This window comes from Pseudomonas sp. AU12215, from assembly GCF_001675465.2.
Lineage (GTDB): Bacteria > Pseudomonadota > Gammaproteobacteria > Pseudomonadales > Pseudomonadaceae > Pseudomonas > Pseudomonas nitroreducens.
Window position 1 is genome coordinate 1 of sequence record NZ_MACM02000038.1, and the last position, 53,689, is coordinate 53,689.

Below are 53,689 nucleotides of genomic sequence, written 5' to 3' on the forward strand. Positions count from 1 at the left end.
TGATCCGCATGTCCAGCTCGCCCTTGGCGTGGCGGTAGAGCAGGTCGGACAGGCAGTGGTCGAACTTGCTCACCATCAGCAGCACGCGCATCGGCTGGTTGCCGTCGTGCAGCTGCCAGTGCATGTCGAAGGGCACGGCGATGTCCTCGAAGCCGTCGCGCAGGGCCTGGATGTCGCCCTGCGCGCCGGTGTCGAAGCGGAACACGGCGCGCATGAAGAAGCGTCCGGTGATCTCGTCGTCGAACTGCGACAGTTCGCTGATGTAGCACTGCCGCCCGACCAGGTAGGTGCTGACGGCGGCGACTATTCCGGAGCGCGCCGGGCAGTCGATAGTGAGGATGTAGTGGGGACTCATGGGGGTTCTCGCGTCGGTGTGGGGACCGCCCGGCGCACCGGGCGGGCAAGGCTCAGCCCTTGGCAGTGCGCTTCTTCTTCTCGGGGTCGTCGAAGGGCAGGGTGTGGGCGATGGCGTTCACCTGCAGGCTGCCGCGTACCTGCAGCGGCATGCCCTGTTCGGCGCAGTCGGTGGTCATGCGGGCGATGGCCATGGAACGGCCCGTGAGGCGAGAGTGCATGGCGCAGGTGATCAGGCCGACCTCCTGGCCGGCGTGCCAGAGGGTGTCGCCGGCCTGGGCCGCCTGTTCGCCGTCGAGCAGCACGCCGAAGATGCGGAAGCGCTCCTGGCCCTTGAGCCGGTAGTGCTCGCCGGCGCCGCGGAAGTCCTGTTTGCCAGGCGACACGGTGAAGTCCAGGCCCAGCTCCCAGAGACTGTCGCCGGCCTTCTCGTCGGCGAAGGGGTACATCTGCGAGTTGTCGTAGGGGTAGAACAGCAGGTAGCTCTCGACCCTCAGCCAGTCCAGGGCGGTGAAGGCACAGGGGATGATGCCCAGGTCCGCACCCTTGGCCAGGATGCCGTCCCATATCACCGGAGCGTCGGCGGCCTTGCAGAAGATCTCGTAGCCGCGCTCACCGGTGTAGCCGGTGCGCGAGATCATCACCGGGCGGTCGAACAGCTTGCCCTGCAGGTGGTGGAAGTAGGGCAGCTCGCGGATGCCTGGCACGTGCTCGGCGAGGAAGTCAACGGCGCGCGGGCCCTGCAGCGATAGGTCGTGCAGGTCGTCGTCGAACAACACCGCCACCTGCCGGCCCTGGGCCGAGCGGATGAGCATCTCGTGGCCGATGCCGGCGCCGTGCACCACCATGAAGGCGTTGGGGCCGGTGCGGTAGACGATGCAGTCGTCGGCGAACTTGCCGTCCTCGTCGAGCATGCAGGCGTATACCGACTTGCCCGGATAGAGCTTGGAGATGTCACGGGTAGTGGCCCAGTCGAGCAGGCTTTCGGCATGGGGGCCGACGTAGTGCACCTTCTTCAGGCCGGAGACGTCCATTAGCCCGGCGCGGGTGCGGATTGCTTCGTGGTGGTCGGCGAGGTCGGTGGCATAGGTCCAGGCGGTGCCCATGCCGTTCCAGTCTTCGAGTTGCGAGCCGAGCGCCAGGTGGCGGTCGCGCAGGGCGCTGGTGCGCCAGGAGTTGGCCATGTGGGAATCCTCTTGTTGGGGGCGTTTCAGGCTTGGGAGTCGTAGGGCCGCAGCCAGTCGAGAAGGGCGGCGCGGTAGCGGGTCAGGCCCTTGTAGTCGGCGATCGGGTCGGGCAGGTCGCGCAGTACGCGGTGCAGGCGTTGCGCCCAGTGCGGCTGGGTGGCCAGCTCGGCCATGCTGATCAGGTAGGTGCGGATGCTGAACATCACGGCGTGGCTGCGCGGCAGGCGCGCCATCGTCTGCAGTTCGACGCGCAGGTGCACCAGTTCGCCGGCGTTCTGCGCGGTAACCTTGCCGCGATCGGCGCCCCACTCGTGGTAGGTCTCGGGCGAGGTGTCCAGGCGCGGGTTGATGGTCATGGTCCAGTTCAGCCGGCGCACCGGCTGGCCGACCTGGAGGTTCAGCAGGTACTTCAGCGCGCGGTCGAACACGCCCATCTGGTGTGCCATCGGCACCGGCGAATGCCATTGCTTGAAGCTCATGCCGGCATCGAAGGCCAGCGACCAGTCGGCCGGCCCGGTGACCATGCCGGCGTCCATGTACAGGTCGCCATCGCGCTGGTCGAGCAGAGCGAAGTCGCCCTGCACCTGGCGGGTGATGTACTCCAGTGGCTCGTAGGGCAGGGTGGCGGCGTCGCCGTAGGTGAAGCGCTGGCGGATGCCCAGCACCAGGTTGTACCACTCCCACTGATCGCCCTCGCGGTGCAGCTGGAAGTACTGCGGATAGTCAGCCGCAAGGGTTTCCATCAGCAGCGCCAGGGCGTCCCAGGCGGCCGGCTCCATATGCGGCATGACCAGGCAGCGCGCAGGGTCGCGCTCCAGCACCAGGCCGCGCTCGGTCACTTCGGAGCGATAGTGTTCGTCGATATCGAACAGGTGCTCGAACACCGCACCGGGATCGCGTGGCTTCGCCGGCTCGATGTTCACCGAGTACTGGTACTGGTCTTCCGGGAATGGGAACGGAAAGCGGCGAATGGCCTCCGGGCTGTTGGCGAAGGTGAAGGCTTCGCGGTAACGCTCCACCGGCTTGAGGGTCGTGGGCATGGCGTCGGATCTCCTAGAGGTCGAGCAGGATCGGCCCGCAGCCGCGCGAGACGCAGGGCATCAGGCTGCTGGCGCGTTCGCTGGCGTCGAGGAAGTGGTCGCGGTGTTCCACCTCGCCCTTGAGGTAGCGTGTCTGGCATTGGCCGCAGACGCCGCCGCGGCACAGGTTGGGGACGTCGACGTCGGCCGCTTCCAGGGCCTCGAGCAAGCTCTGCTCGGCCGCGACCTCCAACTGCCGGCCGCTGCGTGCCAGTTCGACGCGGAACGGCAGGCCTGGCTCGGGCGCGGCGAAGGCTTCCCAGTGCATCCGCGAGTCGCACCAGCCCAATGCGGCGGCTTGCTCACGCAGGGGCAGCAGCAGGCGCTGCGGACCGCAGGCGTAGACGTGGCTGCCCAGCGGGCGTTGACGCAGGATCTGGTTGAGATCCAGAGGGCGCTGCGCGCTGTCGTATTCGTGCAGGCGCTCACCGAGCAATTCGCGCAGTTCGCCGCGGTACGCGTCGCTGATGCCGGCGCGGTAGGCGTAGTGCAGCTCGAAGTCCGCGCCCCGCCGCAGCAGCTCGCGGCAATGGGCGATGAAGGGTGTGATGCCGATGCCGCCGGCCACCAGGATGTGCCGGCGCGCCTCGCCGTGCAGGGCGAACAGGTTGGCTGGGGTACCCAGGCGCAGCTGTTCGCCGACCTGCAGTTGCTCGTGCAGGTAGCGCGAGCCGCCCCTGGATTGCTCCTGGCGGCGCACGGCGATGCGGTAGTGGCTGGTCTCGGCGGGGTCGCCAAGCAGCGAGTAGGCATTGCGCACGCCATTGGGCAGGCACAGTTGCACGTGACTGCCGGCGGAAAAGCCCGGCAGCGAGCCTTCCACGGCCTCGAGGGTGAATTCACGGATGACCGGGGTGAGGGCGCGCACGGCGCTCACCCGCACATCGAACCAGGCGCTCATGGGCGGCCCTCGGCGTAGGGATGGTCGGCATCGGCGCAGACGCCCAGGTAGGCTCCCAGGCGGCGGGAAAAATGGCGGCGCACTTCCAGGCGCACACCGCACTGCTGGCAGTCGTGCTGCTCGGCGGGACCGCCGCTCTGCAGCGCAGTGCAGTGCACGCAGTAGATGGCGCGGCGTGCTTCGCCCTGGTGCAGCAGGTGGATTTCCTCTGGGCGCAGTCCGGCCTGACGGGCCAGGGCATGCAGGGGCCAGAGGTAGGCTTCGTCGCCGCTGAGGAAGAGCTGCAGACCCACGCTGGCGCCAGCCAGGACCTCCAGCAGGGCAGGCCCAGCCTGTTGCGCATCCGCCAACAGCACCTGCAAGGCGTCACCACCGAGGCCCAGGCGTTCGGCGAGGGCCGCGGCCCCGACGGGGTCGTCCACCTGCTGCAATAGCACCACCTGACTGCCGGTCAGGCGCGGCGGCGCGTCGTAGCGGGGCAGGCTGGGTAGCGGCAGAGCGCTGTCGGGAAGTGCGGTCGCAGTCATGGCTTCCTCGCGGGTTAGTCGACGGCGTGCCCGATCCTGAGGCGCGCAGCCTTGAGTTGGTGCGCATTGACAGGGAAAGCGGGGGTGTCCGGTCGTGTTTCGTACTGGGGAAGATATTTTCCTGATGCGAATAACCGCTCAATCCGCAAGAGGTGATATCTCCAAAGGGGTAACGGCACCGGTGACGGACGCTGCGGGGCATGAAAGTTGCTGCCCGCAGGATAGGCAGATGAGGAACGTGCATGGCGAAGGCAGGAGGTTGGCTGGAGCACTGGCGGCGACGATGGTGGACTGGTGTCGGGGCGGGCGCGCCGCGACGGGCGGAGGTCGCCCTGTTGCAGGGGCTGCTGGATGAACCAGGAAGCTGGGCGCCGCTTGCGCGCCTGCTCGACGAATTGACGCTGGAGCATCCGGCTGCGCTGCCTTGCCTGCTGCTGGACGAGGCCGGACTGGTGGCGCCGCTGCAGCGCCCGGCTGATTTTTGCGCCGGCGCGGACTGCCCGCTGCGCCACCTTTCAACCCTGCAACCCGGGATGTGCGGGCCGTGCCGGGACCGCGGTGAACGGCGGCGCTTCTGGCCGTTGCAGGATGACAGCCAGGCCATCCTGGTGACTCGGGGGCGCGAGAGGCAGAGGCTGGCCGACTGGCTGCCGCTTCTGGAGGTCTGCGTTCACGGTGTAGCCCGCCAGCGTGCCCGGCAGCGGCTGCAACAGCACGGCCAGGACACACTGCTGGCCCGCGAGCTGCACGACTCGGTGGCGCAGCAGCTCGGCTTCCTGGCGTTCCAGGCGAATCGCCTGCAGGGTCAGCTGCGCCAGCCGCAAAAGGCCGAGCCGCTGCTCGACGAACTGCGCCATGGCCTGCAGGGATTGCAGCGCCAGGTTCGCGAGCTGATCGGCAATGCCCGGCTCAGCCTCGACGGCCGCAGCCTGCGTCAGTCATTGCTGGACTCGGTAGAGGAGTTCGGCCGGCGCAGCAACATCGTCTTCGAGCTGGACAATCGCCTGCCCGACGAACTGCTCGATGACGAGCAGGCCCTGCAGGTGTTGCAGATCGTCCGCGAGGCGCTGGCCAATATCGTCCGCCATTCCCATGCGCGCACCGCGCGTATCGATCTGCGCCTGCTGCGTGATGAGTTGCAGGTGGCGGTGGAGGACGATGGGATCGGCTTGCAGGGCGGCTCGGCCCACGGGCATTTCGGCCTTTCGATCATGCGCGAACGGGCCCTGGCCATCGGCGGCAGTCTGAGCGTGCAGAGCATCCAGCCGCGTGGAACGCAGGTCGCCCTGCGTCTGTGCGGCCTGACCATTACCCCGGAGGACAATGCCGATGCACAGCGCCACCTTGCTGCTGATCGATGACCATCCGCTGTTCCGCCGCGGCCTGGCCGAGCTGTTCGGTGAGTGCTGCGGCTTCACCGTGGTCGGCCAGGCCTCCAGCGGCCGCGAGGGCATCAACCTGGCCTGCCAGCTGAGCCCGGAGCTGATCCTCCTCGATCTGCACATGCCGGGCCTCGGTGGCCTGCAGGTGCTCGACGAGCTGCGCCAACTGGAACTGGACAGCCAGGTGATCGTGCTGACTGCCCAGGCCGACCGCACCGAACTGGTCGCCGCGCTGCGCCTGGGTGCCGAGGGCTACCTGCTCAAGGACACCGAGCCCGAGGCGCTGCTCGATTATGTTCGCGCCTGCAACCGGGGGACGGTGCAACTGGACGACAGCCTGATCGCGCTGCTGGCCGAGCCGACGCTGCCGGTGCCGGGCGCGGACGGCCTGACCGAGCGTGAGGGGCAGACCCTGGCGCTGATCGCCGATGGCCTGAGCAACAAGCTGATCGCCCGTGAGCTGGGCATCAGCGACGGCACGGTGAAGATCTACGTGAAGAACCTGCTGCGCAAGTTCAACCTGAACTCGCGCCTGGAGCTGGCGGCTTGTGTCCATCGCGGCAGCCGCCAGCCGTGAGGGGAGCAAACATGGACCCGCATCCGACAGAAATTGCCGATCTGACCGACCGCTATCCGATCGCATTGCTGCGACTCGACCGCCAGGGCCGAATCGTCCACGCCAATGCAGCCTGGATGCGGCAGATGGGGCGTCCCGGCGGCAGCCGGGAGCTGCTCGCCCAACTGCACCGTGAGGACGCCGCGGCCTGGCGCGCGGCGCTGCGCCAGGCCGCCGAAGGGAAGGATCCGGTCAGTTGCTGCTTGCGCTTCATCGATCCGAATGGCCGCCTGCGCTGGTTCGACCTGCAGGTGAGCGCCGGACCCGGGGCCTTCTACCTGGCGCTCAACGACGCCACCAGCCGACGTCGCGCCGACGCCCGTATCGAGGCCAGCCAGCGCGGCGCGCTCAGCCTGCTCGATGGCTTGCCGGGGCTGATCTACCGAGGGCGCAACAACCGTCAGTGGACCATGGAGTTCGTCAGCGCGGGATGCCTGCAACTGACGGGCTACCCCGCCGCGTACCTCACCGACACGTACGAGCACAGCTACAGCACGCTGATCCTCGAGGAATACACCGAATATGTCTGGTCCGGGGTACAGCAGGCGCTGCTGCGCCGGGAGCCCTACGAACTGGTGTATCGCATTCGCTGCGCCAATGGGACCATCAAGGATGTTTGGGAGAAAGGAGCGGGAATTTACGCCGAAACCGGCGAAGTACTGGGCATCGAAGGCGTCATCGTCGATGTGGCGGGTGGCAAGTTACCGACGGCGTGAAGCTGGCCGCCCAGCTGAGACGCAAATCCGCTTTTGCAGGGGCGATGCGCTCTGGATTGAGCAGTTGCTGCTGCAGTAGGTCTCTCCGGACCTCGAAATCGAGCCGTGCCGGAGGTCTGCTATCTGGCCGATTGCTGGCGCTGGCGAGAGGCAGCTACCGACCCAGAGCGGACACTCGTGTGCGGCTCAGACCTGCCGTTACCGGGTAAATGCATTTGCTCTGCCTAGGCACGGCCGATATGGTCAGTCGATAACCGCGGAGCTCTATGATGCCAACTGATCCACTATGCCTCGTTTTTATTCCCCCGTTGGTGGCCCTACTCACCGCCGCCGAGAGCAAAAAAGGCTCCCCACTCACAGAAGATGAGGTCTGCGCTATTCGCGACCAGGCGACCTGCGTCGCAGTCCCTTTCAGCACTGCACTCGAGATGGAAGGCAAGCGCGGTTATGCGGATATTGTCGCGGAGGACTGTTGGAGCGAATGGCGAAAGCTACGCGCTTAGCAAGTCTGACGCTGGTCGGGTCTCGTCCAAGGCTGCGTCGGTATATGCCCGCTTTTGGCCGGAAGCAGCCCTTTGTGGTTGGTAACCATTGGCCAAAATGATCTCGGGCTTGCCCCTCAGGCAGAGGAGCTTTAGCTCGCCCCCGACGGGAGCCGAAGGAATCGCCTGCGGAAATGAGCCGGTGAAATGCCAACCCTCTGGCAGAAAAGGCGGCGGAACGAATTGCTGTCCTCGTAACCGACTCTGCTTGTGATCACCTCGAAATTCAGGCGTGTGGTTTCAAGCAGCTGTTTGGCCTTTTCCAGGCGCAGCGTCTGAAGGTAGGTCAGTGGCGCGTAACCAGTGGCCTCCTTGAAACGGCGCTTGAAGTTGCGCACACCGAAGCCGAATCGCTCGGCCAGCTCGTCAATTCCGCAAGGTTCGGCGAAGTTGGCCTCCATCCAGTCCTGCACCCGCAGTACCGCTTCGTCAGCATGGTCACGTGGCATCGACCAGTTGACGTAAACGGACTGCTCGCGGCGCACGCCGTCGATCAGCAGATAGCTGCAGCACTGTTGCGCCAGTTCGCGTGAGGCAAAGCGGCGGATCAGATGCAGTAGCAGGTCCATGGCCGCACTCGCGCCCGCACTGCTGATCAGGCGCCCATCCTCGCAAAGGATACGCCGCTCATCGAGACGAACCCTCGGATAGTGGCGGCGCATAAGGCCTGCGAAAGCCCAGTGTGTGGTGGCCTCGACACCGTCGAGCAGGCCTGCTTCAGCGAGCATGAACGCGGCGGTACACATCGAAACGATAACAGCACCTTGCTGGTGCTGGCGACGCAGCCATGTGCGATAGCCTTCAAAGGCAGGCAGGGCTTCACGCAAGCTGAAAAGAAAACCGGGGATCAGTACCAGATCGGTTCGATCAAGGGTATCCAGGCCAGCCTCCACAGGCATGGCGTAACCCAGGGCGTTATTTACCGGCAGTCCATCAAGTGAAGCCACACATACGGTAAAAGGGCGTTCAGACGGTTCAGCCAAGCGATTCGCAGCATCCAATACCTCAAGCGCCAGAGCGGCAGAGGCCTGCGAACTGTACTCGGCTAATAGCAGCGTTACGTGCATGTAATACCCGTTGCGTAATCGGCATTAAATAAGTCATTTCTGCATCTACCTTAACCCGAACGCACTACCTAGAGTGCAGCACTCGTCGCTGCAACAGGTATTACCCGTATGAACCTATGGTTTCGCCTTCTTCTGATGCTGTTACGCCGCCCATGGCACAGTCCAGTTCACGCCCTCAGCACCACCGTGGTTCGGTTTCGAGTCTGGCCGCTGGATTTGGACTTCAACAGGCATGTCACCAACGGCCGCTACTTCACCCTGGCCGATGTCGGTCGCATGGATTACGTGCTGCGCAGTGGTGCCTTTCGAGTAGCGCTAAAGCACCGCGCGATACCGATTGTTGGCGATGTATGGGGCAAGTTCCGTCGGGAACTGAAGCTGTTCGAGCGCTTTGAAATTCATACGCGCATGCTCGGCTGGGATCACAAGTGGAGTTTTGTCGAACATCGCTTTGTCAAAGACCAGCGAGTGATTGCTGTCGTGGTGATGCGCGGGCTGTTCCGGGGAGCGAAGGGTACTGTCGCACCTGAAGAGTTCGCCCGTGCGCTTGGATTGGAAGAACAGTCTCCGCCCCTGCCCCGATGGGTATCTGAATGGTCAGCCAGCTGCGACGATCTGAGCTCTGCGCTGCGCGAAGCGGAGTACACAGAGCCACAGCGAAAAACGGGCTGACCACTACAGGCTATCTCGCAAGAGCGTCTTGAGGCGGTATTGATGGGCTGCTTCTGCCTTGGTTTATGTACAAAGGCCGGCATCGCCTTGCTGTAAATGATTGAACTCAAACCAGCGGGCATGTCGGCGAAACGTTTGTCGCATTGGGCAGCTACTGGCCGTTTTTGGCCGATTTCCGCCCTAGCCGAGAGGCAGCTTCCAACCCAATACGACGCTCTATGGTCGTCGGGCTATACAGCTACAGCTACAGCTACAGCTACAGCGCTCAGCCGCTCGGCTTCGCCGCGTTTTCGCGCAGTGCGGTGATATCTCGTTTCGGCGCAACGCCGAACATACGTGCATACTCGCGGCTGAACTGGGATGGACTCTCATATCCGACTTCGAACGCTGCCGTCGAAACGTCCCGGTGCTCGTTAAGCATTAGGCGCCTTGCCTCATTGAGGCGCAGCCACTTCTGATACTGAAGCGGGCTCATCGATGCTAGTTGCCGAAAGTGGTGGTGAAACGAAGGCGTACTCATCTGAACGCGGCTCGCGAGGTCATCGACCCGCAGCGGTGAGGCAAAGTTGAGCTTCAGCCAATCGATTGCCTTGGCTATTCGGTATCCATGACCATCGACGGCGGCAATTTGTCTTAACCGGTCAGACTGGTCACTCATCAACAAACGATAGTGAATTTCCCGCTGAACGAGCGGTGCGAGAGTCGGGATCGCTTCGGGCTCGTCCAGCAAGGAAACCAAGCGGAAAAACGGGCCCAGTATTGCGTCGGTGACCGTGCCTATGCCGACGCCGGCCGTTGCTGCGCGATCCCTCCTCGGGGGCAAAGTGCCGCTGGCAATGAGCTCGGCCAAGATGCGCTGGTCCAGCTTGAACGCCAGACCCAGGCACGGGCGATCATGACTCGCCTTGATTACTTCGGAGTTTGCAGGCAGGTCGAGCGAGGTCACCAGAAACCGCGACGGGTCGTAGTCATAGGCATCGCCCCCAATCCACATCCTCTTCGCCCCCTCTACGACCAGGACGATGCTCGGCGGCACCATGCAGCTGTACGGGGGCGCCGTCTCATTACGACGAAAGAGTTCCAGGCTCGCTATTGCCGTACCGAAGTCACCGGTATCAGGCGTTCGCCTGCCGATATGCCTGATGAGCGCGTTCAAGTTATCACCCACTGGATTTCCAGCGGTCGGTGCAGATTTCATGTGGCTCCTCCCGTCTGGATAGCACTGTATCTGCGCGAGCTTCGCCAGCCTACAAAACACCAGCACTTTCATAGGATCAGGCAAGTAAGGCAGAGAAATCCGCTACTGGCCGTAGAGGCCCTCCCTCCAAAATGCCCATCTAAACGGGATCAATAAGCCCGGTCTGCCAAGGCGATGAGTACATGGGGCATTCCGGACGCCCCAGCCCGGTAGCAGAGCCTCGATGGGGCAAAGCCCGTTGCCAGCAGCCAGGTGGATCACATCGCTCTGTCGCGCTGGGCGTTTCCAGCGTTCCCGGGCACGATTCATGAGGGTAGAACCAGTGTTGCCACAGAACATTTCACAACATGATCGCGGCGAAGAACGGCAAGCATGGGGCGCCGTAGTGGCGATGTCTCTTGCCGCCTTTGCCCTGGTCGCCTCGGAGTTCATGCCGGTCAGCCTTCTTACGCCCCTGGCGAGCGACCTGCGGATTTCCGAAGGTCAGGCAGGTATGGGCATCTCCGTATCGGGCCTGTTCGCCTTGCTCGTGGCGCTCGTGATCGCTCCGGTGGCCGCCAAGATGGAGCGCAAGCGAGTGCTCATGTGCATGATCCTGGTCATGGTCATCTCTGGGACGGTGGTCGCGTTTGCTGCCAACTACGAGATATTCATGGTCGGGCGGGCACTGATCGGGGTGGCAATCGGTGGGTTCTGGTCTCTGAGCACCGCGACGGCGATCCGTCTCGTGCCTGCCCGGGACGTGCCGCGCGCCCTGGCTCTGGTCAACGGCGGAAACGCACTCGCTACGGTGATCGCCGCGCCGGCGGGTAGCTACCTCGGCGCCTTCATCGGTTGGCGCTGGGCGTTTTTCACCGTCGTACCGGTTGCCATTCTGGCGCTCGCCTGGCTGATGATCAGCATGCCGAAGCTGGCGCCGCGTCCCGTATCGTCGGGATCAGGCAATGTTCTTTTGCTCCTGAAGAGGCCACCGGTTGCCCTGGGAATGCTGGCGGTCGCGGGCTTCTTCATGGGCCAGTTCATGCTCTTCACCTACCTGCGTCCGTTCCTCGAGAGCGTAACGCAGCTTGACGTCTCCCTGGTTTCCTTCGTGCTGCTACTGATCGGGATATGCGGTCTTGTGGGTACGTTCCTGATCGGTTCCTTCCTCAGAGAAAGCGGCTTGTTCCGAATTCTGGTCGGCGTTCCGGTGGTGATGGCGGTGATCGCCATGGCGCTTGTGGCGTACGGCGACACCCTCATTGCCACAGCTACGTTGCTTGGATTCTGGGGCCTGATCGCGACGGCGACGCCGGTGGCCTGGTTCACCTGGATTGCGCGCATTGTGCCGGACGACGTCGAGGCGGGCGGTGGTCTGTTCGTTGCCATCTGCCAGCTCGCGATTGCCCTCGGAGGCACCGTGGGCGGAATCATCTTCGACTCGGTTGGCTACCGCGCAACATTCGAAGTGAGTGCTCTGCTGCTCGTGGTCACCAGCGTTCTTGCCTACCTGGCAGGTCGCTCAGCAGCCAAGGCTGCCGAAGACGCTGAGAATCGCCCTGCAGGCCCGCTTGTGGTGAGCGAGCCGTGACGCGGCTCGTATTTTCCCTTCGACAAATACAACATTTCAAAAGGAGTCAAAATGAATCCGTTCAGTTTCTATAACCCAACGCGAATCGAATTCGGCTCCGGAAAGGAAGCCACCATTGGCGAACACCTTGCTGCCAGCAACGTGAGTAAAGTACTGCTCTGCTACGGAAGCGAACGCATCAAGAACGACGGGCTTTTCGATGTGGTGGCCCACAGCCTTGCGGGGCAAGGAATCGAGTTCGTGGCGCTGGGCGGCATCGTCAGCAACCCCGTTCTCTCGAAAGTACGTGAAGGCGTAGAGCTCGCCCGTGCGCATGACGTCGGTGCGGTGCTGAGCGTTGGCGGTGGATCTGTCCTCGACAGTGCGAAGGCGATTGCGGCTGGAGCCAGGTATGCAGGGGATGTATGGGACCTGTTCATCGGCGAAGGAGCTCTGACGTCGGCACTCCCGTTGTTTGCCATCCTGACGCTCGCAGCAACCGGTAGTGAAATGAACCCGTACGGTGTTGTGACAAACGAGGCGACCAACGAAAAGCTGTCGATCGGCAACGACCACACTCGACCGAAGGTCTCCATTCTCAGCCCTGCGAGAATGGCCGGCGTAACACGTGACTACCTCGTCTATTCCGCCGCGGACATCATCTCCCACCTCATCGAGGTGTACTTCACCGCCACGGTTCAGCCCAGGCTCCAATCGCGTCTGGTGGAGTCGCTGATCAATACCGTTATCGACACCACGCAGATATTGCTGGATAACCCTGCCGACGAGTCGGCACGTGGGGAGTTCGCGTGGGCCGCCACGCTTGCGCAGAACGGTCTTACCTTCTCCGGCTGTGCCGGCTTCAGCTACCCCAACCATGCGATCGAGCATTCATTGTCGGCCCTGTTCAACGTGCCGCACGGGGCAGGGTTGTCGGTCGTCATGCCTGCCTGGATGAAGTGGTATCAGGATCAGAACAAACCGCAATTCGAACGCTTTGCGAAGTCCGTTTTCGGTCTGGAGTCGGCCGAAGAAGGTATCGCAGCGCTTGAACGTTGGTTCGATGAAATCGGTACGCCGACTCGCCTCCACCAGTTGGATATTGCGGAGCCGGACCTGCCCGCCATCGTCGGCAACGTCCAGATCAACGTCAAGGCGTTCGGCATCGCGGATACCTATCCGCCCCACGTCGTCACGGACATTCTCAAGCGCGCCTTGTAAGGCAAGCCCAACACAGTCAGCACTTGAAAGGAGAACGATCATGGCCTCTTGCCTCGATCCCGCGCGTCTTTTCAAAGTCGGCATCATCACAAGTGTTGTAGCGATGATGAGCGTACAGTCTGTCAACGTTCAGGCCCTGGCGAGTGCGGATGTCACCGCAGCACAGCTGGTCCAGACATGGGACAAGACGTTTCCCATGAGCAGCAAGGTTGATCACCAGAAGGTCACCTTTAAAAATCGCTACGGGATCACGCTTGCCGCAGATATGTACTTGCCGAAGAACCGTGGGGATCAACGACTGCCAGCCATCGTGGTGGGCGGCCCCTTCGGTGCGGTAAAGGAGCAGGCCGCAGGGCTGTATGCGCAGACAATGGCCGAGCGTGGCTTCGTGACCATGGCCTTCGACGCGTCTTATACAGGGGAAAGTGGTGGTGAGCCGCGCAACATCGCCTCGCCGGACATCAACACTGAGGACTTCATGGCGGCGGTGGACTTTATCGGGCTGCAGTCCTATGTGGATCGCGAGCGTATTGGCGTAATCGGCATCTGCGGCATGGGGGGAATGGCATTAAACGCTACGGCGGCTGACAAACGTGTCAAAGCCGTTGTCGCCAGCACCATGTACGACATGAGTCGAGTCATGTCTAAGGGCTATAACGACAGCATGACTGCAGATCAGCGCGCGCAGGCGCTGGAGCACATGAGCCTGCAGCGCTGGGAAGATGCCGCCAGCGGAAAGCCTGCCTATCAACCGGCGTACAACAAGCTGAGCGGTGGGGAAGCACAGTTCCTAGTGGAGTACGCCAACTATTACATGACTCCGCGCGGCTATCACCCACGGGCAGTCAATTCCGGTAACTCCTGGTCAGTCACCACACCGCAGGCATTCATGAACATGCCGATCCTGAGCTATATCCAGGAGATTTCTCCCCGGCCGATCCTGTTCGTCCACGGAGAAAAAGCGCATTCGCGCTACTTCTCCGAAACCGCCTATGCGGCTGCTGCACAACCGAAAGAGCTTCTGATCGTCAAGGATGCCACCCACGTCGATCTGTACGACCGCCTGGACAAGATTCCCTTCGATGCAATCACTGCGTTCTTCACCAAGAGCCTGCAACGTTGATCGGCGTTGAGACGAAATGAAATGAGCAAGCTTCGTCGTGATGCCGGTTTATCCGTGAGCGGCAGCCTTTCCGCTCACCACCCTTGGGAGCCTGCGCTTGGCTTGACGGTTGCGGTGGATTGGCAGTGAAAGCCCGATCAATTTGGTCTGCATTCAAAGCAATGCAATTTTCCTGACAGGAGTTCGCTCATGATACGTCTTCAAATTAATGGCCAATCGAAAGACGTTGATGCGCCCGACGAGATGCCCTTGCTCTGGGCGTTGCGCGATGAGTTCGGCATGACAGGCACCAAGTTCGGTTGCGGCATGGCAATGTGCGGAGCCTGCACAGTGCACATGGATGGGGTAGCCATTCGTTCGTGCGTCACGCCGATCTCGGCTTTGGTGGGTCGAGCGATATCGACCATCGAAGGCATGCAGGGCGACCCTGTCGGTCAGGTCGTGCAACAGGCCTGGATCGAGAACAACGTTGCCCAGTGCGGCTACTGCCAGGCGGGCCAGATCATGACGGCTGTCGGTCTGCTGAAGACCAATCCGCTCCCCAGTGAGGAGCAGATTGACCAGGCAATGAGCGGCAACATTTGCCGATGTGGCACTTACCCGCGCATCCGCGCAGCCGTCCAGCAGGCGGCCGGCCAACTGGCGCAGGGAGAACCGCAATGAGCATCAATTCTGGACTCTCCCGTCGGGGCTTTCTGCAAGGCAGTATCGCAGCGCTGACATTGGCAGTGACGGCCAAGGGGTTGATTACGGCCGCCTGGGCAGAAGAGGGTACCCCGAGATATGGTGCCGATGGCATGTCGGGAGGAACGGTGGACGATCCGCTGATCTTTGTTTCCATCGCCGCCGATGGGACTGTCACCATCGTTGCGCACCGCGCAGAAATGGGCACAGGCGTGCGCACCAGCTTGCCGATGGTGGTTGCCGATGAGATGGAAGCCCGCTGGGAGCAGGTCAGGGTCGTGCAGGCCGAGGCCGACGAGATACGCTACGGCAACCAGAACGTGGATGGCTCTCGCAGCGTGCGGCACTTCCTGATGCCGATGCGGCGTGTCGGGGCCGCGGCGCGGCAGATGCTCGAGGCTGCTGCGGCAGCACGTTGGTCGGTCCCCCTATCAGAGGTCAAGGCCATTCAGCATGAGGTGGTTCACGAGCGCACTGGTCGTCGCGTGGGATACGGCGAACTGGCAGTCGATGCAGCCAAGCAACCTGTGCCCGACGCCAAGGCGCTCAGGCTCAAGGATCGGAAAGACTTTCGCTATATCGGCAAGGATCAGGTACGCCTGGTCGACCTGGAGGCCATTGGCAAGGGGCAGGCTACTTACGGCATGGACATGCGCCTGCCCGGCATGGTGTATGCCGTCGTAGCGCGGCCACCTGTGGTGGGTGGCAGGCTGCGTCGCTTCGATGCCAGCAAGGCGCTGGCCGTAGCCGGGGTGCTTAAGGTCGTGGAGATACCGGCCATGAGCGGCGCGCCGGCCTTCCAGCCACTGGGTGGCCTGGCGGTGGTCGCGCGCAATACCTGGGCTGCACGGCAGGGGCGTGACGCCCTGCAGATTGAATGGGACGACGGCGGCAATGGCGGTTACGACTCTGGGGAATTTCGCCAGACTCTGGCCGCCGCCGCCCGCACATCTGGCAAGGTGGTGCGCAACCAGGGTGACGTCGCGCAGGCTTGGAGCCAGGCGCCCGAGAACCGACGACTGGTTGCGGAATACCATGTGCCGCATCTGGCACATGCCTCGATGGAGCCGCCGGTAGCTACCGTGCGAATAAATGACGGCAAGGCCGAGGTCTGGACTTCAGTGCAGAATCCGGTGGCGGCGCGTGATGCGGTTGCGGCGCGCCTGAAGCTCAAGCCGGAAAACATCAGGGTCAATGTACTACTGCTGGGCGGTGGTTTTGGCCGCAAGTCCAAGCCTGACTTCGTGGACGAGGCCGCCGTTGTCGCGCAGGCAATGCCCGAGGGCACCCCGGTCAAACTGGTTTGGACGCGGGAAGATGACATTCGGCATGACTATCTGCACACCGTCTCGGTCGAGCGCCTGGAGGCAGTGATCGATAGCCGCGGGCAGGTCAGTTCCTGGCTGCACCGCAGTGCCGCGCCCACCATCGCGTCACTGTTCACACAGAACGCGATGGGACAGCAGATTTTTGAATCTGCCATGTCGGCGATCAACATGCCCTACCGCATCCCCAACGTGCGCGTGGAAACTGCCGCGGTTCCTGCTCACGCTCGTATCGGCTGGTTCCGCTCGGTGGCCAACATCCCCCATGCCTTTGCAGCGCAGTGTTTTATCGCTGAACTGGCCCTGCGAGCGGGCAAGGATCATCGAGAGTTCGCCCTTGACCTGATCGGCCCCGCGCGCCGGATCGACCCGGGAGTGATGGCCGACACCTGGAACTACACCGAGTCGCCCGAACGCTACCCCTACGATACCGGGCGCCTGCGCGCGGTAATCGAAGCCGCATGCGCGGGCGCGGGGTGGGGCCGCAAGCTGCCCGAAGGCCACGGCCTGGGACTGGCGTTCTGCTACAGCTTCCTGAGCTATACCGCCACCGTGGTTGAGGTGGCGGTGGACGACAAGGGCGAGGTGCACGTGCTGAGCGTCGATATGGCAATCGACTGCGGCCCGCAGATCAAGCCCGAGCGTATTCGCGCGCAACTCGAAGGCGGCGCCATCATGGGGTTGAGCCTGGCGCTACTGGGCGAGATCACCTTCGCGAAGGGGCGCGTCGTCCAGAGCAACTTCCACGACTATGAGGTGTTACGCCATAACGCCTCACCACGCACGATACGTACCCATCTGGTCAACGACGATCATCACCTGCCGCCTGGCGGTGTCGGCGAGCCGCCGGTCCCGCCGGTGGCGCCGGCGCTTTGCAACGCAATCTTTGCCGCTACTGGCAAGCGGGTGCGCAGCCTGCCGGTGCGCAAGGTGGTTTAAACCCCCGTCGGGACCTACTGCCCTTTCCAATAGCCAAAATTTGCACGCTCAGAGGATCAGGCAAGTAATCCAGCGAATTGGGTGCTGAATCAGCCGCGCCTGCCAAGACAATAGCCTTCTTGAAGTGAGGAATATTCAACTCCATGCATGTCAAGGGTGGCGCCGCCCACGTGGGCAATCCGCTTCATATAAGGCACCGCCGCGTCATGGTCGGGAATACGAGCGTGCTGCTCGCGGGAGCTGTCGTATGTATGGTGCCGGCGCAGTGAAATTCGCCTGCGTGGGATGCGGTGCCTGCTGCCGTGGCCGATTCGTACCGCTGACCCAGGACGAAGCCTTTGCCTGGCTTGCCCGGGGTGGGGAGGTGGGGATCTTGCTCGAGGCATTCCTGGTCGAGCCCGCGCGAAGCCATGAACCACGCTACGCCCATGACAGTGGTCGCGCTGGCATCGGCCGGTCGGGATATGCAGACCTCAATGTCATCGCCATATTCGCCGGCGTGGCGCAGCCACAGTGTCCTAACCTGGGCGCAAATAACCGTTGTTCAATCTATGCGGAGCGGCCCTTGGTTTGCCGGATCTATCCGATGGAGATCAATCCTTTCATCCAGTTGAACCCCTCGGCGAAGGATTGTCCGCCGGAATCCTGGAGCAGCGCCGACAGTGAGGTGCTGATAGCCACCGACCGCCGTGTAAATCCCGAGTTCGCGACGTTGATCGAGGATTCGCGCGAGGCGGATCGACGCGATGCGGCATCGAAGCTGTCCATCTGCCAGGCCTTGGGTTATTCGGTTGCGGGTTGGAAAGGCAATGGGCTGACTCTTTATCTGCCAGAGCGGCAACGTCTAGTCGAAGCCTATTCCGCCGTGGCGCAGCGGTCGGTCATCGCTTCGCAGTGGACCGTACAGGTGCAGGGGACGGCGTTGGAGGACTCACTGCAGCGCCGGGGAATCCGATTGAACGACACCGCCGGCGAGCACGTTTTTGTGCCGGCTGGGCAATGAGGTTACGGAGCCTGGATGGAGAGTATCGATCTGTTGGTCCTGCGAACCGCCCGTGACTGGCTGGCCGCGGGCGAGCGCGTGATGCTGGTGACGGTGGCGCGAACCTGGGGTTCTTCTCCGCGGCCGGTGGGCTCGATGATGGCCCTGCGCAACGACGGCCGCGTTGTAGGCAGCGTGTCGGGCGGATGCATCGAGGATGACCTCATTCATCGCCATACCACTGCCTACGGTGGAGCAGGGTTGCCACAAGCTCGCCCCCAGCTGGTTCGCTACGGCGTGAGCGCTGACGAAGCACACCGTTTTGGCTTGCCTTGTGGCGGCACGCTGGAGCTGATCCTTGAGTTCGAGCCCGACCTGGCTGCTCTGCAACAACTGCTGGGGCGCCTCGATCAGGGGCAACTGATGCGGCGCAAGCTGGACATCGAGACGGGGCGAACGAGCCTCGAAAGCACGGCAACACCGGATGAGTTCATCTTCGACGGCCGGCGGATGGTCAGCACGCTGGGCCCGGGCTACCGCATGTTGCTGATCGGCGCCGGCGCGCTGGCCGAGTACGTCGCCACGATGGCGCAGTTCACTGGGTTCCAGGTCACCCTCTGCGACCCTCGCCCGCAGTACCTGGAGAGTTGGAGCGTTGCTGGTGTGCAGCGCATTCAGGACATGCCGGATGACGTCGTCAGAGCTTTCGCGCCGGATGTCCGCAGTTGCGTCATCGCGCTCAGCCACGATCCGAAGCTGGACGATCTGGCCTTGCTGGAGGCGCTGCGCGGCCCGGCGTTCTACATCGGGGCCATTGGCTCGCGGCGCAACAGCGAAAGCCGGCGCGCTCGTCTGATCGAGCATTTTGGCGAGACGCAGGAGTCGCTCCAACGACTGCGCGGGCCCATCGGTATCTATATCGGCAGCAAGACCCCGCCGGAAATCGCAGTCAGTGTCATGGCGGAAGTTCTCGCTGCCAAGAACGCCGTCGCTCTGCCTGCGGAACTCGCAGTATCCCATGCCAAGCAACTGCAGGATCGGCGCCGCCGGGACTGATCGATCACGCAAACCTATCTTCGGAGATGACCAGCATGAGCAAGAAAATTGTCGATGCCGTCCTGTGCGGAGCGGCCATGCAGGCTGCCGTGGCCAGCGCTGCTGAGCCGGCAACTGCAAACACGCAGCAGATCAGCCGTGCCGGGACGCAGGCGTCAATGGCAGGTCCGGAGCAGTACTTCACCGGGCGCGTGCGGATCGATCCGGTCTGGCCTGCCGACGATCAGATCAATGCCTCGGGTGGTCTGGTGACCTTCGAGCCCGGAGCCCGTTCGGCATGGCACACCCACCCGGCAGGGCAGCGGCTGTTAGTCACTACCGGGGTCGGCCTCACTCAGGAGTGGGGCAAGCCGGTTCAGGTCATTCGCCCTGGCGATGTGGTCTGGTGCCCGGCCGGCGTCAAGCATTGGCATGGCGCCGCACCGGGGACCGCCATGACCCACCTGGCGGTCACTGGCTCGGTGAATGGAAAGAATGTCGAATGGATGGAGAAAGTCACCGATGAACAATACAACGCCGAGCGGGCTGACTGACCCGCGCCGGGCGGCCCGCGCACCCGGGGTTGCCCTGGGCCTGGTGTATACGCTGGGCGTCATGACACAGATACTGGCCGCACAGGAGAGCCGATCCATGGCTGAGAACGACACATCAACCCCTCACAGTGACACGCTCGATGATCGCCAGCGAAGCATCGTGCCCATCGCCGCCTTCGCGGCAGCGGGCGATATTGCTGTTCTGAACCGTGCGATCAATCAGGGACTGGATGCTGGGCTTACCATCAGCGAGGCGCGCGAGGTGCTGGTCCAGCTGTACGCCTATGCAGGCTTTCCCCGAAGCCTGAATGCACTGGGCGAGTTGATGAAGGTGGTACAGGCACGCAAACAGCAAGGAATCGTGGACCAACCGGGGCGCGGACCCGGCAAATCGATTCCCAAAGGGGATGAGCTTCTGGCGGCGGGTACCGCAAACCAGACCAGGTTGTCCGGCGCCCCGGTGGAAGGTGCTTTGTTCGACTTCGCGCCGGTCGCCAATGAATACCTGCGCACGCATCTTTTCGGCGACATCTTCGAGCGTGACAACCTGGACTGGCAAAGTCGGGAAATTGCCACCGTGGCGATGCTCTCTGCACTGGAGGGCGTAGCGCCACAACTGCAGGCCCATATCCGTATCGCCATGAACACGGGGGTTACGCCGCAGCAACTCCGTCAGCTGATCCGGGTGCTGGCCGAGCAGGTCAGTGCCGACGCATCGCGGCGTGCAAGCGAGGCGTTGGAACTGCATCTTGCTGCCAAGTAGCCGAGCGTTGCACACAGTCGGGAAGATGGATCGGATACTCGCAACGTCTGTTCCTGGCCGATTTCTGCCGAGGGTGGGAGGCAACTACCGACCCAAAGCGGACGCCAATACATGAGGTCGATAGATTTCTGCATTTGCCTATGCTTTGAGCACCTGAGGAGCTGACAGGGAAGACTCTATGGCTACGGTGCTGCTCGCCGACGCCACGCCGATCGTGCGTAGCGCACTGCGTGATCTGTTGGAGGACATGGGCCATGAGGTGGTGCAGGAAGCCGCCGACGTGCCCACCGCGCTCACTCTGACGCGCGAGTACAAGCCGCAACTGGTGATCCTGGAGATCGCACTGCCCGGCTCCGATGGGCTCGACCTGTTGCGCCGCCTGCGCGCGCGCGATGCCTCGCAGAAGGTGCTGGTCTACAGCCGCCAGAACGCCGCGCACTTCGCCCCCCTGTGTTTCCAGTCGGGCGCCAGCGGCTTCGTCAGCAAGCAGGAGGACATGGCGATCCTGCGCAAGGCGATTGCCGACGTCCTGGCGGGACGCGGCCATTTTGCCCGCGAGCACATGCAGCCGGGCGGAGGCAGCGAACTGGATTGCCTGACGCGGCGCGAGTTGGCGGTGCTGCAACTGATCGCAGAAGGGAAGACCAATCTGCGTATCGCCGAAGAGCTGCGCATCAGCTTCAAGACGGTCAGCACCTACAAGGCTCACTTGTTGGAAAAACTCCATGTCAGCTCGAACGTCGAGCTGGCCGAAGTGGCTCGGCGCAATGGTCTGCTGGCCGGACACGAGCCTGCGGCGGGCGCCGGGCTGGCCACTGCGCTTCCGGCGGAGCTGGGCCTGCTGCGCCATCTGGTGGACGCGGCTCCCAACCCAATGTTCGTACGATCGACAGAGGGGCAACTGCTGTTCTGCAACCAGAAATTCCTCGACTACTACCGCATCAATGCCGAGGAGGCCCTGGGCTCGGGATTTGCCGATGCCCACTGGTTCCCTCCCGCCGTGCGCAAGACGCTTCCCGACGGTTTTGCCCGCGTCGCCCGTGAAGGCGTGCCGATGGCGGTCACCACGCGCGTGGAAATATTCGGCGAGGCAAGGGTCATGCACTACTGGATGGTGCCGTACCGTGACAACCAGGGGCGGGCCAGCGCAATCCTCGGCGGTTTGCAGGACGTCACCGAGAGCGAGGGGCAACTGGTGACGCTGCGCGATCAGGTGCTCGCCGCCGAGGCCCAAGGGCGTCGACAGGCGGAGTTCTACGAGGCGTCATTGCAGGAGTTGGCCGGGCGCATCGACGCCCTCGGGTTGCACCCGGCCACGCCTGGGCTATCTGCGTTGACTCTCCGCCTGGAGCGGTTGCAGCGCCTGTGCCGTTTGCAGGAAGAGGCGGTCGCCACGGCCGCCGAGACCTGCGATTTGCCGGCCCTCATCGGTCGCTGCCTGGTCGGGCAGCCGGAGACACTGTTCGGGGTTCAACGCATCGATGCACGGCGCGTCTGGCTGGATACTGGCGCATTCGCTGAATGGATGGCGACCGCGCTCGGTCTCTTGCGTATCGACGTTGACCACCCGGCGTTGATGCACCTGGAGATGCGCGTCCGTGGGCAGGGGCAGGTGCACGCGCGCCTGGAAATGGCTGGCCGGGCCGCGCCGGACAGCATCATCGACCTCAACCACTGCAAACGCATGGCGGAGTACCTGGAGGGCAGCTTCGCCCACGGGCGCCATGACGAGCGCCTTGAAATCGAGTTCGAGCTGGTGCTACCCCAGGCAGGACCGGCCTGAGCGATTGAGGAATAACTCTGATGGCGGTACCCGGAGGACTCTGAGTTCGCTCGCGCGGAGCGCTTAATAGCATGTGTGCAACTCGAAAACTTTAAGGAGTTGCCACCATGACCCGCTTCTCGAACGCCTCCGTTACCCGCCGCCCCGGCGTGCTTTCCGCGCTGCCGCTGGCCCTGCTGCTCGTCACCGGTTCGGCCCTGGCCGCCCCGGCCAGCACACCGCAGAAAGCCGCTCCGACTTCCCAGACCAGCCCCGCCCGCGAAGTGATCCAGCCCCTGGTGCTGCTGGCCCATCAGCAGTTGCTGGAAGGCGACCTTGCCTCCGCCCAGGCCTTGCTCCGCCAGGCCGGCGCCCAAGGGCAGGGCGGCCCCCGCGCCCTGGCCGAGCAGGCCTTCATCGAAGACGCCAGCGGCCGTCACATGCGCGCCCGGCAGTTCTACGACGCCCTCAAGGGTAGCAACCAGGCGGCGGTCATTGCCGTCCCCGCTGCGGTGAACCTGGCCGAGCTCGGCCGCTTCGAATCATCGCGCAAGGCCTTCGGTCAACTGCAACGGCAATCGGCCAATGCGCAGGTGAAGGCCTATGCAGGGCTCTGGAAACTCTGGCTGGCCGCTCGCACCGCCAGTGATGCCGGGGTGAAACCCGAAACCACCAAGGCACAGGTGCAGAAGCTGGCCCGCGCCATCCAGCCGGCCACCGCGCAGCAGCGCGCACTGCTGGCCCTGTATCAGGGCAAGACCGACGTTTCCGCGGTCTTCGCCGAAATCGACACCCTGCAAGCCCCCGATGCGGTGAAACGCGACCTGCGTACCGAAGCCGGTCTGTTTGCCGGCGCCTATCTCGATTACGTCCGCCAGGACCACGCCTCTGCGCTGCGCACTTACCAGCGAGCCCTTCAGCAGTCCCGCCCCACGGCAATGGAGCGCCCCCTGCTGATCCAGACCAGCCGCGCCCTGCAGCTGTCCTCGCGCTGATTCATTCCCCCGGATTTTCACTACCCGTCCCAGGGTTGCCCCCTGGAAGGAGCCCCTCATGAACAGGATTTATCGTGTCGTCTGGTCCAAAGCTCAGCATTGCTGGCATGTGGCTTCGGAATTCGCCCGCAACGCCGGCAAGGGAGGGCGCGCACTGGCCGTCCTCAGCCTCGGCGCACTGAGCGGCCTGTATGGCCTGGATTCCGAGGCTGCCGCCGGTTCCGCCACGGAACGGGCCATCGCCGGTAATCCCGGCCTGTACGTCAACGACAGCAACGACTCGGGCTGCGTGTTCGTGCATGACACCGGCGTCAGCGGCGACATGGGCTGGAAGTACGACGGCAACAACACCAACTGCAGGCCCAACGACAAGGCAACCCAGACCGGGCGCGTGCTGTTCTACGGCACCGGTAGCCAGGCCGACGGCACCAACTCGCTGACTCTCGGCAACGAGCTGTACGTCAACGGTGGCCGCATCGGCCTGAACAACAAGATCGACGGCAGCAACTCCCTGGCAATCGGCAACGTAGGCACCGATGCGCTGGGTAACCCCACCGGTACTCGCGCTACGGGCGTAGATTCAGTCGCCATCGGCAACAACGCAGTGGCCAGCCAGCAGAACGCGTTGGCACTGGGCACCGGTGCTCAGGCGCAAGCCCAGGATGGCGTCGCGATCGGTTCCGGCTCAATTGCCCAGACCAAAGCCGGCGTGGCCGGCTATATCCCTGTAGGTGCATCCCAGGCTCAGGCCGACGCCATCAATGCCACCGGCAGTACCCTGGGCGCCGTGGCCGTCGGTGATGCCACCAGCGGCAAATTCCGCCAGATCACCGGCCTTGCCGCCGGTACCCAGGACAGCGATGCGGTCAACGTAGCGCAACTCAAGGGCCTGGTCGGCAGTGCCACCGCCGACGGGGTCATGTATGACGACGGTAGCCACAACACCGTGACCCTGGGTGGCAACACCTATGACCACAGCACCCACACCGGCGGCACTACCATCACCAACCTGGCCAATGGCGTGAACGACAGCGATGCGGTGAACGTCTCGCAACTCAACGACCTGGCCAATACCCCGCTGACCTTCGTCGGCAACGCCGGTTCGGTGGAGAAAAAGCTGGGTGAGGCAATGGTCATCCAGGGTGCCGCCAGGACAACGGGCAACTACTCGGGCAACAACCTGCGGACCGAAGTGGATGGCGCCGGCAACCTGCAACTACTGATGGCCGATGACCCCGTGTTCAACTCGGTGACCACCGGCAATACGCTGATCGACGGCAACGGCCTGACCATCAATGGTGGTCCGAGCGTGACCTTCAACGGCATAGACGGCGGCTACAGGAAGATCATCAATGTCGCCCCAGGGGATGTCAGTGCGAGCTCGTCCGAAGCGGTCAATGGTTCGCAGCTGTATGCAACCAACCAGCAGGTGGAGCAGAACACCACCGACATCAGCAACGTCACCAACAACATAAACAATCTCAACAACGGTTCGAGCGGCCCGGTGCAGCGCACGGGCACTGACCAGCTCTCGCTGATCGCCGACGGCGGCGATGCTCTGAACCCCGGCAACGCCCAGGTACTGAACAATGTGGCCAACGGTGCGGTCAACTCGAGGTCCCTGGATGCGGTCAACGGTTCCCAGTTGTATGGCCTGGCCAGCTCCACCGCCAATGCCATGGGCGGTGGTTCGACTGTCAACCCGGACGGTTCGATTTCCGCCCCGACCTATTACGTCGATGGCACGACGGTCAACAACGTCGGGGACGCCATTACCCACATCGACGGCCGCGTCACCCAGAACACCACCAACATCACCAGCCTGCAGCAGGATGCGCTGCAATGGAACGATGCACTGGGTGCCTACGATGCCAGCCATGGCTCGGGCGATGCGCAGAAGATCACCCACGTAGCCGCAGGCGACATCAGCGCTGACTCGACCGACGCGGTCAACGGCTCGCAACTGAACGCGACCAACCAGCAGGTGGATGCCAATACCAACAAGATCACCAACCTGGATGGCCGGGTGACGAACGTGGAAGGCGACGTCACCAACCTTGATGGTCGTGTCACCAACATCTACGACACCGGCACCAAGTACTTCCACGCCAACTCCACCGGCACCGATTCGATCGCTTCTGGCGTGGACTCGGTGGCCATCGGCATGGGCGCGATTGCCAGCCATGACGGCAGCGTCGCCCTGGGTGCAGGTTCCATAGCCGGCGGCAGCACCCTAGGCCACGAAGCCTACCTGGTGGGTGGCACCGCTACCGGTGAAGTCAACATCGGCGACCGCCGCGTGACCGGCCTGTCGGCCGGTGCCGACGACACCGATGCGGTCAACGTCGCCCAGCTCAAGGCCATCACCAGCGGTGCAGTGGCTGATGCGGTGATGTACGACAACAGCAGCCACGACAGCATCACCCTGGGCGGCCCAACCTATAACAGCCTGACCAAAAATGGCGGTACCAGGATCACCAACGTCGCTCGCGGCGAGAACGACAGCGACGCGGTGAACATGTCCCAGCTCAACGAGACCAACGCCCAGGTCAGCAACATCGATGGTCGCGTCACCAACGTCGAGGGCAGCATCACCAGCATCAACAATGGTGGCGGCATCAAGTACTTCCACGCCAACTCGACCAAGGCCGACTCGGTTGCCAGTGGTGCCGATTCCGTCGCCGTGGGCCCGAACGCCCAGTCCAGCGGCAACGGCTCCGTCGCCATGGGCGAGGGCGCCAGTGCCGCCGCCGATGGCAGTGTGGCCCTGGGGCAAGGCGCCAGCGACAACGGTCGTGGCGCGGAAAGCTACATCGGCAAGTACTCCAACGCGGCCAACGCCAGCGTCGGCACCGTTTCGGTGGGCAATGCCGCCACCGGTGAAACCCGCACCCTCAGCAACGTCGCCGATGGCAAGCAAGCCACCGATGCGGTCAACCTGCGCCAGCTCGATGGCGCCGTGGCCGAGTCCAAGCAGTACACCGACGACTCCATCCAGAACGTCAATACCCAGGTCGCCAACGTCACGACCAATGTCAGCAAGCTCGACAACCGAGTGACCAACGTCGAGGGCGACTTGAGCAAGGTGCAGAACGGCACCGATGGCATGTTCCAGGTGAACAACACCAGCCACCTGCCCAAGCCGAAGTCCACCGGAGCTGACTCGGTTGCCGGTGGTGCCGGCGCCGAGGCTGTCGGCGCCAACAGCGCGGCCATCGGCACCCGTTCGCGGGCGAGCGGCCAGAACGCCACGGCACTGGGCAATGGCGCCAAGGCTGGGGCAGACAACTCGGTGGCGCTGGGTGCGAACTCGACGGCCGATCGCGCCAACAGCGTGTCCGTCGGCAGTGCCGGCAACGAACGGCAGATCACCAACGTGGCCGCAGGCACGGCGCCGAGCGATGCGGTGAACGTCAGCCAGTTGCAGCAGAGCATGGGTGACATCTCCAACCAGTTCTACGACTACACCGACTCCCGCTACAACGCGCTGCGCCACGATCTGAAGAAACAGGACGACATCCTCAGCGCCGGCATCGCCGGGGCCATGGCCATGGCGACCTTGCCGCAACCCTACGTACCAGGCGCGAGCATGGCCGCCGTCGGCCTGGGCAACTACCGCGGACAGGGTGCGCTGGCCGTCGGCGTCTCGCGGATATCCGACAACGGCAAGTGGGTGACCAAGCTGCAGGCCACTTCCAGCACTCAGGGCGATGCCGGCATTGCCGCCGGTGTCGGTTACCAGTGGTGAGTTTTTCCATCCGTGCCCGGCTTCGGCCGGGCCGTCCCCAGGAGATCAAGATGAACACTTTCAAATCCCCCGTCGTACGTACCCTGGCCATGGCCTGCGCCGGCCTGCTTCTGGCGGCCTGCGGCAACCTCAGCACGGTCGACCAGCAGGGCCACAGCAGTGCGCCGAAGTTCCCCGCCATCGGTGATTCCTATCGTCCGCAGGGTAGCTACGTGAACCTGGAAAACCTGTTCAAGGTTCAACCGGGCATGGCGAAGGCGCAACTCTACGAGCTGCTCGGCGCCCCGCACTTCAACGAAGGCCTGTTCGGCGTACGGGAGTGGGACTACATCCTGCGTTTCCGTCGTGCCAATCAGGCTGACCTGGTCTGCCAGTACAAGGTGTTGTTCGACAAGCACATGCAGGCGCAGAGTTTCCTGTTCCTGCCCGCCGACTGCCTCGTCCAGCTCAAGCCCGTGCCTGTTGCCGAGCCCGCCGTCCAACCGGCGCAGCGCGTCACCCTGGCCAGCGACGCGACTTTCGCCTTCGGTAGCGCCAGCCTGAGCGACGCCGGCCGCGACAGCCTCGGACGCCTGGCTGCACAGCTCAAGGCGCAGCATCCGCAACGGATCAGCATTACCGGACACACCGACCGCCTCGGATCGCCGGCCTACAACCTCGACCTGTCGCGCCAGCGCGCCGAGGCCGTGCGCGACTACCTGGCCGCCGCCGGCGTGCCGGCGGCGCTGATGCAGGTACGTGGCGTCGGCGCGGCCGAGCCGGTTGCCGCCTGCCCGGATGTGCCGCGCGCCCAGCTGATCCGTTGCCTGGCCGCTGATCGCCGGGTCGTCGTCGAATCCAGCGCCAGCCTAGCGCAAACCCATCAAGAATGAGGAACGAGCCATGACTACCCACAGCAAATGGCTGACCGCGATGCTCCTGCCGCTCTGCCTTCTGTCCGGATGCAAGGGCAGCGACCAGACTGCGTCAACCACCGTCACACCCGCCAAGGCCCTCGGCACGATGGAATACCCAGCGCTGCCGGTGATCCGTAACGCGCTGTTCAGCATGACGCCCCTGGTGGACGGCAAGCGCAATCCGGCGGTGACGCAGCATATCTGCGGCCTGGCCCGGGGCGAGACCAGCCAGGCGGAGGTCGATCGCTTCGTCGCGGCCAGCGGTGAAAACAGCGAGAATCTGAAGAAGAAGGGCGGGGTGACCGCGTTGCTGGTCAGCGGCAATCGTGCCGGGCAGCAGATCGCCTGTGCCGCCTACCTGGCGACCGCGCCGCTGATCCAGGTCGACGGCAACGAGTTCCTCGCTGCAGGAAAGAGCGCCGATGGCAAGCTGCGGATCGACCAGGCGCGGCTGGCCGAGGTCATGGCGGTGCGCATCGCCCTGGCCCGCACCGACGCCGAGTACTTCAGCCTGATCGCCGACAATCTGCAGCAGACCCCGGGCCTGACCGACGCCCAGTACCAGGCGCGCACCCGCGAGCTGTTCTCCGAGCTTGCACCGGCGTTCCTCCAACGCGTCAAGCAGCAGATGCCCTTGCCGGGTACTCGTTTCGATATCAAGCGCCTGGATAGCCAGCGGTTCGCCTTCGGCACTTCCAATGGCGGGGAATACGAGTACAGCAACGATGGCATGACCCTGCGCCAGGACAACATCACCTGGTATGGGGAGGGCCAGCTGATGGGGCAGCACCGCATGCTGAAGATCGCCTACTACCCCGAAGCCGTCACCCAGCGCATGGACTAGTCGGCAGCCGCGAACATGCCGAGCTCGGCCGCAAACTCACGGCGAGAAGCACCCGCTCCTTGCCGTGAGTCATTTCTTTTCCAGCTTCTGTGTAGCCGCCGAGTAGATAAGGATGAGATGCGTGACTAACCGACCGCTTGAATCCACAGCCGAAAGACGCCGGGAATAATCATACGGTTCAGGACGTGCTCGTCGTCTTCGTTCCTGGAGCGATGTCAGGAGCGGAGCTTCACAAACACAAGCTCTGGATCGCCCTCATCCAGATTCTCGATCTGACCACTGTCAGTGAAACCAAGCTTACCCAGCAGCTTGCGCATTGGCGCATTCGAGGCATTCGTCGACGTGGACAGTTTCGCCGTCCCGCACTGAGACACCAACGCGCGGAGAATTGCGGATCCGACTCCCTGGCGTCGCGCTGAATCCCTTATCACGATGAGCGGGATGAAGGCTTGTTCAAAGAACGAGTCGTTCAATACGCCATACCCCAGCAACACCGACGAATCGCGTACATCCACTGCGACCCAGCATTGTCCGAGCGATATCGCCTCCGTGATGAGCGCCCGGCGCTTCTGTTCCTGCTTGGCGATTGCGTCCAGATCAATCAGCGATTCGAGGTCACTGCTCATGGCGAGTCGCACCTGTGACTTGTCTTTCCATAACTCCACAAGATGCAAGCGGGGCCGGTCAGGCGATTGACATCGAATGCTTGGAGCGCGAGGGTACCTCGCTTGCGATTGCGGGATACGCCGGAAGGATCGACCCGCCTCTGTGATTGATTCCCGCCCTGGTGCACCTCGGCGCTACGCAGACAGTGCTAAGCGAATCTGCCGATGACGGTGGCACGCGGTATCACTTCATCGGCCTCAAGAAAGTATCCAGAAAGGCTTTCGAAGCGAGCGCCGCACTGATGACGAAGCCCCCGCTGAGGCCATCGCCCGATCTGTTCCTGCCCGAGGGCCGAGTATTGGTTAAATGGAAGGAGTCCCGATGCGAGCGCTATTGCGTCATGAGGATGCAGGCCGAAGATGGACGGCATTCTATCTACAGGGGGACATCAGCCCTGACGGCGATGACAGCGGATGACCATGAGAAAACCTGCACATTTTACGCCGTGTTCGAGCCGGGCGAGTATCACGGTCAATGTGTTTCGTTCGCTCAGCGGCCCACCAAGGTGCAGCTCGGAAGCATAGCTCCAGCGAAGGTGAGGAAAGTCCCTTTCACTGGCCGTAACCAGGCATTTATGGCGGATGTCTTCGGCCCCTTGATCACGCATTACTTCGATGAGCTGGGAGGCAAGCCTGCTGCCTTCATTCAGAGAATGGGAGCTGCGTCGATTTTCGGAATGGGCTTAACCGAACTTCTTGAGCTGCTGAGTAGAGTCCAGGCCTACTCCTTCGACGGCTTCGGTCACTGCATCTCGCAGTCGAATGGCAACCGTGAATCCTTTGAGATCTACACGGTCGGCAATGTGGCAGTAGACCTGGAAGCTGCACGCCGGCATTTGAACTCCATGAACGTCTCCGCTACCTATCGGGACGACAGCGAACACACCTACACGCTGTTTTGGGCGCAAGAGGGAACGCGCGTGCGATTCAAGGTGTGGGCTCGTGGGTTCGAATGCTTCTTGGATCGAGGTACGGCTGTGCTCTGATTCTGCGGGGGGATGGCAGCTACCGCCCCACAGTTGCCCTCTGTAGATGGCGGGTAGTGGTCGGCTTCTGCTGGTCGCGACGGGCAGATTTCAGTCTGAAGGAGGCTCACTTGGGCGGCTAGACTTACCGATTGCAGTCCAGATGCTCAACCGCCTCGTGTGATTCGGCGTGGGCGTTGAGGGAAATCCCTCATTGTCTGGCGGTGTTGCGCTTCCCTAGCATTGCTCGAGGTAATCGACCCGATCGACGGAGAAAAACCATGGCTATCTTACCGACCGACGACAAGCGTCCGACCCCTGACCCTGCCGAGGACAATGCCTTCTTCCCTTCGCCGTACTCGCTCAGCCAGTTCACGTCACCCAAATCCGACCTTAGTGGTGCCGACTATGCGAACCCCTATCGCGGCGGGCGTTGGAAGGTCCTGATGATCGGAGCCGATGAGCGCTATTTGCTGACGGACAACGGCACCATGTTCTCGACAGGAAACCACCCCGTAGAGACTCTGCTACCCATGTACCACCTGGATAAAGCTGGGTTTGCCTTCGACATCGCGACCCTATCCGGAAACCCGGTCAAATTCGAATTCTGGGCCATGCCCTCCGAAGATGCCGAGGTAAAAGGGCAATACGCCAAGTATCGCAATCAGTTCAAGACTCCGCTCAAGCTGGCTGATGTGATCGAGCAGAAGCTGGGCGAGGATTCCGACTATATCGGCGTGTTCATTCCAGGCGGGCACGGGGCCTTGATTGGTCTGCCTGAGAGCGAAGACGTGAAGAAAGTCCTTCAGTGGGCTGTGGCCAACGACAAGTTCGTGATCACCCTTTGTCATGGCCCTGCGGCTCTACTCGCGGCAGGCCTCGGTGAAAGCCGGGATACCTGCATCTACAACGGCTACAAGATCTGCGCGTTCCCCGATGATCTTGACGCGAAGACCCCTGACATCGGTTACATGCCTGGCCATCTGACCTGGAAGTTCGGTGAAGAACTTCAGGCGCTCGGCCTTGAGATCATCAACAAGGGCATCTCGGGTGCAACCCACCAGGACCGAAAATTGCTCACTGGTGACAGCCCGCTCGCGGGCAACGCCCTAGGCAAGCTTGCGGCCGCCGCGTTGCTGAATGAGGTTGCTGCGGGGTGACTCAGAGCGTGGCCGAGGCGGCATTTCGAGTCGTCCTTGCGATAGAGAGTGCACAGACGCTTTCGGCGATCCAGAAGTCGGTCCGCGCCTTTGCCATGCCCTTTGGTTACGACCGCTTTGTCCTGTTCTCCGCGACATCCGCACGGGACGAAGTAGTCGAGCGCGTCTACTGGGTGGAGGGGAACTGGTTCGATGACCAGGCTACGGTCGACGCACAGACCTATGTCCGGCATTGTCCGGTGACCCGTCATATCCTTGAGTCCTGTGAGCCCTTTTTCTGGAGCAAGGTGAAGGGCAATGGCGGCGAGCTTTACCGGGTGGTACGCACGCCAACGGGCCCCGGGGTTCATGGGATGCAAATACCCGTATACGGTCCCCTGGGGCTCGAAGGCGCCATGAGTCTTGGCGGGGAGCAAGTGGAATCGACTCCCAGGGCTCGCCTGGCCTTGAGCATTGTGGCCAGGGCCGCATTCTTCTCCGCACGCCGCTTGCTCGAGGCGCCAGTTGGCGAGGTGTTCAGGAAGCTTTCCGAACGTGAGCGCGAAGTTCTGGCTTGGACTGCTGCTGGAAAACGGCAGGCGGATATTGCCGCAACTCTTGGTCTGTCAGAACGTACGGTGGAAAACCATTTGCGTTCGGCACGCCGCCGTCTTGGCGTTGCAACGACTGCCCAGGCCATAACTTTTGCCATGCGAAACGGTGATTTGGAGGGCTAACAGGCCACAAGAAGAGGGCGTGTGCCCTATGGCCAGGTCAGCTTCATGCCCCTACGAGAGGCCGCTACCGACGCAAAGTGGATGTCAGTGAGCGTCCAGTTCTGGGAGTCGCTTCAACGCGCCATCGACCACTTCCTTTGCCGCTTCCTGTACGAGCCGTCGTCCCAACGCTTTGTCTTGCCCGATACCATTAACACCATCGAACAAGTCCAACCCGTGGATACAATTTGCCGTCGAATGGCGGCCATCCTACGCAGGAACACTGCTGGCGCAGGGCCTCATACGGATCCCGATGGGTGGCGTCCTTCGTGCTGACTCGGTTCCGTTGCTCTTTGTGGCCGTGTTCTACCTGCACCCTTGGTCTCACCGCACCGCTGAGCGTTGTCGTGCCCCCCTCTGTGCGAGTCGCCAGTTGTCCCGGGGTTCTCCTTGCGTGCTGGCTATTCCGTGAGAGGCACCTCGCGCGACGCGGTCATTATTCTGGCTGGAAGGGTGGCGATCAGCCTGTGAAACCGCCGTTGTCCCCGCATCTCCATAGACGGGGCAACAACCTCAACAACTACCTCTCCAGGTGTTTGAGTGGCCTTTTGGTTTTAAGTGGCCGAAAATTTCTAATGGTTAGGCATATAAAAACTCCAACCAAAGTGCTCCCAGGGATCAAAAGACCGAAAATAGCCAGATTTCGATGAACCGCTCTGCGTCGGGCATCGCGGGTTATGACCTCATGCGATTTAGATATTTATGGTTATAAGAGATGAGCGATAAAGTGGCACTCTCATCTAAGGCAGGCTACAAGCAGGACCCATGAGCCAATCCCCCTGGGGCGCGACACCCGTGCTGACCTTGCCGCAGGGCGAGAAGCAGCCGCTGTCGATTCGCGCCAAGGCGCTGGTATTCTCCGATCCACGCTCGCGCCAGTTACTGGAGTTCCTCGACCGCGTCGGCCCCAGCGAGGTGCCCGTGCTGATCAACGGCGAGACCGGCACTGGCAAGGAGCTGGTGGCGCGCTACATTCACAGTTCTAGCGGGCGCAAAGGCGCGTTCGTCGCAGTGAACTGCGGCGCGATCAACGAAAGCCTCGCCGAGAGCGAGCTGTTTGGCCATGAAGCCGGTGCGTTTTCCGGCGCCACAGGGCGCCGCGCAGGCTGGTTCGAAGAAGCCGATGGCGGCACGCTGTTCCTCGACGAGATCGGTGACCTGCCGATGCCGCTGCAGGTCAAGTTGCTGCGCGCCTTGCAGGAGCAGGAGATCGTCCGAGTCGGCTCGCGCAAGCCGATCAAGGTGGACATCCGCCTGGTGACCGCCACCAACGTCGACCTCGAGCAGGCGGTAGACGCCGGCAATTTCCGCCTCGACCTGTTCTACCGCATCAACGTCGCCCAGGCCCGCGTGCTGCCGCTCCGCGAGCGCCCCCTGGATATCATGCCTCTGGTGGAGCACTTCCGCCGGCTCTACGCCCAGCGCCTGAAAATCGCCGAGCCAATGTTTTCCGAGGCCGCCGTCAGCGCGCTGCTGGACTATGCCTGGCCGGGTAACATCCGCGAGCTGGAGAACGTCGTGCACCTCGCGTTGCTGGTGGCAGGGGAAAAGGTGGTGCGCCCCGAACATCTGAAGTTTTCCGCCGCGCTGTCAGGGCAGCGGATGGGCTCGGGCGCGCCGACCGGATTGCCGCAGGAGATAATCCGCGACCAGTTGCTGCGCCTGTTTGACGTGCCGGGGGAAACCCTGCTGCACGACCTCGAAGACCTCATTGTCCGAGAGTCGTTCGCCCATTGCGGCTTCAACCAGTTGCGCACCGCCGCACTGCTGGGCATCAGCCGCAACGCCATGCGCACGCTGCTGGTCAACCACGGCCTGCTCAAAGGCCGAGCCAAGGCGTGATCAGTCGCGTCGGCGCTGCCGGGAAGTGGCCGTGGCAGCGTCGCGGCGCAGTAACGGCAGCAGTTCCTCACCCAGGTGGATCGCCTCTTCCAGGTGTGGATAGCCGGAGAGGATGAAGGTGTCGACGCCTAACTGATGATATTCCTCGATACGCTCGGCGACCTCCGCGTAGCTGCCCACCAGCGCCGTGCCCGCGCCCCCGCGCACCAGGCCAACACCAGCCCAGAGGTTCGGTGAAACCTCCAGGTCACGCACGTTGTGCGCGCGGCCCTGGGTCAGGCTGATCTGCCGCGATTGCCCCACCGATTCATAGGCCGCCAATTGTTGCTGGGCGCGCTCGATGGCGTCGCGGGGAATCTCGTCGAGCAGGCGTCCGACGTGGGCCCAGGCCTGCCGTGAATCGGCGGCGGCGAACACGTGCAAGCGCAGGCCGAAGCGCATCTCGCGGCGATGGGCCGCGGCCCGCTCGCGCATGCGAAGGATGCGCTCGCGGATCATCGCCGGCGGTTCGCCCCACATCAGGTAGCTCTGCGCGTGGCTGGCGGCGATGCGCTCGGCGACGTCCGAGGCGCCGCCGAAGCAGATCGGTGGCAACGCCGCCTCCCGGGGAATCGGCACCGGGCTGCCGGTGCGGTAGTACCGTCCGTGGTGCTCGCGTCCGGCCCAGGTGGCGCGGAACACGTCGAGGAACTCGGCGCTGCGGGCGTAGCGTTCGTCGTGTTCGAGGAAGTCGCCTAGCGCGCGCTGCTCGAAGCGGCTGGAGCCGCTGACCAGGTGCAGCAGCAAACGGTTGTCGCTGAGCTGTTGCAGGGTGGCGGCCTTATGCGCTGTATAGGCGGGCAGTTCGACGCCGGGGCGCAGGGTCAGCAGGAACTTCAGTCGGCGCACTTCCTGAACCATCAGCGCGACGATCAGCCAGGGGTCTTCGAAGCCGCTGGCGGTGGGCACCATGATGCCGTCGAAGGCCGCCTGCTCAGCGGCGCGCACCACTTGGCGCAGATAGTCGAGGGTCGGTGCGCGTTCGCCCTGCTGGAACAGTCCGACCTTGGGCAGGCCGCTGCTGGTGAGGTGGTGGCCGTCGCCGTTGGTGGGCAGAAACCAGTCGATCTCGATGCGCTTGCGTTTGGGGTCAGCGGCCAATCCGGGTGTCCTTTTCAGTTTCGTCGCGCAGCAGCGGCAGGATCCGTTCGCCGAAGCGCAGAACCTCGCGCACCGCGTTGGGCGCCTGCAGAATAATCTGATTGAGGCCGGCGCCGCGCAATTCGCGCAGCCGGCTGGCGACCTGGGGGTAACTGCCCACCAGCACGGGCGACTCTCCGGGCGCGGGCAGCCAAAGGTTCGGGTGGATTTCTCTGCGGCGGGCGGGATGCTCGGCTCGCTCTGCGAGCAATTCGACCACGCTCGCATCGGCGCTGCGGCGCTTGCCCCTGGCCGGCGCGGTGAAGTACTGCGCCTGCCGGGCGGCTTCGTTCCACGCCTGGTTCTCGCTCTCGCGGGCAATGATCCCGAAGCTGGCGATGTAACCCAACGTGCGGCCGGCAGCCAGTGCGGCCTGGTTCAAGCGAGCGATGGTTTCGCCCAGTTGCCCGATGTCGTCGCCCTGTACGAAGCAGACATCCGCGCGGTTGGCGATGCGTTCCGTACCCAGGGTGTCATCCAGAAGTAACGGCGAAGGCGGTAGATCGCGCAGGCCGAGGCCGGCATTTTCCAGGTGGAAGTAGCGGCCGTTGTGGTCCAGTGGCGTGGCCGGGGCGTGCAGCAATCGTTGCAGGATGTCGAGGAACTCGTCGATGCGTTCGTGGCGCTGGTCGCGGTTGAGCACCTCGCCGAAGGCCCGGCGCAGGCTGCCGCGATCACTGTCGGGCAGGTGCAGGCGCACTCGTCCTGCGGACAGTGATTGCAGGCTCTGCAGGGTTGCCGCCAGCGCCGCGGGGAGCATGGCTTCCGCCGGTAGGCTGAGAGTCAGCCCGAGCCGGCGGGTATGCGCGCAGAGCGCGGCGGCGACCATCAGGCTGTCCGGCTGGTTCGGCCCTCCGGGCAGATAGAGGTCATCGAGACCGGCGTACTCCACGGCCTGGGCCAGTTGCACCCATTCCGCCGGCTGCGATTGCCAGTTCAGCCCGCGCCGAGTGCTGCTGGCGCTGAGTTTCCAGGCGAAGCGCAGGCTCATCCGGTCACCGCGAGCGCCTGGCCGGAGGGCGTCCAGCCCAGCGCCGGGGCGATGTCCCGCGCCAGTTGCTCCAGACGCCGCAGCACCTGGGCCTGGGTGGAGCTTTCCGACTGCACGACGGCGATGAAGTAGTCCGCATAGGGCAGCAGCGACGGGTCGTTGCGCACGCTCATGATCACCTCCTCGGGATGGCCGTAGTGGACGTTGAGCAGGCGCAGATGGCTGTCCAGGTCGGCCGCCTCGTCGATCAGGCCTTCGCGGATCAGCCGGGGTATGTGCAACTCGATGTCCGGTGCCAATTCCGCGCGCGACTGCGCCTTGTCCTCGGCGGGAAAGATCGCGCGCACCACGCCGATGCGGGGCCGGCGCGTTTCATCCTGCCAGGCGCCAAGGTAGGCGTCGGCGAGCGGCTTCTGCACCGTCAACGGATCATGAGTGGCGGTCCCCAGCAGCAGGCCGTTACTTTGCTCGGCGGCATACGCCGCACCGGATTCGCTGCCGTGGGAATGCCAGAGTCGTTCCCGCAGTTCTGCTGCCGGCGGATGCAGGCGAAGCTGCGCATTACCGGGCAGCGGCGCGCCGAGCAGGGCGGCCTGCAAGGCGCGCTGGGCCTGCTGGAAATCGTCCTGGCGGCGCTGCGCATTGCGGCCGAAGGCGTTGAACATGTCCAGGTTGGCGCCGCCGCTGCCCAGGCCCAGTTGCAGGCGTCCGGCGGACAGTGCGTCGAGCACGGCGGCGTCTTCTGCCAGGCGCAATGCATCCTCCAGCGGCAGCGTGACTACAGCCGTGCCCAGTTCGATGCGCCGGGTGCGCGCGGCGATGTTGGCGAACAGCAGCAGCGGCGAGGGCAACTGGCCGAAGCCACCGCTCAGGTGGTGCTGGGCGATCCAGCCGCCGTCGAAGCCCAGCGCCTCGGCAAATTCGAACTGTTCCTGCACGTCGCGGTAGACCTGGCGCGGGTCGCTGCCGAAGGCATGGGTGAGGAAGCCGAGCTTGAACGGCTGTCGCGGTTTCGGGGCGCTCATGCCGGGATCTCCTGTGCAAGGGTGCGCTGCGGGCGTGGTTGCCAGCCTAGCGCGGGGGCGATGTCGCGGGCGACGATTTCCAGATGACGCAGGGCTTCGGCAAAGCCGGTGGAGGTTGTCTGCACCTGGACGATCAATTGGTCATCGGCGCCCAGCGGGGCGTCCGTGAGCAGTTGTCCGGCGATCTTCGCCGGGTCGCCATAGAGCACGCCGAGAGCGTCGAGCACTGCCTCGAACCCCTGTGCCGGGTCTGCATGGCCAATGCCGATGCGTCGCTGGCGTTCGACGTAGGTGAGGATGTCCCGGCGCAGGGTCGAGCCCTGCGCCGCGGCATCGGCGCCGGGGAATACGGCGCGCACCAGGGCGACGCGGGGCGTGCCGGAATGGACGGGATTCCAGGCCTTGCGGTAGCGCTCGATCACCTGGGGACGCGGCTCGGCACCGACGGTGGGGTTGGGCGCGAGGATCAACCCGTTGCCGCGCTCGGCGACCTGCTCGACGCGCGAGGTGGCCTCCCACAGGCGGCGATCCAGCCCATTGGCCGCCGGGCGCAGCACTCGGCCGTCGTCATTCAGCGGCTCGCCGGCCAGGGCCTGGCGCAGGCGTTCCAGGCGCAGGTCGTACTGGGCGTGGCGGCCTTCCAGGCTTTGGCCGAAGGCGGCGAAGCTGTCCGGGTCGAAGCCGGCGCCCAGGCCCAGTTGCAGGCGGCCCTGGCTGAGCAGGTCGAGCACCGAGGCGTCCTCGGCCAGGCGCAGGGCGTTCTCCTGGTTGAGCACAACGATACCGGTGCCCAGTTGAATGTGCCGGGTGCGCTCGGCTGCGGCGCTGAGCAGCACCAGCGGCGAGGGCAGACGGCCATTCTCGCTGGCGAAATGGTGCTGGGCCAGCCAGCCGCTGTCGAAGCCCAGTTCCTCGGCGGCTTCGAACAGCTCCAGGGTCTGCTGGTACAGGCGCGGCTCGAACTGCGGGGCATACACGCGGTTGAGAAAGCCCAGGCGGAAGGTTCGGTGCTGAGTGTGGTAGCTCATGGTTGGCGCTCCTGGTCGATCTGCCCGAGCAGTGGCGCCAGAGCGGCGCCGAGGCCTTCGCTCGCGGCCGGCGTGCCGGGCAGGGCGTTGAACGGGCTGAGGGTGAGATAGCCCTTGGCGACCCACACCGCTTCGTCCTCGACGTTGCTCGCGTTCGGCGGCGGCGACCAGGCGAAACCGATGCCCGGCTTGCCGGCAAGCTTGGCGTCGAGTTTGCCAAGGTCGTCGGTATAGAGGGCGTGGAAAGGCACGTAACTGCCGATGCGGGTCAGCCGCGCGCCCTGGAGTTTCGCCAGCGGCGGCAGGTTGAGGTTCAGGCCCACGCCCCTGGGCAGCAGCGCGCCGTCGGCCTGGCGATGCTTGTCCAGCGCGTCCACCAGGCGGGTGACGATGGCGGCGATACGGGGGCTGTCCTGTTCCTTCAGGTCGACGCTGACCGCCAGTGCGGGGACACCGGCGAGCACCGCGACGCCTGCGGCGTTGAAGGTGCCCGAGGCACTGTTGAGGGCGCCCAGGTTGTTGCCGGGGTTGGGCCCGACGATGACCAGATCCGGGTGCGGCAGGACCTTCTCCAATCCCAGCAGCAGCGCCATGACCGGCGTGCCGCTGATGCGGATGTCCACTTGCTGGCCGGCGCAGCTGGTGCTTTCGCACTGGCCCTTTTCGGTGGTGGTGAGGTAGTAGCTGTCCGGATAGGCCGGGTCGTCGTCACGGCCGACCTGCGTCTCGCGGCCAAAGAAGAACGCCCCGCCGCGAGCACTCTGGTCGCTGTAGGGCGCGGCGATGCGCACGTTGTGCCCATCGGCCTTGAGTGCGCTGTATAGCGCGCGAATGTTCGGGTGACGGTAGCCGTCGTCATTGCTGAGCAGGATGTTCAGCGCGAACGCCGGTTGCGCGAGGGCGCAGCCGGCGGCCAGTAACAGGGGAGCGAACCTCATGCCGCGCTCCCGGCGAAGCGGTTGGCCGGCCGCACCAGACCGAGGTTTTCGCGCAGGGTCGCGCCCTCATATTCGCGGCGCAGCAGGCCGCGTTCCTGCAACTGTGGCACCACTTCGTCGACGAACACCTCGATGCCGCCGGGCAGGTACGGGAAGAACACGTTGAAGCCGTCACAGGCGCGGGCCTGGAACCAGGCGTCGAAGGTATCGGCGATGTCCTCGGCGGTGCCTATCACCGGGTTGCCGCCGGCCAGGCGCAGGTACAGCTGGCGGATCGTCAGGCCCTCGTGGCGCGCCAGTTCCAGCACCTTGTCGCGGCGGCTGCCGCGCTGGCCGACCGGGGTTTCCGGCAGCGGGCCGTCGAGGTCGTGGGCGGAGAGGTCGATGTCCTCGCCCAGGGTATCGGCCAGCAGGCGCAGGCCGAGCACCGGGTCCACCAGGCTCTGGAATTCCTCGAACAGTTCGCGTGCCTCTTCGCGGGTCCGGCCGATGAAGGGGGTAATGCCGGGCAGAATCTTGAGGCCATCCGGGTCGCGGCCCAGCGCAGCGGCGCGTTGCTTTACGTCGGTGTAGAACGCCTGGGCGGCAGGGATGGTCTCGGCCATGGCGAAGATGACTTCTGCGACGCGCGCGGCCAGCGCCTTGCCGGCGTCCGAGGCGCCGGCCTGCACCAGCACCGGGTGTCCCTGCGGCGGGCGCGCCACGTTGAGCGGGCCGCGCACGGAGAAGTACTCGCCCTGGTGGTTGAGCACGTGCAGCTTGGCCGGGTCGAAGTACTGACCGCTGGCCTTGTCGCGCAGGAAGGCGTCATCTTCCCAGCTGTCCCACAGGCCCTTGACCACATCGTGGAACTCTTCCGCACGGCGGTAGCGTTCGGCGTGGTCGATGTGCGCCTCGCGGCCGAAGTTCCAGGCCTCGTCCGAAACCACCGAGGTGACCAGGTTCCAGGCGGCACGCCCCTTGGACAGGTAGTCGAGCGAGGCGAACTTGCGGGCGATGTGGTACGGCTCGTTGTAGCTGGTGGTGGCGGTGGCGATCAGGCCGATGCGGCTGGTGACGGCGGCCAGCGCCGCCATCAGGGTCAGCGGCTCGAAGTGCTCTCCGCGCGCAGTACGGCTCAGGGCGTCGAGGTGGTGGCCCCAGAGAGCGACCACATCGGCGACGAACAGCGCGTCGAAGCGACCGCGCTCTGCGGTCTGCGCGACCTGCTTGAAGTAATCGAAGTCCAGGCTGGCATCAGCCTGAGCCTTGGGGTGGCGCCAGGCGGCGACGTGGTGGCCACTGTTGGCGAGGAAGGCGCCGAGCTTGATCTGGTCGGTGCGGCGGGACATGGAGTGTCTCCCGTTCGTGCGGGCGCCGCGAGGGCGCCCGCTGGCTTGCGCCGGGTCAGAAGTTGTAGGCCAGGCCCGTGTACCAGTAGCCGCCCGTGGTGCCGTAGGGCGAGAAGTTGCCGTACGGGAAGGCGCCGGAGCTGCTGGGCAGGTGGGTACGGTCCGGGTAGACGTTGAACAGGTTGTTGGCCCCGGCGGTGAGTGTCAGGCTGCGGGTCAGGTGGTAGTCGACGTTGAGGTCGGTGATCCACTGCGGGTCGAAGGTGCGGTCGTAGACTTCGGCGGTGCCGTATTGGGTGTACTCGCCGTAGCGTGTCAGGTTCAGGCTCACGTCGAACTGGCCGATGCTCCAGTCGGCGCCCAGCAGCAGGCGCGATTCGGGCTGGCCATGCTTGAGGTTGCCCTGGCGCTGGCGGTCGTAGCCGCCGTCCGGGCCGAGCGCGGCCTGGGCTACGGACGAGGCGTGGATCTTGTCGATCTCGGTGGTATTCCAGTTGAAGCCGGCGTTGTAGCGAATGCTGCCGTAGGCGCCCAGCTCCTGGCGGTAGTCACCGACGATGTCGACGCCACGGGTTGTGGTGTCCAGCGCGTTGGTGAAGTAGGTGACGTACTGGTTGGGGTTGAGGCCGGCGTCCACCAGGATGTCGCGTATCGCGGTGGTGCCACCCAGGTAACCGGTTTGGGCGATGCGGTCGCGGATCTTGATCTGGTAGGCGTCGACGGTCAGGCTGCTGGCCGGGGTGGGCTGCAGGGTCAGGCCGACGCTGTAGTTGGTGGATTTTTCCGGCTTGAGCGTGGACGCGCCGAGGGCCTTGGCGACGTCCGAATCCACTGCCACGTTGCGGTAGTCCAGCAGGTTGCCGTTGACGCTGCTCTGCGAGGTCGAGCTGTAGATCTGCTGGGCCAGTGACGGCGCGCGGAAGCCGGTACTGGCGGTGCCGCGCACGGCCAGGATCGGGGTCAGCTGGTAGCGGGTGGAGAGCTTGCCGTTGGTGGTCACGCCCGAGCCGTCGTTGTAGTGCTCGTAGCGCCCGGCGAGATCGACGTGCCACTTGTCGGTGAAGTCCTGACCGATCTCGCCGTAGCCGGCATAGCTGGTGCGACCTTTGGAGGCGGCGTCAGCCGGGGTCGTGCCGGCGCCGGAGATGGTGCCGGGGGCGATCAGCGCGCCGTTGGCGCCGTACTGGTAGTCGCCGTAGCCGTAAGAGGCGTACTCGCCCTTGCCGATCTTGTAGTTCTCGTAGCGATGCTCCAGGCCCCAGGAAATCTGCGTCGGCTTCGCCAGGCCGAGGTCGAAGGCGCGGGTCAGGTCGAGGTTGCTGGTCCATTGGCTGAAGGTTTTCACGCCGGTGTCGACGTTGGTCGGCGAGTCCGCGCCGTAGCTGAGGTTGTAGGTGTCGGTCAGCGTGGCGCGGGCGTGGTCCTGGCCGTAGGTGGTGGACAGGTCGTAGTCCCAGCCGGCCGCCTCGCCCTTGCCGCCGAAGGCGAACTGGAAGTCGTTCTCGATGAACCGCAGGTTGTCCTCGATGCCCTCGGGGTACGGCGTCGGGATGCCGTTGAAGCTCGCCGGTTGGTGGAACGCCAGAGGCTTGGACGACTCGCGGTTGGTATAGGTGGAGAAGGAGTACAGGGTCAGCGCGTCGTTCACCGGCAGCTCGGCGTTGTAGCCCAGGCTGAAGTTCTCCACTTTCGGCAGGCCGGTGCCGTAGTAAGTGTGCTGCAGGCTGGTGTTGCCGGCGGAGTCGGTATAGGGCGCATTGTCGGAGCGGTCGGAGACGTTCTGGTGCTTGTAGTCCAGGGCGAAGTTGACGAAGCCCTCATTGCCCAGTTCGAAGCCAATGTTGCCGCTCTGCCGAGCGGTCTCGCCGTCGCCGTTCTCGTAGTTCTGGCCGTAAGTGGTGGCCAGGCGGCCGCCATGGTCAGTCTGCTTGAGCACGACGTTGATGACCCCGCCGATGGCATCGGAGCCGTACTGCGCGGAGGCGCCATCACGCAGTACCTCGACGTGGTCCACCAGGGCGGTGGGGATCATATCGAGATCCACCGGCTGCGAGCCGGAATTCAGGTAGGTGCCGTTGTTGAGCAGGGCACTGTTGTGTCGGCGCTTGCCGTTGACCAGCACCAGCACCTGGTCGCCGTTGAGGCCGCGCAGGCTGATCGGACGGACCACGGAGGTAGAGCCGAAGCCGGATGAAGCGGGCAGGTTCAACGAGGGCAGAACGCGGCTCAGGGCGCGGGTCAGGTCGCCCTGGCCGGTGGCTTCCAGCTGCTTGCCGGAGATGACGTCCACTGGTGCCGGGCTGTCGGCCAGGGTGCGCGCCTGACCTCGGTTGCCGACTACCACGACGGTGCTCAGGCGGTTGTCTGTGGTGCTGCCGTTGGCGCTGGCGTCCGCGGCGAGCACCGGCAGGGCCTGGGTGACGGCAAGGAACAGAAGGCTATGGGTGAACAGCGTGCGGGCGGTCGATGCGCTCCGGGCACGGGTGACTGCGGTCATGGTTACGCTCCAAGGTTTGCTCCCGGCTGGCGCCCGTCTGGGTAGCCGCTTCGGGTTATCGTGTCGACGGCATCGGGGCCGCGTTGGCGAACGGCTTGTTGCTGGGAGGGACTGGTCGCGTTCAGTCGGAAGGCAGGCTCAAGCTCATGGCGCTGACAAGGCAAGCGCTGTGCCAGTCTGTAAAAGCCTTGTCTTTCAGTGGTTTGCCGGTAGTGCTGGAAATTCCCTGCTGGGTTTGCAGCAGAGCCGATCCAGGCTGTTGCTTTTCACCCAGCCGGTGCCCTGGAGAGAGTGCCCAACGGCGCGATGCTGCATTTGCAGCAACCAGTGCGCGGGCGGGATCGGTCGTCTGGTTACACGCTGGCACAGGCCTTGCTCTGACGCTGCTTTCCCTTGCTGCCTGGAGAGACGTATGCCCAGACCCGGCCCGCGCAACCTGATTACTGATATCCCCGGCCTGCTGGTCGGCCACGCCACCGATGAACGCGTGCAGACCGGCGTCACGGTGCTGCATCCAGATAGCGTATGGACTGCCAGCGTGGACATTCGTGGCGGCGGCCCTGGTGGCCGCGAGTCCGCTGCGCTGGAGCCGGAGAACATGGTGGGGCAGTTGCATGCGCTGGTGTTCTCCGGTGGCTCGGTATTCGGCTTGGGTGCAGCCGATGGCGTCAGTGCGGAGCTATCGGCGCGCAATATCGGACTGCACCTGAAGGCGGGTGCGCCGGCCATTCCCATCGTTCCGGCGGCGGTGCTGCACGACCTCGCCAATGGTGGCGACAAGGGGTGGGGCATCGACCCGCCGTACCGCGAACTGGGCCGCGAGGCGCTGGCCAACCTGGACCTAGAGTTCGCCCTCGGCGCAGTTGGCGCCGGCCGCGGTGCCATGGCCGGTGTGCTGCCGGGCGGTTTGGGTTCGGCCTCGCTGGACCTGGGGGACGGCCTGCTGGTGGGCGCGCTGGTGGTGGCCAATCCCATCGGCAGCGTCTACATGCCCGACGGCGAGACTTTCTGGGCCTGGCCCTGGGAGCAGGGCGGCGAGTTCGGCGGACGTGTGCCTGCTCAGCGCATGGATTGCAGTGAGCCGATGCCGGAGCTGTCACGGCTGGATTCCATGGGCCGCTTGCAGGCCGGAGCCAACACCACGCTGGCGGTGGTGGCGTGCAACGCGCAGCTGACCACGGCCGAGTGCAAGCGCCTGGCGATCATGGCGCAGGATGGTATCGCCCGTGCGGTGCGCCCGGCACACCTGCCGTTCGATGGCGATAGCTTGTTCGCCATGGCTTCGGGCGCTGTCGAACTGGTGGAAGGCCAGCGCCGTCAGGTGGAACTGTCGCGCATCGGATCGGCTGCGGCGGATTGCGTGGCACGCGCGATTGCTCGTGGTGTGTACCAGGCTCGCTCAGAACGCTGATTCCCGACTTTCCTTGCAGGAGCGGGCAATGGGGCGCTCCTGCAAGGACCGTGATCAGCGGGTCAGCTCGTCGAGCGCCCGCTTCACCCGCCGGGCCGCTCGAGCCGCTTCCTGGGGTAGCCCGAGTGCCGCATAGACCTTCTCCAGGTGACGGTTGCCAGGCACGTCCAGAGCGTCGTAGCGACGTCGCAGCTCCAGCGACTGCTGTACCGCCAGCCAATCGCCAGCTCCCAGTTGTGCTTCCAGTTCGATCAACGCGAAGAGATCGCGCTGGGCATGGCTTCCACCAATCTCGCCAAGGCGCGGCAACGCCTGTGCCAACCGCCGTGCTGCCAGCTCGTACTCGCCGCGGGCATGGGCGTACAGGCCTTCGGCGGCGGGCAGGGTCACTTCTGCCCACACCGTGCGGCTGAAGTCCGGCGCGTTGCGTGCCTGCTGGCGCAGCGCCTCCAGCAATTCACCGGCTTCTTCCTGCCCGGCGCGAGCCAGGCCATAGAGGTATTGCAGGCTGAGGAATGGCTGCACGACATCCGCTCGGCGTTCGCGCAGGTAGGGCAGGAGTGCTTCCCAGCGCGGGCCGACGTCGATGCCGGCAAACTCCAGGCGGGCCAGCAGCGAGACAGCGCCGATCTGGTCCTGGGAATACTCGGGGAAGACGCCCCACACGTGCTGGTCGTAGATCTCCAGCACACGCTGGTCATTGCCTCGTGCCAGGTGGAACAGCGCCAGGTGCCACCAGTTGTGGGTGTACATGAAGGAGTTGAGTCCCTGCCAGCCAGCGCTGGCATCCACGAGGAACTGCGTGCCTTCCTCGATGCGGCCACGCGTCAGCAGCACGTGGGCGAGGGCGTGTTGCGCCCAGGGTTCGCCCGGCAGCAACTGCAGGGCATAGCGCGCCGCTGCTTCAGCTTCCTCCAGCAGGTGGCACTGCTCGTAGGCGAAGGCGAGCATGCCATAGGCCTGTGGTACGTCCCCCGCGCCTTTCACGGCCTTCAGTGCGATGCGCAGCATGGCCGGAGCGTTGCCGCGGTTGAATTCGAAGTACTGGTTAAGCTTGGCGGCCAGCAGGTCGCGCGGGTGCTCATCGAGCAACTGTTCGCTCAGGCGCAACGCTTCGGGCAGATCGTCCGCGCTCCAGGCCGCGAGCAGGGCGGTGTAGCGTTCGGCACGTGGTATCCCGGGGCCTGCCGCCCTGGCCCGTTGCAGGTGGCGCGCCGCGAGGCTGGGTGCCTGAGGTGATTCGGCGAACATCATCAGCAGGCCGGCAAAGGCGTTGGCCAAGACCGAATCAGGGTCGGCTTCGGCGCCGGCGAGGATGTTTTCCGCGCGGGTCTGGTAGGCCAGTACACCGCCGGTGAAATCATCGATGGCCTGCCGGGTGTCCGTGCGCTTGCTGTCGATGGGGTTTCCGAGATAGTCCTGAGTCATGCGCTGCTGCTCCACATAGAAGATGCAGCCTAGTCGCAATCCCTGTGCCAGTCGCCCTGGGCGAGCTCGCAGGGCGCCTGCGCCCGTTCGCCACAGCACCCGCTTTTTGTGGGAGCGAGGATGTTCGCGAACCGCTCCTTGCCACTATGCAGAGAGCCGGATTCACCGTGCATGCCACTTTTCCTCCGGTCCGGTTGCTGCTTTTCAGGCAATGCGCCAGCTGCGCTGTGTGATTTGCACCAGCGGCCCTGTGCCGGAGTGCCGTGAGCCCCGTGGCGGTGGGCCTGCCGGACCATGGCACAGCGCTTGCTCTAGCCCCTGCAAAGCCGATTCGCGGCGCTGATCCTGCAGGAGCTTCCATGCCCAGTCCCACCTTCCTCCATGTGCCCCGACGTCCTCGCCTGGTCAGGCTGCTCGCCGGCCTGCTGGCGGCCGGCCTGGCCATGGCGGGCGCCGCCGTGGCGGAACCGACCCGTGGTGGCCAGCTCGACCTGGTGGCGCAGCCTGAGCCGCCGTCACTGTCCCACGCGGTGGTCAGCCACGTCGCCACCCAGTACGTCGGCGGCAAGATCCTCGAAGGGCTGCTCACCTTCGACACCGATCTCAAGCCGCAGCCAGTGCTGGCCCGCAGCTGGACGGTGTCAGCGGACGGCCTGACCTACACCTTCGACCTGCAGCCCGGGGTGAGATGGCACGACGGCAAACCTTTCAGCGCCGAGGACGTGGTGTTCAGCTTCAACGACTTCTACCCGGAAGTGGACAAGCGCATGGCAAGCATCTTCGGCGAGTACGTGCAAAGCGTGCAGGCCAAGGGTGCCGAGCAGGTGGTGTTCCAGCTGAAGAAACCCTTCTCGCCGCTGCTCTCGGCCCTGGGCAGCGGCCTGCGGCCCATCGTGCCCAAGCACCTGTATGCCGGCACCGACTACCGCAGCAACCCGTACAACCTCAAGCCTGTCGGCACCGGGCCGTTCGTGTTCCAGGAGTGGAAGCGCGGCGCCTACATTCGCCTGGCGCGCAACCCGGACTATTGGCACAAGGGCCTGCCGTACCTGGACGGTATCGTCTACCACGTCATACCCGACGCCGCCGCCCGCGCGGCCGCGTTCGAGCGCGGCGAGGTGCAGGTGCTGCGCAGCGGCGATGCCGACTACGCCGACCTCAAACGCCTGTCGCAGCTGCCCGGCGTCGCCGCGTCGGAGAAGGGTTACGAGCTGTACCCGGGGCTGGCTTTCCTGCAGATCAACACCCGAAAGCCGGGCCTGGACAACCCCAAGGTGCGCCAGGCGATCCTCTATTCGCTGAACCGCCAGTTCATCGTCGACAACATCTTCTTCGGCACCGGCCGCGTGGCAGCCGGCCCTTTCCTCGGCGCCTTCCACGACCCAAAGCTGCCACAATACGGCTATGACCCGGTCAGGGCCAAGACACTGATCGCCGAATCCGGCGTGGACGTCAGCAAGCTGCGCGTGCGCCTGCTCAACGGCGAGAAGGGCGGTGCCTGGGAACGCCTGGCCGAGTACACCAAGCAGGCACTGCAGCCGCTGGGCATCAAGGTACAGGTGGCGACCTCCGACGCCGCCACCTGGTACCAGCGGGCCAGTGACTGGGACTTCGACCTGACCTACAACTTCATCTTCCAGGTTGGCGATCCTTACCTGACCACCGCCTATCTGTATCGCAGCGACTACATCCTCAAGACATCGCCCTTCGCCAATATCACCGGCTACAGCGATGCGGCGGCCGATGCGCTCTGGCAGCGCGTCGCCAATACGCCCGAAGGCCCGCAGCGCCAGGCCGTGTACGGCGAGCTGGAGCGCAAGCTCAACGATGACCTGCCGATCGCACCGATCTTCGAGATGCGTTTCCCCACGCTCTACCAGCAGCGCGTGCACAACCTGATCCGCAGCGCCACCAGCCTCAACGACAGCTACGCCGAGGTCTATCTGGAGCCCACCAAGCAATGAATGTGCTGCTGTACGCCAGCGCGCGCCTGGGGCGTGCGCTCGCCCTTATCGGCGCGGTGCTGATTGGCGCCTTCCTGCTGCTGCGCCTGGCACCGGGCGACCCGGCGCTGCTGATGGCGGGGGAGGCGGGCAGCGACGATGCCGACTACATCGCCCGGCTGCGCGGCCAGATGGGCCTGGACCTGCCGCTCCCGGTGCAGCTGTGGCGCTACCTCGCACAGATCGCCCACCTCGACCTGGGCTACTCCTACCGCAACCAGGAAGGAGTCTGGCAACTGATCGCCGAGCGCCTGCCGGCCACGCTGCTGCTGATGGGCTCGGCGTTCGCCGTGTCGCTCACGCTCGGGGTGACCCTCGGGGTGCTCGCCGCACGTAGCCAGCAGGGCAGCGGCCGACTGGACCGCTTCATCGGCCGTGCCGTCTGGGTGTTGTTTGCCACGCCGCCGTTCTGGCTTGCGCTGCTGCTGGTGCTGCTGTTCTCGGTGCAGTTGGGCTGGTTGCCAGCCTTCGGTATGCAGAGCGTGGGTGCCGACCTGGACGGTTGGGACTGGTGGGCGGATCGCCTCGGCCACCTGCTGCTGCCGTGTCTGTCGTTGAGCTTCCTGTCCCTCGCAATGTACGTGCACCTGACCCGCAGCGCCATGCTCGATATCCTGCCTCAGGAGCACGTGCGCCTGGCTCGTGCCAAGGGACTTAGCGAGGGACGCATCCTGCTCGCCCATGTGCTGCGCAATGCGCTGGTGCCGGTGGTGACTTTCGCTGGCCTGCAACTGGGCCAGTTGGCCAGCGGCGCGCTGCTGATCGAGGTGGTCTACGCCTGGCCGGGCATCGGCCGGCTACTCTACGACGCCCTAAGCCAGCGCGACTATGCGCTGCTGTTGGGGGTGTTCCTGGTGATCTCCTGCCTGGTGGTGGCGTTCAATTTCCTTACCGATCTGCTCTGCCGCCTGCTTGACCCTCGCATCGGCGTGGCGGGAGAGGTGCGATGAAAGCTCTGTTGCGCCCCGGCGCCATTCTTGCTGCCAGTTTCCTGATTCTCCTGGCTGGGGCCGCCATTCTGGCTCCCTGGCTATGCTCGGCCTCGCCCTGGGAGATGCTGGCGCGACCGCTGATCCCGCCATTCAGTGACACCGGCCACTGGCTGGGCACCGACATGCTCGGCCGCGATGTCGCCACCGGGCTGCTCTACGGCGCGCGCACATCGCTGACCGTGGGGGGGCTGGCGACGCTGGCCACCCTGCTGCCCGCGCTACTGATCGGCGCCATCGCCGGCTATTTCGGCGGCTGGGTCGACGAGGTGCTGATGCGTCTCGCGGAGTGCTTCCAGATCATCCCGCAGCTCGTTCTGGCCGTCGTACTGGTGGCGTTGATGGAGCCCTCGGTCGGCTCAGTCGTGCTGGCACTTGCGCTGGTGGCTTGGCCGCCGGTGGCTCGGCTGGTGCGCAGTGAGTTCATGAGCCTGCGCCAGCGAGAGTTCGTTCAGGCGGCGCTGGTGCTGGGGCAGACTCCCTCGCGCATCGTCTTCACACAGATACTGCCCAACGGCCTGTCGCCGCTGCTGGTGAGCCTGACCTTCATCCTTGCCGCCGCCATCCTCACCGAAGCCGCGCTGGCCTTCCTCGGCCTGGGCGACCCTGAAGCAATGAGCTGGGGCTACATGATCAATGCTTCACGCAACCTGCTGCGCGAGGCTCCTTCGATGAGCCTGCTGCCGGGCGTGGCGATCCTGCTCACAGTGCTCTCGGTACAGCGCATTGGCGAAGCGTTGCGCGAATCGCTGCAGACCACCGGCAGCCGGGGAGGCCGCCCATGAGCGAGAAACTGCTGGAAGTATGCAACCTGCGCATTGATCTGCCGGAGGGCGGCGACCGTGCCCGCGCGGTGAATGGGGTGTCCGTGGACCTTTCGGCTGGCGAAGTGCTCTGCGTGGTCGGCGAATCCGGCTCGGGCAAGTCCATGCTCGCCAACGCTATCCTGCGCCTGCTACCGGCGCATCTGACGCCCGTGGCAGGCAGCATCCGCTTTCGCGGCGAGGACCTGGCCGGACGCAGCGAGGAGGGCATGCGCGAGCTGCGCGGCAAGGACATCGCCATGGTCTTCCAGGAGCCCATGAGCGCCCTCAACCCGCTGATGAGCATTGGCCGGCAGATCGACGAGAGCTTGCGCGCGCACGGCGTGGCATCGGCCTCGGAGCGCCGCGAGCGAGTGCTCGATTTGCTCGGCTACGTCGGTCTGCCAGAGCCGCAAAGCCTCTACCACGCCTATCCCTTCCAGCTCTCCGGCGGCCAGCGCCAGCGGGTGGTGATCGCCATCGCCTTGGCGCTGGAGCCTGCATTGCTGATCGCCGACGAACCGACCTCGGCGCTGGACGTCAGCACCCAGGCCCAGGTGCTCGACCTGCTGCGGCGCATCCGCCGCGAGAAGGGCATGGCGGTGCTGCTGATCACCCATGACTTCGCCGTGGTGGAGGCCATCGCCGACCGCGTGCTGGTGATGGAAAAGGGCCGCGCGGTGGAGCAGGGCTCGTTGCGCCAGGTGCTGGACGCTCCGCAGCATCCTTACACGCGCCAGTTGCTGGCGGCGCTGGTACCCGGCCAGCGCCGCCCCTGCTGCTTCGAGACGAACGCCGCGCCGCTGCTGGAAGTGAGCGGCCTGCACAAGCATTACGACAGTCGCCAGGGCTTGTGGCGCCGGCGTCGTGTCAACGCGCTGGCCGACGTCTCGTTCAGCCTACGCCCCGGCGAATGTCTGGGCATCGTCGGCGAGTCCGGCTCGGGCAAGAGCACCCTCGGCCGCGCCTTGGTGCGCCTGCTGCGGCCGGACGGCGGGCATATCCTGCTGCGTGGCCAGGACTTGGCACCGCTTTCGCAGCGACGCCTGCGCCCGCTGCGAAAGCAGGTGCAGATGGTCTTCCAGGATCCGTTGGCCTCGCTCAACCCGCGCCAGCGGGTCGGCCGGCAGATCATGGCGGGGCCGCTGGCCCATGGCGTGACGGCGGCTGAGGCAGAGCGCCGCGCGCGAGAACTGCTGCAGCAGGTTGGCCTGCCGGAATCTGCGTTCGAGCGCTATCCGAGGGACTTCTCCGGCGGGCAGCGGCAGCGCGTCGGCATCGCCCGTGCGCTGGCCTTACAGCCCAAGGTGCTTGTGGCCGACGAGTGCGTGTCGGCGCTGGACGCCCTGGTGCAGCAGCAGGTGCTGGAATTGCTGGAAAGACTCCAGCGCGACCTGGGCCTGAGCCTGGTGTTCATCACCCATGACCTGCAGGTGGCGGCGCGCCTGTGCGACCGCATCGCAGTGATGCAGAGTGGGCGCATCGTCGAATTGGGCGAGGCGCAACAGGTGCTGCGCGCCCCGCGACATGACTACACGCGCCGGCTGCTCGCCGCGCACCCGCTGCGCGACGTGGAGGAACCGGCATGACGGCGCCACGGCAGATGGCGCTGGGCGCTTTCCTCATGGCTACCGGGCATCATCTGGCGGGCTGGCGGCACCCCGGCGCGCACGCTGCCGGCGGCCTGGACGTAGGGCACTACCGGGCGTTGGCGCGCACCGCCGAGCGCGGTTGCCTCGATGCGATCTTCCTCTCCGACACCCTGGCCATGCTGCCGGGGCGACTGGAGGCACTGAGCCGCATGGCGCGCACCGAGCATTTCGAGCCGCTGACGCTGCTGGCGCATCTGGCGGTGAGCACCCGGCACATCGGGCTAGTGGCCACCGTCACCTCTTCCTACAACGACGCGGCGAACGTGGCAGACACCTTCGCCACCCTCGAATCCCTCAGCGGCGGCCGCAGCGGCTGGAACCTGGTGACCTCGAGCAATGCCGAAGAGGCGCGCAATTTCGGCCGCGACCGGCACTATGAGCACGCTTGTCGCTACCGCATGGCTGAGGATTTCCTCCAGCGCGTACGCGAGCGCTGGGCGGCCCTTGGTGTGGCGCCGGTGCAAGTGCTGGCCGGCGCCTCGGAGGTCGGTAGGGATCTGGCGGCTCGGCATGCGGAGGTGCTGTTCACCGCGCAGCCGGAACTGACCGGCGCCCAGGCGTTCTACCGCGATATCAAGCAACGGGCGGCGCGCAATGGCCGCGACCCGGACGCGCTGAAAGTGATGCCCGGCGTGCTGCCGATCCTCGGCGCCTGCCGCGCGGAGGCCGAAGAGCGCCGCGCGCAGCTGCAGGAACTGGTGCAACCGGTGGTGGGGCTGTCGTTGCTGTCGGACGTGGCCGGCGGTTTCGATCTGTCGCCATTTCCGCTGGACGGCCCGCTGCCGGAACTGCCGCCTACCGAGTCTGGTGTAAGCCGTCAGCACCTGTTGCTGGATCTGGCGCGGCGCGAGGGTTTGAGCATTCGCCAGTTGTACCAGCGCATCGCCGATGCCCGCGGTCATCGCGTAATCGCCGGCACAGCCACGGATGTCGCCGACCAGTTGCAGGAGTGGTTCGAGTCTGGTGCGGCGGACGGCTTCAATATCATGCCGCCATACCTGCCCGGCGGCCTCGACGATTTCGTCGCGCAGGTGGTGCCCCAGTTGCAGCATCGCGGTGTATTCCGGCGGTGCTACAGTGGTCGGACCCTGCGCGCCCACCTGGGCCTGGCCCATCGCAAGGAGACTGCTGAGCATGGCTGAACACTGGACGCAAGACCTGCCGCTGGTACGCGGCGAGCGCGTGGAAATCCGCCCCGGCCGCTACATCAGCCTGGCGTACAGCAGGGGGCATCGCCACCCGCAAACGGTGGTGTTCTTCGCCCACGGCGGCGGCGGCAACAAGGACCAATGGCGCGAGCAGTGGCGCGAGCTGCAGACCGAGGGCTATACCCTGGTTGCCTGGGACCTCCTCGGCCATGGCGCCAGCGACAAGCCCCGGCGCGCGGCGGACTACGCGTGGGATGAGCTGGTGGCCGATCAGGTAGCGGTGCTGCGGCGTCATGCCGGCGAGCGCAATATCCTTGCTGCACACTCATTCGGCACCGGACTGAGCGTGAGCAGCCTGCTGGCCTTGCAGGGGCAGGGTCAGGGCGCATTGATCGATTCGGCGCTGCTGCTGGGCACCCAGCTCAGTCGCCCGCTCGGACGCGGTGGCCTGCTGTCGCTGCCGGCATGGCTGCTGGAGTGGTTCCGGCCCGTCCTGTCGAAGGGGTTTCGCGAGCGTGCATGGCACCCCGATGCAGATCAGGCGCTGGTCGTTTATGAAGAGCGGCTGACCCGTCACAACCGGCTAGATGTCTTCAAGGCTCTCGTCAGTCAGGCGATCTGGATCCCGGAAACTGAGCTGGGTCGACTGTGTCTGCCGGTACGGATTCTCAGTGGCGACCGCGACGGCCTGACTCCTGCCGAAAATGCGCGAGCCCTTCATGAACGACTTTCCAGATCGTATTTCGAGGTGGTTAAAGACTGTGGTCATCAGATCATGCTGGAGAAGCCGCTCATCGTAAATCGCCATCTTCGGGATCTTTTGGCCGCTTTTTGAAGCGCCACTGGTTCTGGATAGGCACACAACAGGAAATCCAATGTTGCCAATACATGTGTCCGTTTAGGGGGGAGCTGTTCCTGATGGGGAGCATCCGCGCGACTCACAGGTAAAAGATCGGCGTGTCTGTGACAGCCATGTTCATGGTCCGTTAACGTTGCATGGCATTACATAAAACCCAGGGACGGTAGCGTTGACAGCGAGAAAGTCTGTCTATCAGCAAAGACCCGAGACACTGGTCGTAAGGAGATTTTTTAACGCGTATCTTCAGCACGGTTTTTATTACCTGGGCGGCCGCAAAAACTGAGTGCAACACCCGACCATTTCGGTAAGGTGTTGCCCCATGTCCTATCACGAACTCAGCGCCACAGAGCGCGTCACGA

The 53,689-nt window shown here is 64.4% G+C and carries 45 protein-coding genes and 1 pseudogene; 30 read left to right on the forward strand and 16 right to left on the reverse strand.

Annotated features, from left to right (window positions below):
• The 5 genes and pseudogenes from A9513_RS09650 to A9513_RS09670 all read right to left on the reverse strand — a co-directional run.
• Positions 1–355: pseudogene (locus A9513_RS09650) on the reverse strand (formyltetrahydrofolate deformylase); the annotation flags it as partial.
• A 52-nt stretch (positions 356–407) separates the two neighbouring features.
• Entirely contained in the window at positions 408–1,538 is a 1,131-nt protein-coding gene (locus A9513_RS09655; protein ID WP_065084590.1) for an aminomethyltransferase family protein, read from the reverse strand.
• 26 nt (positions 1,539–1,564) lie between these two features.
• Positions 1,565–2,581, reverse strand: a complete 1,017-nt coding sequence (locus tag A9513_RS09660; protein ID WP_065084591.1) for a DUF3445 domain-containing protein — start codon at positions 2,579–2,581, stop codon at positions 1,565–1,567.
• A gap of 13 nt (positions 2,582–2,594) precedes the next feature.
• Entirely contained in the window at positions 2,595–3,521 is a 927-nt protein-coding gene (locus A9513_RS09665) for a 2Fe-2S iron-sulfur cluster-binding protein (RefSeq protein ID WP_065084592.1), read from the reverse strand.
• Positions 3,518–4,048 carry a dimethylamine monooxygenase subunit DmmA family protein gene (locus A9513_RS09670; RefSeq protein WP_065084593.1) on the reverse strand — a complete coding sequence of 177 codons (531 nt, stop codon included), beginning with the start codon at positions 4,046–4,048 and terminating at the stop codon, positions 3,518–3,520. The genes A9513_RS09665 and A9513_RS09670 overlap by 4 nt, the downstream gene beginning before the upstream one ends.
• Before the next feature lie 242 nt (positions 4,049–4,290).
• On the opposite strand from A9513_RS09670, the gene A9513_RS09675 reads away from it, so the two are divergent.
• From A9513_RS09675 to A9513_RS36455, 4 genes are all read left to right on the forward strand, one after another.
• Entirely contained in the window at positions 4,291–5,409 is a 1,119-nt protein-coding gene (locus tag A9513_RS09675; RefSeq protein WP_083196072.1) for a sensor histidine kinase, read from the forward strand.
• Positions 5,378–6,007, forward strand: a complete 630-nt coding sequence (locus A9513_RS09680; RefSeq protein WP_065084595.1) for a response regulator — start codon at positions 5,378–5,380, stop codon at positions 6,005–6,007. Before A9513_RS09675 ends, A9513_RS09680 begins: the two co-directional genes overlap by 32 nt.
• Positions 6,008–6,018: 11 nt before the next feature.
• Entirely contained in the window at positions 6,019–6,762 is a 744-nt protein-coding gene (locus A9513_RS09685; protein ID WP_037009356.1) for a PAS domain-containing protein, read from the forward strand.
• A gap of 269 nt (positions 6,763–7,031) precedes the next feature.
• Entirely contained in the window at positions 7,032–7,265 is a 234-nt protein-coding gene (locus A9513_RS36455) for a hypothetical protein (protein ID WP_083196073.1), read from the forward strand.
• A 131-nt stretch (positions 7,266–7,396) separates the two neighbouring features.
• Here the strand turns inward: A9513_RS36455 and A9513_RS09690 are convergent, their stop codons facing one another.
• Entirely contained in the window at positions 7,397–8,371 is a 975-nt protein-coding gene (locus A9513_RS09690; RefSeq protein ID WP_065084596.1) for a GlxA family transcriptional regulator, read from the reverse strand.
• A 108-nt stretch (positions 8,372–8,479) separates the two neighbouring features.
• Here A9513_RS09690 and A9513_RS09695 point away from each other — a divergent pair, with 108 nt between their 5' ends.
• A complete protein-coding gene (locus A9513_RS09695; protein WP_065084597.1) occupies positions 8,480–9,043 on the forward strand; it encodes a thioesterase family protein in 564 nt (187 codons plus the stop codon).
• Between the two features lie 265 nt (positions 9,044–9,308).
• Here A9513_RS09695 and A9513_RS09700 read toward each other — a convergent pair whose 3' ends face one another.
• The gene (locus tag A9513_RS09700) at positions 9,309–10,241 is read right to left on the reverse strand and encodes an AraC family transcriptional regulator (RefSeq protein ID WP_065084626.1); all 933 of its coding nucleotides are present in this window, start codon (positions 10,239–10,241) and stop codon (positions 9,309–9,311) included.
• A gap of 391 nt (positions 10,242–10,632) precedes the next feature.
• Between A9513_RS09700 and A9513_RS09705 the strand changes: the two genes are divergently transcribed.
• The 14 genes from A9513_RS09705 to A9513_RS09770 all read left to right on the forward strand — a co-directional run bounded on the left by A9513_RS09705 (position 10,633) and on the right by A9513_RS09770 (position 28,661).
• On the forward strand, positions 10,633–11,811 hold the full coding sequence (locus A9513_RS09705; protein WP_065084598.1) for an MFS transporter: 1,179 nt from the start codon (positions 10,633–10,635) through the stop codon (positions 11,809–11,811).
• 51 nt (positions 11,812–11,862) lie between these two features.
• Entirely contained in the window at positions 11,863–13,011 is a 1,149-nt protein-coding gene (locus tag A9513_RS09710; protein ID WP_065084599.1) for an iron-containing alcohol dehydrogenase, read from the forward strand.
• Positions 13,012–13,114: 103 nt separating this feature from the next.
• On the forward strand, positions 13,115–14,134 hold the full coding sequence (locus tag A9513_RS09715) for an alpha/beta hydrolase (protein WP_240157890.1): 1,020 nt from the start codon (positions 13,115–13,117) through the stop codon (positions 14,132–14,134).
• 189 nt (positions 14,135–14,323) lie between these two features.
• Positions 14,324–14,797 carry a (2Fe-2S)-binding protein gene (locus A9513_RS09720; RefSeq protein WP_065084600.1) on the forward strand — a complete coding sequence of 158 codons (474 nt, stop codon included), beginning with the start codon at positions 14,324–14,326 and terminating at the stop codon, positions 14,795–14,797.
• The gene (locus A9513_RS09725) at positions 14,794–17,082 is read left to right on the forward strand and encodes a xanthine dehydrogenase family protein molybdopterin-binding subunit (protein ID WP_065084601.1); all 2,289 of its coding nucleotides are present in this window, start codon (positions 14,794–14,796) and stop codon (positions 17,080–17,082) included. The genes A9513_RS09720 and A9513_RS09725 overlap by 4 nt, the downstream gene beginning before the upstream one ends.
• A 247-nt stretch (positions 17,083–17,329) precedes the next feature.
• Positions 17,330–18,085, forward strand: coding sequence for a YkgJ family cysteine cluster protein (locus A9513_RS09730; RefSeq protein ID WP_065084602.1), 756 nt, complete (start codon positions 17,330–17,332; stop codon positions 18,083–18,085).
• A 15-nt stretch (positions 18,086–18,100) separates the two neighbouring features.
• On the forward strand, positions 18,101–19,120 hold the full coding sequence (locus A9513_RS09735; protein ID WP_065084603.1) for an XdhC family protein: 1,020 nt from the start codon (positions 18,101–18,103) through the stop codon (positions 19,118–19,120).
• A gap of 35 nt (positions 19,121–19,155) precedes the next feature.
• A complete protein-coding gene (locus A9513_RS09740) occupies positions 19,156–19,653 on the forward strand; it encodes a cupin domain-containing protein (protein WP_065084604.1) in 498 nt (165 codons plus the stop codon).
• 61 nt (positions 19,654–19,714) lie between these two features.
• Positions 19,715–20,416 (forward strand): carboxymuconolactone decarboxylase family protein, encoded by a 702-nt coding sequence (locus tag A9513_RS09745; protein WP_240157891.1) that lies wholly within the window; start codon positions 19,715–19,717, stop codon positions 20,414–20,416.
• Between the two features lie 178 nt (positions 20,417–20,594).
• Complete coding sequence (locus tag A9513_RS09750) at positions 20,595–22,199, forward strand: response regulator (RefSeq protein WP_065084605.1); 1,605 nt, start codon at positions 20,595–20,597, stop codon at positions 22,197–22,199.
• A 107-nt stretch (positions 22,200–22,306) separates the two neighbouring features.
• A complete protein-coding gene (locus tag A9513_RS09755; RefSeq protein WP_065084606.1) occupies positions 22,307–23,173 on the forward strand; it encodes a hypothetical protein in 867 nt (288 codons plus the stop codon).
• 58 nt (positions 23,174–23,231) lie between these two features.
• A complete protein-coding gene (locus A9513_RS34770) occupies positions 23,232–26,921 on the forward strand; it encodes a YadA-like family protein (RefSeq protein ID WP_083196079.1) in 3,690 nt (1,229 codons plus the stop codon).
• A 50-nt stretch (positions 26,922–26,971) separates the two neighbouring features.
• Positions 26,972–27,793 carry an OmpA family protein gene (locus tag A9513_RS09765; RefSeq protein WP_065084607.1) on the forward strand — a complete coding sequence of 274 codons (822 nt, stop codon included), beginning with the start codon at positions 26,972–26,974 and terminating at the stop codon, positions 27,791–27,793.
• A gap of 10 nt (positions 27,794–27,803) precedes the next feature.
• Positions 27,804–28,661, forward strand: a complete 858-nt coding sequence (locus A9513_RS09770) for a hypothetical protein (RefSeq protein WP_065084608.1) — start codon at positions 27,804–27,806, stop codon at positions 28,659–28,661.
• Positions 28,662–28,876: 215 nt separating this feature from the next.
• Here the strand turns inward: A9513_RS09770 and A9513_RS09775 are convergent, their stop codons facing one another.
• The gene (locus A9513_RS09775; protein ID WP_065084609.1) at positions 28,877–29,287 is read right to left on the reverse strand and encodes a GNAT family N-acetyltransferase; all 411 of its coding nucleotides are present in this window, start codon (positions 29,285–29,287) and stop codon (positions 28,877–28,879) included.
• A gap of 146 nt (positions 29,288–29,433) precedes the next feature.
• On the opposite strand from A9513_RS09775, the gene A9513_RS09780 reads away from it, so the two are divergent.
• From A9513_RS09780 to A9513_RS09800, 4 genes are all read left to right on the forward strand, one after another.
• Complete coding sequence (locus A9513_RS09780; protein ID WP_065084610.1) at positions 29,434–30,312, forward strand: hypothetical protein; 879 nt, start codon at positions 29,434–29,436, stop codon at positions 30,310–30,312.
• Between the two features lie 260 nt (positions 30,313–30,572).
• Complete coding sequence (gene hchA / locus A9513_RS09785) at positions 30,573–31,451, forward strand: glyoxalase III HchA (protein ID WP_065084611.1); 879 nt, start codon at positions 30,573–30,575, stop codon at positions 31,449–31,451.
• Positions 31,448–32,167, forward strand: a complete 720-nt coding sequence (locus tag A9513_RS09790) for a PA1136 family autoinducer-binding transcriptional regulator (protein WP_065084612.1) — start codon at positions 31,448–31,450, stop codon at positions 32,165–32,167. The genes hchA and A9513_RS09790 overlap by 4 nt, the downstream gene beginning before the upstream one ends.
• Positions 32,168–32,971: 804 nt before the next feature.
• On the forward strand, positions 32,972–34,048 hold the full coding sequence (locus tag A9513_RS09800; RefSeq protein ID WP_065084613.1) for a sigma-54-dependent Fis family transcriptional regulator: 1,077 nt from the start codon (positions 32,972–32,974) through the stop codon (positions 34,046–34,048).
• Here the strand turns inward: A9513_RS09800 and A9513_RS09805 are convergent, their stop codons facing one another.
• Genes A9513_RS09805 through A9513_RS09835 form a run of 7 tightly spaced genes read right to left on the reverse strand, consistent with a single transcriptional unit; the run spans position 34,049 to position 43,037 of the window.
• A complete protein-coding gene (locus tag A9513_RS09805) occupies positions 34,049–35,188 on the reverse strand; it encodes an LLM class flavin-dependent oxidoreductase (RefSeq protein ID WP_065084614.1) in 1,140 nt (379 codons plus the stop codon).
• Positions 35,178–36,218: an LLM class flavin-dependent oxidoreductase gene (locus A9513_RS09810; RefSeq protein ID WP_065084615.1), complete on the reverse strand. Its 1,041-nt coding sequence runs from the start codon at positions 36,216–36,218 to the stop codon at positions 35,178–35,180. The genes A9513_RS09805 and A9513_RS09810 overlap by 11 nt, the downstream gene beginning before the upstream one ends.
• On the reverse strand, positions 36,215–37,243 hold the full coding sequence (locus tag A9513_RS09815) for an LLM class flavin-dependent oxidoreductase (RefSeq protein ID WP_065084616.1): 1,029 nt from the start codon (positions 37,241–37,243) through the stop codon (positions 36,215–36,217). Before A9513_RS09815 ends, A9513_RS09810 begins: the two co-directional genes overlap by 4 nt.
• Positions 37,240–38,271 carry an LLM class flavin-dependent oxidoreductase gene (locus tag A9513_RS09820; RefSeq protein ID WP_065084617.1) on the reverse strand — a complete coding sequence of 344 codons (1,032 nt, stop codon included), beginning with the start codon at positions 38,269–38,271 and terminating at the stop codon, positions 37,240–37,242. Before A9513_RS09820 ends, A9513_RS09815 begins: the two co-directional genes overlap by 4 nt.
• On the reverse strand, positions 38,268–39,209 hold the full coding sequence (locus tag A9513_RS09825) for a 5'/3'-nucleotidase SurE (RefSeq protein WP_065084618.1): 942 nt from the start codon (positions 39,207–39,209) through the stop codon (positions 38,268–38,270). The genes A9513_RS09820 and A9513_RS09825 overlap by 4 nt, the downstream gene beginning before the upstream one ends.
• Positions 39,206–40,540, reverse strand: a complete 1,335-nt coding sequence (locus A9513_RS09830) for an LLM class flavin-dependent oxidoreductase (RefSeq protein ID WP_065084619.1) — start codon at positions 40,538–40,540, stop codon at positions 39,206–39,208. Before A9513_RS09830 ends, A9513_RS09825 begins: the two co-directional genes overlap by 4 nt.
• A gap of 55 nt (positions 40,541–40,595) precedes the next feature.
• Positions 40,596–43,037 carry a TonB-dependent siderophore receptor gene (locus A9513_RS09835; RefSeq protein WP_065084620.1) on the reverse strand — a complete coding sequence of 814 codons (2,442 nt, stop codon included), beginning with the start codon at positions 43,035–43,037 and terminating at the stop codon, positions 40,596–40,598.
• Positions 43,038–43,449: 412 nt separating this feature from the next.
• Here A9513_RS09835 and A9513_RS09840 point away from each other — a divergent pair, with 412 nt between their 5' ends.
• Positions 43,450–44,448: a P1 family peptidase gene (locus tag A9513_RS09840; RefSeq protein ID WP_037009312.1), complete on the forward strand. Its 999-nt coding sequence runs from the start codon at positions 43,450–43,452 to the stop codon at positions 44,446–44,448.
• A 54-nt stretch (positions 44,449–44,502) separates the two neighbouring features.
• On the opposite strand, the gene A9513_RS09845 is transcribed toward A9513_RS09840, so the two are convergent.
• Positions 44,503–45,876 carry a tetratricopeptide repeat protein gene (locus tag A9513_RS09845; RefSeq protein WP_065084621.1) on the reverse strand — a complete coding sequence of 458 codons (1,374 nt, stop codon included), beginning with the start codon at positions 45,874–45,876 and terminating at the stop codon, positions 44,503–44,505.
• A 443-nt stretch (positions 45,877–46,319) separates the two neighbouring features.
• On the opposite strand from A9513_RS09845, the gene A9513_RS09850 reads away from it, so the two are divergent.
• Genes A9513_RS09850 through A9513_RS09875 form a run of 6 tightly spaced genes read left to right on the forward strand, consistent with a single transcriptional unit; the run spans position 46,320 to position 53,306 of the window.
• On the forward strand, positions 46,320–47,840 hold the full coding sequence (locus A9513_RS09850) for an ABC transporter substrate-binding protein (protein ID WP_065084630.1): 1,521 nt from the start codon (positions 46,320–46,322) through the stop codon (positions 47,838–47,840).
• On the forward strand, positions 47,837–48,829 hold the full coding sequence (locus A9513_RS09855) for an ABC transporter permease (RefSeq protein ID WP_037009305.1): 993 nt from the start codon (positions 47,837–47,839) through the stop codon (positions 48,827–48,829). The genes A9513_RS09850 and A9513_RS09855 overlap by 4 nt, the downstream gene beginning before the upstream one ends.
• Positions 48,826–49,653 (forward strand): ABC transporter permease, encoded by an 828-nt coding sequence (locus tag A9513_RS09860; protein ID WP_065084622.1) that lies wholly within the window; start codon positions 48,826–48,828, stop codon positions 49,651–49,653. The genes A9513_RS09855 and A9513_RS09860 overlap by 4 nt, the downstream gene beginning before the upstream one ends.
• Positions 49,650–51,260: an ABC transporter ATP-binding protein gene (locus A9513_RS09865; protein WP_065084623.1), complete on the forward strand. Its 1,611-nt coding sequence runs from the start codon at positions 49,650–49,652 to the stop codon at positions 51,258–51,260. The genes A9513_RS09860 and A9513_RS09865 overlap by 4 nt, the downstream gene beginning before the upstream one ends.
• Positions 51,257–52,465 (forward strand): LLM class flavin-dependent oxidoreductase, encoded by a 1,209-nt coding sequence (locus A9513_RS09870; RefSeq protein WP_065084624.1) that lies wholly within the window; start codon positions 51,257–51,259, stop codon positions 52,463–52,465. Before A9513_RS09865 ends, A9513_RS09870 begins: the two co-directional genes overlap by 4 nt.
• Positions 52,458–53,306, forward strand: a complete 849-nt coding sequence (locus tag A9513_RS09875; RefSeq protein ID WP_065084625.1) for an alpha/beta fold hydrolase — start codon at positions 52,458–52,460, stop codon at positions 53,304–53,306. Before A9513_RS09870 ends, A9513_RS09875 begins: the two co-directional genes overlap by 8 nt.
• The last annotated feature ends 383 nt before the right edge of the window (positions 53,307–53,689 follow it).

Excerpts from the sequence above, each read along its gene's own strand:
- A9513_RS09655 (WP_065084590.1), bottom strand. The coding sequence starts at position 1,538 with ATGGCCAACTCCTGGCGCACCAGCGCCCTGCGCGACCGCCACCTGGCG.
- A9513_RS09660 (WP_065084591.1), bottom strand. The coding sequence starts at position 2,581 with ATGCCCACGACCCTCAAGCCGGTGGAGCGTTACCGCGAAGCCTTCACC.
- A9513_RS09665 (WP_065084592.1), bottom strand. The coding sequence starts at position 3,521 with ATGAGCGCCTGGTTCGATGTGCGGGTGAGCGCCGTGCGCGCCCTCACC.
- A9513_RS09670 (WP_065084593.1), bottom strand. The coding sequence starts at position 4,048 with ATGACTGCGACCGCACTTCCCGACAGCGCTCTGCCGCTACCCAGCCTG.
- A9513_RS09675 (WP_083196072.1), top strand. The coding sequence starts at position 4,291 with ATGGCGAAGGCAGGAGGTTGGCTGGAGCACTGGCGGCGACGATGGTGG.
- A9513_RS09680 (WP_065084595.1), top strand. The coding sequence starts at position 5,378 with ATGCACAGCGCCACCTTGCTGCTGATCGATGACCATCCGCTGTTCCGC.
- A9513_RS09685 (WP_037009356.1), top strand. The coding sequence starts at position 6,019 with ATGGACCCGCATCCGACAGAAATTGCCGATCTGACCGACCGCTATCCG.
- A9513_RS36455 (WP_083196073.1), top strand. The coding sequence starts at position 7,032 with ATGCCAACTGATCCACTATGCCTCGTTTTTATTCCCCCGTTGGTGGCC.
- A9513_RS09690 (WP_065084596.1), bottom strand. The coding sequence starts at position 8,371 with ATGCACGTAACGCTGCTATTAGCCGAGTACAGTTCGCAGGCCTCTGCC.
- A9513_RS09695 (WP_065084597.1), top strand. The coding sequence starts at position 8,480 with ATGAACCTATGGTTTCGCCTTCTTCTGATGCTGTTACGCCGCCCATGG.
- A9513_RS09700 (WP_065084626.1), bottom strand. The coding sequence starts at position 10,241 with ATGAAATCTGCACCGACCGCTGGAAATCCAGTGGGTGATAACTTGAAC.
- A9513_RS09705 (WP_065084598.1), top strand. The coding sequence starts at position 10,633 with ATGTCTCTTGCCGCCTTTGCCCTGGTCGCCTCGGAGTTCATGCCGGTC.
- A9513_RS09710 (WP_065084599.1), top strand. The coding sequence starts at position 11,863 with ATGAATCCGTTCAGTTTCTATAACCCAACGCGAATCGAATTCGGCTCC.
- A9513_RS09715 (WP_240157890.1), top strand. The coding sequence starts at position 13,115 with ATGATGAGCGTACAGTCTGTCAACGTTCAGGCCCTGGCGAGTGCGGAT.
- A9513_RS09720 (WP_065084600.1), top strand. The coding sequence starts at position 14,324 with ATGATACGTCTTCAAATTAATGGCCAATCGAAAGACGTTGATGCGCCC.
- A9513_RS09725 (WP_065084601.1), top strand. The coding sequence starts at position 14,794 with ATGAGCATCAATTCTGGACTCTCCCGTCGGGGCTTTCTGCAAGGCAGT.
- A9513_RS09730 (WP_065084602.1), top strand. The coding sequence starts at position 17,330 with ATGTATGGTGCCGGCGCAGTGAAATTCGCCTGCGTGGGATGCGGTGCC.
- A9513_RS09735 (WP_065084603.1), top strand. The coding sequence starts at position 18,101 with ATGGAGAGTATCGATCTGTTGGTCCTGCGAACCGCCCGTGACTGGCTG.
- A9513_RS09740 (WP_065084604.1), top strand. The coding sequence starts at position 19,156 with ATGAGCAAGAAAATTGTCGATGCCGTCCTGTGCGGAGCGGCCATGCAG.
- A9513_RS09745 (WP_240157891.1), top strand. The coding sequence starts at position 19,715 with ATGACACAGATACTGGCCGCACAGGAGAGCCGATCCATGGCTGAGAAC.
- A9513_RS09750 (WP_065084605.1), top strand. The coding sequence starts at position 20,595 with ATGGCTACGGTGCTGCTCGCCGACGCCACGCCGATCGTGCGTAGCGCA.
- A9513_RS09755 (WP_065084606.1), top strand. The coding sequence starts at position 22,307 with ATGACCCGCTTCTCGAACGCCTCCGTTACCCGCCGCCCCGGCGTGCTT.
- A9513_RS34770 (WP_083196079.1), top strand. The coding sequence starts at position 23,232 with ATGAACAGGATTTATCGTGTCGTCTGGTCCAAAGCTCAGCATTGCTGG.
- A9513_RS09765 (WP_065084607.1), top strand. The coding sequence starts at position 26,972 with ATGAACACTTTCAAATCCCCCGTCGTACGTACCCTGGCCATGGCCTGC.
- A9513_RS09770 (WP_065084608.1), top strand. The coding sequence starts at position 27,804 with ATGACTACCCACAGCAAATGGCTGACCGCGATGCTCCTGCCGCTCTGC.
- A9513_RS09775 (WP_065084609.1), bottom strand. The coding sequence starts at position 29,287 with ATGAGCAGTGACCTCGAATCGCTGATTGATCTGGACGCAATCGCCAAG.
- hchA (WP_065084611.1), top strand. The coding sequence starts at position 30,573 with ATGGCTATCTTACCGACCGACGACAAGCGTCCGACCCCTGACCCTGCC.
- A9513_RS09800 (WP_065084613.1), top strand. The coding sequence starts at position 32,972 with ATGAGCCAATCCCCCTGGGGCGCGACACCCGTGCTGACCTTGCCGCAG.
- A9513_RS09810 (WP_065084615.1), bottom strand. The coding sequence starts at position 36,218 with ATGAGCCTGCGCTTCGCCTGGAAACTCAGCGCCAGCAGCACTCGGCGC.
- A9513_RS09815 (WP_065084616.1), bottom strand. The coding sequence starts at position 37,243 with ATGAGCGCCCCGAAACCGCGACAGCCGTTCAAGCTCGGCTTCCTCACC.
- A9513_RS09820 (WP_065084617.1), bottom strand. The coding sequence starts at position 38,271 with ATGAGCTACCACACTCAGCACCGAACCTTCCGCCTGGGCTTTCTCAAC.
- A9513_RS09825 (WP_065084618.1), bottom strand. The coding sequence starts at position 39,209 with ATGAGGTTCGCTCCCCTGTTACTGGCCGCCGGCTGCGCCCTCGCGCAA.
- A9513_RS09830 (WP_065084619.1), bottom strand. The coding sequence starts at position 40,540 with ATGTCCCGCCGCACCGACCAGATCAAGCTCGGCGCCTTCCTCGCCAAC.
- A9513_RS09835 (WP_065084620.1), bottom strand. The coding sequence starts at position 43,037 with ATGACCGCAGTCACCCGTGCCCGGAGCGCATCGACCGCCCGCACGCTG.
- A9513_RS09840 (WP_037009312.1), top strand. The coding sequence starts at position 43,450 with ATGCCCAGACCCGGCCCGCGCAACCTGATTACTGATATCCCCGGCCTG.
- A9513_RS09845 (WP_065084621.1), bottom strand. The coding sequence starts at position 45,876 with ATGACTCAGGACTATCTCGGAAACCCCATCGACAGCAAGCGCACGGAC.
- A9513_RS09850 (WP_065084630.1), top strand. The coding sequence starts at position 46,320 with ATGGCGGGCGCCGCCGTGGCGGAACCGACCCGTGGTGGCCAGCTCGAC.
- A9513_RS09855 (WP_037009305.1), top strand. The coding sequence starts at position 47,837 with ATGAATGTGCTGCTGTACGCCAGCGCGCGCCTGGGGCGTGCGCTCGCC.
- A9513_RS09860 (WP_065084622.1), top strand. The coding sequence starts at position 48,826 with ATGAAAGCTCTGTTGCGCCCCGGCGCCATTCTTGCTGCCAGTTTCCTG.
- A9513_RS09865 (WP_065084623.1), top strand. The coding sequence starts at position 49,650 with ATGAGCGAGAAACTGCTGGAAGTATGCAACCTGCGCATTGATCTGCCG.
- A9513_RS09870 (WP_065084624.1), top strand. The coding sequence starts at position 51,257 with ATGACGGCGCCACGGCAGATGGCGCTGGGCGCTTTCCTCATGGCTACC.
- A9513_RS09875 (WP_065084625.1), top strand. The coding sequence starts at position 52,458 with ATGGCTGAACACTGGACGCAAGACCTGCCGCTGGTACGCGGCGAGCGC.